The sequence below is a fragment of the Achromobacter sp. 18P8.1.1 genome, assembly GCF_057799415.1.
This window is the reverse complement of sequence record NZ_JBYOKH010000031.1, coordinates 1-57,671: the sequence shown is the minus strand read 5'-3', so window position 1 is coordinate 57,671 and position 57,671 is coordinate 1. Positions and strand designations below refer to the sequence as shown.

Below are 57,671 nucleotides of genomic sequence, written 5' to 3'. Positions count from 1 at the left end.
AGTCCGACTGGTGGTCGGGCGGGGCCAAGCCCTTGCTGGACCTGCAGGCGGGGCTGGACTTGTTCAAGCCGCCCGCCACCCGCAACGAGATCAAAGACGAATTCGGCAGCCGGGTGTCGGTCGTGGTGATCGACGGGGCAGGGCACGCCCTGGTGCCCGAGAAGCCGCAGGAAGTAGCCGACGCCATTGCGGCCTGGGAACGCACGCTGCGCTGATTGCCGCCTGCATCAAAAGCCAAGGGCCTGGATACCGCAAGATATCCAGGCCCTTTTTCCGTGCCGTACCGGGTTATTTGATCTGGCCCAGCAGCAGGAATTCCATCAGCGCCTTTTGCACGTGCAGGCGGTTTTCGGCTTCGTCCCAGACCACGCTTTGCGGGCCGTCGATAACTTCGCCGGTGACTTCCTCGCCGCGGTGGGCGGGCAGGCAGTGCATGAAGACGGCTTCGGCGTCGGCCGCGGCCATCATTTCGGCATCCACGCACCAGTCGGCGAACGCGGCGCGGCGTTCTTCGTTTTCGGCTTCGTAGCCCATGCTGGTCCAGACGTCGGTCGTGACCAGATGCGCGCCCTGGCATGCCTCCATCGGATCCTTGAACTGGCGCAGCACCTTGGGCGACGGCGTGCCGATGCGCGAGGCCTCAAGCTCGTAGCCGGCGGGCGTGGACACATGCAGCGTGAAGCCCAGCATTTCGGCGGCGTGCAGCCACGTGTAGGCCATGTTGTTGGCATCGCCCACCCAGGCGACCGTCTTGCCGGCGATGGGGCCGCGGTGCTCGATGTAGGTGAAGATGTCCGCCAGGATCTGGCAGGGGTGGAATTCGTTGGTCAGGCCGTTGATGACAGGCACGCGCGAGTGCGATGCGAAGCGCTCGATGCGGGTCTGCTCGAACGTGCGGATCATGACGATGTCGACCATGCGCGAAATGACGCGCGCGGTGTCTTCGATGGGCTCGGAGCGGCCCAGTTGGGAGTCGTTCGAGGTCAGGTTGATGACCGAACCGCCCATCTGGTACATGCCGGCTTCGAAGGACACGCGGGTGCGGGTGCTGGCCTTTTCGAACACCATCGCCAGCGTGCGGTCGTGCAGCGGCATATGGGGTTCGTATCGCTTGAACTTTTCTTTGATCAGGCGTGCGCGGTCCAGCACGTAAGCGATTTCCGCGGACGAGAAGTCCTTGAACTGGAGAAAATGCCGCAACGGGCCGTTTTGAGTCGTGGGAGGAGTCATGGTGATGTCGCAGGTCATTGGACCCGGCCAGGCTCGTGGCCCAGGCGGGACGTGGAATTGGAGGTTTCGGCCAGGAACTGTTGGATGAGCGGAACCAGCGTGCTGACGATCTGGTCCGCCTCTTGCTGGTTCAGGATCAGGGGCGGCAGCATGCGGATGACGCGGTCACGCGTGACGTTGATGAGCAGGCCGGCTTCCAGCGCGCGCAGGGCCAGCACACCGCAGGGGCGCGCCAGTTCGATGCCCAGCATCAGGCCGCGGCCGCGGATCTCGGTGACGCCGTCCGTGCCTGCCAAGGCACGACCGAGCGCTGCTTTGAGGTAGGCGCCCACGGTGTGGGCGTTGTCCAGCAGGTGCTCGGATTCCAGGGCGTCCAGCACGGCCAGCCCGGCCGCGCACACCAGCGGGCCGCCGCCGAAGGTGGTGCCGTGGCTGCCCGGGGTGAAGACGCCCGCGGCGGGGCCGGCGGCCAGCATGGCGCCGATGGGCACGCCGCCGGCCAGGCCCTTGGCCAGCGTCATGACGTCCGGCGTGATGTCCGCCCATTGATGGGCGAACCATTTGCCGGTGCGGCCGATGCCGGACTGCACTTCGTCAATCATCAGCAGCCAGCCGCGTTCGGTGCACAGCCGGCGTACTTCCTGCAGGTAGGCGATGTCCGACGGGCGGATGCCGCCTTCGCCTTGCAGCACTTCCAGCAGCACCGCCGCGGTGCGCGGCTCGGCGTCGCCGGCGGCGCGCACGGCGTCGATGTTGTTGTAAGCCACCTGGATGAATCCCGTGGGCAGCGGTTCGAAGCCCTTGCGGGCCTTGTCGCTGCCTGTGGCCGCCAGCGTGGCCAGCGTGCGGCCATGCCAGGACGAATCCATGGTGATGATGTGGGCGTGTTTGTTGCCGCGCTGGTAGGCGTAGTAGCGCGCCAGCTTGATCGCGGCCTCGTTGGCTTCCGAGCCGCTGTTGTTGAACGCGACTTCCTGCATGCCGGACAAGGCCGTCAGGCGGGCGGCAAGCGCCGCTTGCTGCGGCACTTCATAGATGTTCGACGTATGGATGACGCGCGCGGCCTGCTCGCTGATGGCGGCGACGAGTTTCGGGTGGGCATGGCCCAGGCACGACACGCCGATGCCTGCCAGCGCATCCAGATACTTGCGGCCTTCGGCATCCCACAACCAGACCCCCTGGCCGTGCGTGAACGCAACCGGCAGACGGGCATAGATATTGGCCAGAGACGAGGTCATTGCGGATCCTCCTGGGGGATTACCAAAATGCGCCCCTCGTGGGGCAGCAAGCCGAAGGTGCAGCGTGGGGCCCTTTGCCCCCCCCGGGGGGCAGCAAGCCGAAGGCGCAGCGTGGGGGCCCTTTTTTGTGACGTTTTCTGTAAGAAACGTCATTTGGAAGAGGGCAAAGGATCAATCATATACAATTCGCGGCGCAGGGCGCATGTTTGATCACGCCGAAGATCCGGCTTTCGTGAAAGGCGCGCTGTAGTGAAAGAACTCATGGCAACTCGCGTCAGACAATTCGTAATTCATGGCGTTACCGAAAGCGGTAGCCGATTCCGCCCCAGCGATTGGGCGGAGCGGCTCGCCGGCGTAATGGCACAGTTCCGGCCCGCCGGCTGTGCTGGTAACCACCTCACCTATTCGCCCTACGTGCTGCCCGTCGTCATCGACGGCGTGCGCGGAGTCGTGGTCGACCTGCGTTTGCGCGACCTGGAACCGCTGGCGTACAAGTTCGTGGTGGATTTCGCTCGCGACAACAACCTCAAGACGGAAGAACGCGAAATCTAGGCCCCAGAACCGAAAAGCGCCCCGACCGGGCGCTTTTCTCATTCTTGGGGGACACCTGCGCGCCCATCGGGCGGGTCCGCGCCTACGCGGTCCGTCCGTGCACGGCATCGCCGCGCCGCGTTCAGGTTCCGTAGCGGTCCAGGATCTTGCGGATGTCGCGCACACCCGAGCCGTCTGTGCTCAGCAGCGCCCGCGCGGTGACCGACTCCAGGTGATGCTCCAGCAGATGCAGCACGTGCTTTTCATCGCGCGCGCGCAGGCCTTCCACGATCTCCATGTGCTCGCTGACCGCGCATTCGCTTGAATGCGGGCGGCCGTAAAGCGCCAGGATCAACGAGCAGCGGGACACGATCTCGTTCACATAGCGGGCGTACACCGCATTGCCCGACAGCTCGGCCATCAGGATGTGAAATTCGCCTGACAGCCGGATGGATTCGTTCGTGCTGTTGCGCTTGCGGGCCTCTTCCTCTTGCGCCACGTGCTGCGCCAGGCGCGTCAGCCCCGCTTCGGTGATGTGCTGCAGCAGTCGGCGGGTGACGTCGCGTTCCAGGCAGCGGCGCGCCTCGAAGATGTCGTGCGCCTCTTCCAGGCTGGGGCGCGCCACCGCGGCCCCCCGGTTCGGCCGCAGATCCACCAGCCCTTCGCTGAACAAGCGCGTCAACACCCCCCGCACGATCGTCCGGCTGACGCCGAAGCGGTCGCCAATGACGTCTTCAGGCAGCTTGTCGCCCGGCAGCAAGGCCTGCTCGATGATGGCGCGGCGCAAATTTATGTATACGATTTCGCTGCGGTTTATGTCTTTCTTGGCGGGCTCGTTAGCCGGCGGCGCGAGAGGTTTCATCTTCTTCTTAGGCTCCTGTGCATGCGCGTTTTCATTGTGTTGGAAAGGTCCGGCATCCGCTGCCGGCGCGCACGGCGGGGTGTAGGCAAGCATACTACACCGGGCGGTAAGGGTTAGCGATAGCTTGAAGGTAGCAACCAAGCGCGTACATTGTCGGCATAAATCGTATACAAACATTTATACAAAAACGGTGCGTATGAGCCGAATGCTATGACTAGTTTGTATACAAACCGATAGAGGTTTATTCCATGTCAGCCATGCCCGACGCCGTCGCCATCGATCGGCCCGCTTTCACGCCGTACCGCCTGCTGGTGGTCAACGGCAACACCACTTCCGACCTGACCGTCAGCCTGGCCGCGCAGGCGCGCGCTTTCTTTGGCGGCGCCGCCGACGTGCATGCCGTCACCGCCACGTTCGGGCCCGCCTATATCGCCAGCCGCGTCGAGGCAGCTGTTGCGGCCCATGCGGTGCTGGAGACCGTTGAGCGCGAGGCGGCCCGGGCCGAGACGCCGTTCGACGCCTGCCTGCTGGCCTGTTTCGGAGAGCCGGGCATCGGCGCTGTGCGCGAATGCCTGCCCGTGCCCGTCGTGGGCATGGCCGAGGCCTCCATCATGGCCGCCATGCAGCGCGGCGACCGCTACGCCATCGTGACCGTGGGCCAGCGTTGGCCCGGCATGCTGCGCGAACAGATCCGCCAACTGGGGCTGGAGTCCCGCTGCGCCGCCATCATCGCCTTGCCCGGCAACGCGCTGGACTACGTGTCGCGTTCGCCCGAGTCGGCGGCCGAGGTCAGCCGTGCGCTGGACGCCGCCGTGGCGCAGGGCGCCGACGTGGTGATCGTGGCGGGCGCCGCCTTGGCCGGCTACCTGCCAGCCCTGCCGCGCCGGCCTGCCGTTCCCATCATCGATTCCTACCGCGCCGCCCTGGCGCAGGTGCTGGCCCTGGCTTCGCTGGACCGGGCCCAGCGCCTTTGCGCGGCGGCCTGATCCGGCCAGACCTGATCCGATTGCTTCACGCATTGCGCCGGGCCCGGTCCCGGCGACTTCAAACCGGTATTTCAGAACGATAGACAAGGGAGAGTTGCAGCCATGAAGACGTTGCTCAAATGGACCGCCGGGGCAGTGATCGCGCTGTCCGCCATCACCGGGGCCTCCGCCGCCAACACGCTGAAGTGGGGCGCCGCGCGCGATCTGGATTCGCTGGATCCGTATTCCTACGGCAGCACCTTCAACCTGGCGTTTCTGAACCACGTGTACGAAGCGCTGATTCGCTACGACGACAAGTTCAACATCACGCCCGCGCTGGCCGAGTCCTGGGAAGCCACGTCGCCCACTGTGCTGCGCTTCAAGCTGCGCCAGGGCGTGAAGTTCCACAACGGCGCGCCGTTCACTGCCGACGACGTGGTGGCCTCGATGACCCGCGTGTCGGACGACGCCTCACCGCTCAAGGGCAACCTGCCCGCCTTCAAAGCGGTGCGCAAGGTCGATGACTTCACCGTCGATATCGAGATGACGCATCCGTACCCGCTGATGCTCAACGACCTGACCAACATCTTCATCTTCAACCGCCAGTGGCTGGTGGATAACAACAGCACCAAGCCGACGGATGCCGCGAAGAAGGTCGAAGGCTACGCCACGCACAACGCCAACGGCACCGGTCCGTTCAAGGTGGAGTCGTACCGCCCGGATACGCGGACCGTGCTGGTCGTGAACAAAGACTGGTGGGACAAGCCCCGCCACAACCTGGACCGCATCGAGTTCACGCCCATCGCCTCGGCCCCGACGCGGGTAGCGGCCCTGCTGTCAGGCGACATCAATTTCACGGAAAACGCGCCGCTGCAGGACTTGGACCGCTTGCGCGCAGCGCAGAACGTGAAGGTGCTGGCGGCGACCGAATTGCGCACGCTGTACTTCGGCTTCAACCTGGGCGACAAGCTCGTCGGTTCCAACATCACCGACAAGAATCCGCTCAAGGATCTGCGCGTGCGCCAGGCGCTGTACATGGCGCTGTCGCCCGACCTGCTGCAAAAGCGCGTGATGCGCGGCTTGTCGCGCACCACGGGCGCGCTGGTGGCCCCGTCCATTCCGGGATACGAGGCCAAGCAGGAAGAGCGGCTGCCATTCGATGCGGCCCGCGCCAAGAAGCTACTGGCCGATGCCGGCTACCCCGACGGCTTCACACTGTCTTTGCTGTGCTCCAACGACATGTTCGTGAACGAGGAAGAACTGTGCCAGGCCGCCGCCTCGATGTGGGCGCGGATCGGCGTGAAGGCCACGCTGGCCAGCGGCCCGCGTTCGCTGCAGAACCCCAAGCGCTCGCGCGGCGAGTTCGACATCACCATCCACGGCTGGGCCAACGAGCCGCAGATCGACGCCTTGTCGATCCTGCTGCAGGTGATGCACAGCCGCACGGGCCCGGCGGGCGTCTTCAACTGGGGCCAGTGGGGCGACGCCGCGCTGGACGCGAAGATCGATGCCGCCGCCGCCGAGATGGACCGCCCGAAGCGTATCCAGATGATGGCCGAGGTGTTGCAGACGCTGCATGACGACGTGCGCTTCCTGCCGCTGCATCAGCAGCCCATGGCCTGGGCGGTGGGCGCGAACGTGGGCGAAGTGCTGCAGATGCCGGACAACAAGGCGCGGCTGTGGAACGTGCGCATGCAGTGATGCGTGCCTGAGCGGGCCGCCGCGCGCCAGCGTCGGGCGCGGCGGCCCTGAGTCTGAGATCGGGTCTGAAGGGAGCCGCACATGCTGGCATTCATTGTTAGACGGGTTTTCAACGCGGTTGGCGTGATGCTGGCGGTGGCGTTGCTGGCCTTCGTGATTTTCCGTTTTGTCGGCGACCCCGTCGACATGATGTTGAACGAGCAGGCCTCGCAGACGCAGCGCGACGAACTGCGCGAGCGGCTGGGCTTGAACGCGTCGGTGGGCATGCAGTTCGTGCACTTCGTGACCAATGCGGCGCAAGGCGAGTTCGGCATTTCCTATCGCAACCAGCAGGACGTGTTCGCGCTGGTGGCCGAACGGTTTCCCGCCACCTTCGAACTGGTGATGATGGCCACGCTGCTGTCGCTGGTCATCGGCGTGCCGCTGGGCGTGCTGACGGCCATCTACCGCAAGTCGCGGGTGGCGCAGGCCCTGCAGTTCGTGTCCATCCTGGGCATCTCGCTGCCCAGTTTCGTGGTGGGCATCATGCTGATCCTGATATTTTCGGTGCAACTGGGCTGGCTGCCCGGTTTCGGCCGCGGCGATACGGTGAAGATCGGGTGGTGGTCCACGGGCCTGTTGACGCCTTCGGGCCGCGCGGCGCTGGTGCTGCCGTCGATCACGCTGGCGCTGTTCCAGATCACGCTGATCATGCGGCTGGTGCGGGCCGAGATGCTGGAGACGCTGCGCACCGAGTTCATCAAGTTTGCCCGGGCCCGCGGCCTGCCGGACCGCGTGGTGCATTTCCGGCTGGCACTGCGCAACTGTCTGATGCCCGTCATTACCGTGACGGGCATGCAGATCGGCAACCTGATCGCGTTCGCGCTGATCACGGAAACCGTCTTCCAGTGGCCGGGCATGGGGCTGCTGTTCATCCAATCGGTCATGTTCGTGGACATCCCCGTCATGGCCGCCTATCTGGTAATCGTGTCCTTCATCTTCGTGGCACTGAACACGCTGGTGGACATGATGTATGGCGTGGTCGATCCGCGCCTGCGCAGCCAGCACGTCAAAGGAGGCGCCAATGCTCACTAAACCTTTTTCGGGCGGCGCGCAGAGCCGGCTGTCGCGTTTCCTGCAAAGCGACCTGTGGTGGAGCCTGCGGCACGACTACGTGGCGATGGGCGCGGGCATCGTGCTGCTGGTGGTGGTGCTGCTGGCCCTGTTCGCGCCGTGGATCGCGCCGCAGAATCCCTATGACCTGGCGCAGCTGGACTTGCTGAATGCCGAACTGCCGCCCTTCTGGGTGGAGGGCGCCGACCCGCAGTTTCTGCTGGGCACGGACACGCAGGGCCGCGACGTGTGGTCGGCCATCCTGTATGGCTCGCGCATGTCGCTGGTAATCGGCCTGGCGACGGTGGTGCTGTCGCTGGCGATCGGCCTGCTGGTGGGGTTGGCGGCCGGCTATTTCGGCGGCTGGATCGACAACGCGCTGATGCGGGTGGGCGATACGCTGTTGAGCATCCCCACGATTCTTGTCGCCATTCTGGTCACGGCGGTGTTCCGGCAGCTGCTGCCGCCGGGCCTGCGCGAAACGCTGTCGTCCGTGATCCTGATCTTGGCCATCTCGATGACCAACTGGGTGCAGTACGCCCGCACGGTCCGGGCGTCGGCGCTGGTCGAGCGCGGCAAGGAATACGTGCAGGCGGCGCGCCTGATCCGGGTCAGCCCGTTGCGCATCATGCTGACGCACATCCTACCCAACACGCTGACGCCCGTCATGGTCACCGCCACGCTGAACCTGGGGCTGGCCATCCTGATCGAGGCGACGCTGAGCTTTCTGGGCGTGGGCATGCCGCCCACCGAGCCGTCGCTGGGCACGCTCATCCGCCTGGGCAACCAGTTCCTGTTTTCGGGGCAGTGGTGGGTGGTGGTCTTCCCCGCGCTGTATCTGAGCCTGATCGTGCTGGTGGTGAACCTGCTGGGCGACTGGCTGCGCGACGCCCTGAATCCCCGTTTGCGCTGAAGGCGCACCGTTTCAATAGAGGTCAAGCATGGAAAACGCAACGCTGTATACCCAAGTGCGCCCGGCCGGCGGCGAGCTGACGTCGGTGCTGGTGCGCGATGGGCGCATCCAGGCGCTGGGCGGCGCGGCCCCCGCCGGCGTGCCGGTGGTGGATGGCGGGGGCGCCCTGTTGCTGCCTGGGCTGATCGACGCCCACGCGCATCTGGACAAGACGATGTATGGCATGCCCTGGTATCGCAACGAGGTGGGGCCGCGGCTGATCGACAAGATCGAGAACGAGCGCGCCGAGAAAAAGCGCCTGGGCATCGACCCGTATCGGCAGTCGGCGCGGCAGATCGTGATGTCGATCGCCGACGGCACCAGCCACATCCGCAGTCACGTGGACGTGGATACGGACATCGGGCTTGCGGCCATCGAAGGCGTGATGCGCGCTCGCGAGCAGTACCGCGACCAGATCGACGTGGAACTTGTGGCCTTCCCGCAAAGCGGGCTGCTGATCCGCCCGGGCACGCTGGAACTGATGGACGAGGCCCTGCGCATGGGGGCGGAAGTCGTGGGTGGGCTGGACCCGGCCGGCATGGACCGCGACCCCAAGGGGCATCTGGACGCCATCTTCGGCCTGGCCGACAAGCACGGCAAGCCGATCGACATCCACCTGCATGAGGCCGGCGAACTGGGCGCGTTTTCGATGCAGATGACAATCGACCGCGTGCTGGCGCTGGGCATGCAGGGCAAGGTCACCCTGTCGCATTCGTTCTGCCTGGGCATGACGGACACACAGGCCGTGCAGGCGCTGACCGATGGCCTGCTGGAGGCGGGCGTGCACATCATGACGACGGGATCCGCATCGCGTCCCGTGCCCAATGTGGCGCGCCTGCGCCAGGCCGGCGTCACGGTCTGTACCGGCAACGACGGCATGCGCGACACCTGGGGCCCCTACGGCAAGCCCGACATGCTGGAACGCACGATGCTGGTGGGCTTGCGCAACAACTTCCGGCGCGACGACGAACTGGCGCTGGCGCTGGACGTGGCCACCTACGGCAACGCGCGCGTCATGAATCTGGCCGACTACGGCCTGGCGCCCGGTTGCCATGCGGACTTCGTGCTGGTGGACGCCGAAACGGTGGCCGAAGCGATCGTGTCGCGGCCCGTGCGCAAACTGGTCGTCAAGCGGGGCCGCGTGGTCGCCCGCGACGGCCGCGCGCTGGTGGAGGCGCCCTGATGCGCGCCGCCGAAGGCCCGATCCTGCTGACTGCCCGCTGGGTGGTCGGCCATGAAAACGGGCGGCACTGCCTGTACGAGAACGGCGAAGTCGTCTTCGAAGGCAACCGCATCGTCTATGTCGGCCATCGCTATCCGGGGCAAGTCGCGCGCCGTCATGACTACGGCCGCGCAATGATCGGCCCGGGCTTCGTGGACCTGGACGCGCTGTCGGACCTGGACACGACCATCCTGGGTTTCGACAATTCTCCCGCCTGGCGCAAGGGCCGCATCTGGCCGGAAACCTACATGAAGCAGGGGCCGTACGAGATGTACACCCCCGCCGAACTGGCCTTCCAGAAGCGCTACGCCTTCGCGCAGCTGATCCGCAACGGCATCACCACCGCGTTGCCCATCGCGTCTCTGTTCTATCGCGTCTGGGGCGAGACTCGCGACGAATTCCTGTCGGCCGCCAACGCGGCTGGCGAACTGGGGCTGCGCGTGTACCTGGGGCCGGCGTACCGCAGCGGCCATACCTATGTGGATGGCGACGGCAAGATCCGTTGCCATTACGACGAGGCGCGTGGCATGGCCGGCCTGGCCGAGGCCGTGGCGTTCTGCGACGAGATCGAAGGCCGCCACGACGGCCGCGTGCGCGCCATGCTGTCACCCGACCGCATCGAGACCTGCACGCCAGGCCTGTTGCGCGCATCGGCCGCTGCCGCGCGCGAGCGCGACATCCCGATCCGGCTGCATTGCTGCCAGTCGCGCCTGGAATACGACCTGGTGCTGGAGCAGCACGGCATGAGTCCGCCCGAGTGGCTGCAAAGCCTGGATTTCCTGTCCGAACGCGCCTTGCTGCCGCACGGCACCTACGTGTCCGGTTCCCGGCACATCGACCGGCCGGGGCGAGACATCGAAATCATCCGCGACGCGGGCGCCAGCATCGTGCATTGCCCGCTGGTGTCGGGACGCCACGGCGCAACGCTGGAGTCGTTCGCACGCTACCGCAAGATGGGGGTGAACATCGGCATGGGCACCGACACCTGGCCGCCCGACATGGTGTTGAACATGCAGGTGGGAATGATGCTGTGCCGGGTGGTCGAAGGCTCCACCGAAGCCGTGCGCTCGGAGGACTATTACGACGCCGCCACGGTCGGCGGCGCCGATGCCCTGGGCCGGCCCGACCTGGGCCGGCTGGCGGTGGGCGCCAAGGCCGACATCGTCGTGTTCGACTTCTCGCACGACCGCAACGGCCCCATGATCGACCCGATCCAGACGCTGATGGTCAGCGGCAGCGGGCGCGACGTGTCGCAGGTGATCATCGACGGCCGCTTCGTCATGGTGGACGGCCATATCGCGGGCTTCGACGCGCGCCTGGCGCAAGAACAGGCGCAATCGCAGTTCGACGGCGTGATCGCGCGCTACCCCGACCGCACCTGGGGGCATCCCCCGGTCGACCAGATTTTCTCTTCCAGCTATCCGCGTCCCGCAAGGAGCCCGTCATGATGGCAATCCTACCGCGCCCGGCTGCGCCAACGGCCAACGCCGCACCCGCCACGACCCCGACCTTGTCCGTGCGCGGGCTGTCGGTGGAATTCCCGACCCGCCACGGCATCCTGGTGGCCACGCGCGATATCAGTTTCGACATCCAGCCCGGCGAAATCCTGGGCATGGTGGGCGAGTCCGGCGCGGGCAAGTCCTTGACCGGCATGGCGGTGATCGGCCTGCTGGAGCCGCCCGGACGCCTGGGCGGCGGCGAGATCCACCTGGCGGGCAAGCGCATCGACAACCTGCCGCCCAAGGCGCGCCAGCGGCTGCGCGGCAAGGAAATCGGCGCGATCTTCCAGGATCCGCTGACTAGCCTGCACCCCTTGTTCACGGTCGGCGACCAACTGGTCGAAACCATTCGCCACCACGACAAGTGCTCCGCCGCCGCGGCGCGCGCCCGGGCGCTGGAATTGCTGTTGGCCGTGGGGATCCCGGCGGCCGACAAGCGCATCGACCACTATCCGCACCAGTTCTCGGGCGGCATGCGCCAGCGCGTGGTGATCGCGCTGGCCCTGGCGGCCCGGCCTGCGCTGATCATCGCGGACGAACCGACGACCGCGCTGGACGTGTCCGTGCAGGCGCAGATCACGGCGCTGCTGCGCCGGCTGTGCCGGGAACAAGGCACGTCGGTGCTGCTGGTGACCCACGACATGGGGGTGATCGCCGAGACCGCCGATCGCGTAGCCGTGATGTACGCCGGCCGCATCGTCGAAATCGGCCCGGTGCTGGACGTGCTGCGTCGTCCCGGCCACCCCTATACCCAGGGCCTGATGAACGCCATCCCGGGCCTGCGCCAGCGTGCCGCCCGGCTGAACCAGATCGACGGCGCCATGCCGCGCCTGCACGCCATGCCCGATGGCTGTGCGTTCCATCCCCGCTGCGCCCAGGCCGGGCCACGCTGCGCGCAGACCCGCCCGCCGCTGGCCGCGTCCCCCGCAGGCGCCACCGTCAGCGCCTGCTGGCTGCATCAAGGAGGAGTCGCTCATGCCGCGTAACGATGACCTGCTGCTGCGGGCCGAAGACCTGGCCTGCTGGTTCGACGTATCGCCGCCCTGGCTGGAACGCACGCTGTCGCGCCAGCCCGAGCAAACGCTGAAGGCGGTGGACGGCGTGTCCCTGGCGGTGCCGCGAGGCACCACGCTGAGCATCGTGGGCGAATCCGGCTGCGGCAAGTCCACGCTGGCCAAGCTGCTGGTGGGCCTGGTGGCCCCCACACGCGGCAAGCTGGAGTACGGCCGCAACCGCACCGGCGGCGTGCTGCATCCCCAGATGATTTTCCAGGACCCCTATGCCAGCCTGAACCCGCGCTGGCGCGTGGGCAACATCGTGGCCGAACCGATCATCACGCTAGGCCTGCGTAGCACGCCCGCCGACACGCGCCGGCGGGTCGATGAACTGCTGGAACTGGTCGGCCTGTCCGCCAGCGACGCCGGCCGCTTCCCCCACGAGTTCTCGGGCGGCCAGCGCCAACGCATTTCGATCGCGCGCGCCTTGGCCACCGAAGCCGAGTTCCTGGTCTGCGACGAACCCACTTCCGCGCTGGACGTGTCGGTGCAGGCGCAGATCCTGAACCTGATGGGCGACCTGCAAAAGGAATTCGGGCTGACGTACGTGTTCATCAGCCACAACCTGTCAGTCGTGCGCCACGTGTCCGACAGCGTGGCGGTGATGTACTTGGGCAGGATCGTCGAGCAGGCGGCCGCCGACCAGTTGTTCGATTCGCCGCAGCATCCGTATACGCGGATGTTGCTGGATACGATTCCAGACCTGGAAGACCCCAGGCGCGACCGGGAACCCATGGGCGGCGAAGTGCCGAACCCGATCCAGCCGCCGGCGGGGTGCACGTTTCATCCCCGCTGTCCGGATGCCCGGGAAGAGTGCCGCGTGGAAGTGCCGGAGGTTAGCAGCGTGGGTGGGCGGCAGTTACGGTGTCATGCGGTGAGGTGGGAGAGGGGGGCGGTGGCGGCTTAGTGGGGTGTGGGGTTTGGTGGCGGTTGTGGTGTTCTTTTGACGTCTGGCGTGTGGGTGGCCTGGGGCGCGCGGGTCAACGATTGCGGTCCGGAGCCTTCGCTCCGGACTGCCCCGTCGTCATCCTCGTGGCGGCCTGCGGCCGCTGCCTTCGGATTCCCTCGGGCTTATCGACTCCCCGCGCGCCCCAGGCCACCCAAGCGCCAGACTCCAGCAGCTGTGCCCTGACGTCAGCCGGGGAGGGCGGCGTGCTTGGGGTTCCCACCAACAGCGGGTGGTGGTGGAAGATCTTGCGGGGCCGCTCCATGCCGGCCGCGCGGGCGGCCTCGTGGAGCTTACGCAGCGTCTTGCGTCGTGGCTTTTTGCGCTGCGCGTGTGGGTGGGGCTGTTGATCGCTTTCGTAGGATGGGTGGAGTGCGTTCGGGTAGGCCGACGAACGCCGGTGCGCGCCGCACGAAACCCATCATCGGCGCAGGTGCGTGCCAATGGGGTTCCCATGACAGGTATCGTCGATCATGACCGCATGATGGGTTTCGCGCGTTGGGCACTCTCATCCTGATGCCGGACTTGTCGCGCTACACCCATCCTACCGATGACGATGGGGCCGTAAGATGAGCGACAGTGGTGGCGCGACGCGACAGTCTCCCCATTAGACGGGTGGCGCGCGTGCACGTCGGGCCAAGCACGCGGCTGCCTGCCGCGCGCCACCCGTCGCTCCACCCCCAATGACTACGGGAACCCAGAGAAACCGACTCGTCACCCGCGCGCAAGCGACCACCGTGCGACGCACCACCAACGCGTATGCCGATTACGCCCGCCCGCGCGGGCGCAATCGGCGGGCCCCGCAGCACTCGTCAGTCATCCCACCCCTAGCAGCGGACCAATCCAAGACGCCGGCAGCCCGTCGGCGGTGGCGCCATGGCTGCGAGCAACCTCGATGCGCCCGAGGGAATCTGAAGGGAAGGCCGTAGGCCTGGACGAAGATGACAACGGGGCAGTCCGGCGCCTGCGCGCCGGACCGCAATCGTGGGCGCGAGTGGCCATGGCGCCCCCGCCGATGGGCGACCGACGAAGCGCTCATCGGCCGCGGCCTAAAACCAATCGCGACCTACGAAGCCCCTCCGACCGCGGCCTATGAATCCCCCCCCATCACTTCCCGTAAACCAAATCCCTCAACCCTAAAGACAGTCCCGGCCAATAAGTAATCACCATCAAGCAAACGATCACGACACCCACAAACGGAATCAACGGCTTGATCAATCGCTCAAGCGGCAACTTCGCCACCGCGCACGCCGCGAAAAGATTCACCCCGAACGGCGGCGTAATCATCCCCAACGCCAGGTTCACCACCATGATGATCCCGAAGTGCACCGGATCCACCCCGAACTGCAGCGCCACCGGCAGCAGCAACGGGGCCAGCACCACGATCGATGCCGACGTTTCGATGAACATCCCGATCACGAACAGCGCCGCGTTCACGCCCATCAGGAACGAGAACTGCGTATCGAACAGCTGCGACAGCCAGACGCCCAGCGCATCCGGGATGCCTGCGCGGTTCAAGAGGAAGCTGAAGACGCCCGCGTTGGCGATCACGAACATGATCACGGCCGTGGACACCACCGACTTGTGCAGCGTCTCGGACAATTGCTTGAAGCTCAGGCGGCGGTAGATGAACTTGCCCACCACCACCGCGTACATCACGGCCACCACCGACGCCTCGGTCGGCGTGAAGACGCCGCCGTAGATGCCGCCCAGGATGATCACGGGCATCAAGAGCGCCAGCCAGGCGCTCTTGAACGCCGGCCACAGCGGCAGGCGGCCTTCGCCGTCGCGCTTGCCCAGGTTGTTGCGCTTGGCGTAGAACCACACGTAGAACATCAGCGCCACGCCGATCAGGATGCCGGGCATGACGCCGGCGATGAACAGTTCGCCGGTGGACGTATCGGTGGACACCGCGAACAGGATCATCGGGATCGACGGCGGGATGATCACGCCGAGTTCCGCCGCGCTGGCCTGCAATGACGCGGCGAACGGGGCCGGGTAGCCGTGCCGGATCATCGCCGGGATCAGGATCGCGCCCACGGCGAACGTCGTGGCCACGCTGGAACCGGCGACCGCCGCGAAGATCATGCACGTCAGCACGCAGGTGCAGGCCAGGCCGCCCTGGATGCCGCCGACCACGCTCTTGGCGAATTCGACCATGCGTTCGGAAATGCCGCCGGCTTCCATCAGGTTGCCGGCCAGGATGAAGAAGGGAATGGCCACCAGCGGGTACTTGTCCAGCGCGGCGAAGAGCTGCTGGGCGACGACCACCCAGGGTAGGCCGGTTGCGCCGACGCCCGCCAGGCTGGCCAGCCCGATCGACACGGCGACCGGCACGGACAGCCCGAAGAAAATCAGCATCGAGACAATCATTAATTGGGACATGGCGATATCTGCTGCTCAGGTTCGGTAGGGGGCGGCTTAGCCTTGCGCGTCGTTGCGCACGGGCACGTCTTCTTCTTCGCCGGCGCACCAGCGGGCCAGCACGGCGATGGCGGCAAGCGTCGCGCCAACGGGGATCGCCAGGTAGATCCACGAAATCGAAATATCCAGGCTGGGCACGGTCTGGAACCGCACGCGGTAGGTCATGTTGCCGCCGATCCAGGCCAGAAAGCCCAGGAAACCGGCGCAGGTCAGGCCGATGATGGCCTCAAGCACGCGGCGTTTCGTGCCGCCCAGCAGGTTGCGCAGCAGTTCCACGCTGATCATGGCGCCGTGGCGGAAGGCCAGGGCCACGCCCAGCAGCACGGTCCAGATCAGGAGGGCGCGGGTCAGCACCTCGCTCCAGTCGGCGGGCGAATGCAGCACGAAGCGGGCAATGACCTGGTAGAACGCGGCGGCGGCGGCCGCCACCAGCAGAAGTTGGGCAAAGACCGAGACCAGCTTGAAAAGGCCGCGGTCGAAAGCGCATAGCAAACGCATGATGAATCCCGTTAGCGGTGGGCGCGAAGGAGGGGGACGGCAAGCGGCGGGATCATGATCCCGCCGCCCATGCCGCTCTCCTGGGGAAGAGTCCCGGTTACTTGGTGTCGCGGATCGAGTCGATCAGCTTCTTGTCGAACTTCTTGTAGTACTCGGGGTAGGCGGGTTCGACGGCGGCGGCGAACGCGGCGCGATCCACCTCGGACACTTGCATGCCTTCCTTCTTCAGCTGCTCGACGCCCGTCTTCTCGATGTTGTCCACGTAGCCGCGCATGGCCAAGGCGGAGTCCTTGCCTGCCTTGTCGAAGTTGGCCTTGTCGGCGGCCGACAGGCCGTCATAGACGTTGGACGACATCAGCACCAGGGCGGGGCCGTACACGTGGCCCGTCAAGGACAGGTACTTCTGCATTTGCGACAGCTTGGCCGACGTGATCACCGACAGCGGGTTTTCCTGGCCGTCGATGGTGCCTTGCTGCAGGGCGGTGGCCACTTCGGGCCAGGCCATGGGCGTGGGCAGGATGCCGATCTGGCGGAAAGCCGTGATGTGGATGGGGTTTTCCGTGGTGCGGATCTTCAGGCCCTTGGCGTCGGCCGGCGTCTTGACCGGGCGCACGTTGTTGGTCAGGTGCCGAAAGCCCTGCTCGCCCCAGGCAAGCGCGACGATGCCCCGGCTGGGGAACTTAGCCAGCATGTCCTGGCCGATCTTGCTGTCGAGCACCGTGCGGGCGTGCTGCAGGTCGCGCAGCAGGAAGGGGATATCGAAAACCCCAGTCTCGGGAACAAAATTGAGGGTAGCGCCTGTCGAAACGATGGCCAGGTCGATGGTGCCGATCTGCAGGCCTTCGATCACCTCGCGTTCACCGCCCAAGGCGCTGTTGGCGAATTGCTGTACCTTGTACTTGCCGCCAGAAGAGGCCTCGATGGACTTGGCCAGGGCGTCGGCGCCCGCGCCGTAGTGCGACGAGGTCGACAGGGCGTAGGCCATCTTCAGGGGGGTCTGCGCTGCCGAGGGCAGCGAGGTGGCGGCCGCGCAGGCGGCCAGGATCGTGGCCGCAAGCCAGGATTTACGCATTGTCTTCTCCGGTTTTAGGTATCTTTATGGGCGGCTTTGCCTCCCGCTCCGGGATGATATCGGGATTCAGTTCCCTTTCAGGCGGTTAGTTAACATAGATGAATGATGGATTTCCCTGATATGTCACAGGCCAAGCGCCCCGGTTTCTGGTCCACCCTGCGCCTGGGCGCCAGGATGATGATGCGCGACGCCCGGGCGGGCGAACTGCGCCTGTTGGTGCTGGCGCTGGTCGTCGCGGTGGCAGCAGTCACCAGCGTCGGCTTCCTGGCCGACCGCGTCGGACGGGCGCTGGAACGCGATGCCGGCCAGATGCTGGGCGCCGACCTGGTGCTGGACGCCGATGAACCCGTGCCTGCCGCATTCCTGGATCAGGCGCGCGAGCGCGGCCTGAACTTGTCCAGCACCTGGCAGTTCCCGTCCATGGTCGGCGCGGGCGACGGCGCACAACTGGCAGCCTTGAAGGCCGTGGAGCCGGGCTACCCGCTGCGCGGCGCCCTGCGTGTGGCTGAGGCTCCGTTTGCTGCTGACGCGCCCACCCGCGACATCCCTCCCGAAGGCGCGGTCTGGGTGGACGCCCAATTGCTGTCGCTGCTGAACCTGAAAGTGGGCGACACCCTGAACGTCGGCGACGCGCATCTGCGCATCGACCGCGTGATCACCTACGAGCCCGACCGCGGCATGCAGTTCGTCAATGTGGCGCCGCGCGTGCTGCTGCGCGCAAGCGACCTGCCGGCCACCGGCCTGATCGCGCCGGGCAGTCGCATCGGCTATGCCATGCTGGTTGCCGGCCAGCCCGACGCGGTGGCGGGCTATTCGGCCTGGCTCAACCAGAATCTGAAACGCGGCCAGAAGGTCGCCACGCTGGAGTCCGGCCGGCCGGAAGTGCGCCGCACGCTGGACCGCGCGCAGCGCTTCCTGTCGCTGGTGGCGCTGCTGGCCGTGCTGATTTCCGCGGTAGCGGTGGCGCTGGCCGCCGGCCGTTACATGACCCGGCACCGCGACGGGATCGCCGTCATGCGCTGCCTGGGTGCCGTGCAGTCGCAGGTCTCGCGCATGCTGACGCTCGAGTTCACGCTGGTCGGCCTGTTTTCGTCCGCGGCGGGTTGCCTCCTGGGCTATGCCGTGCACCAGGTGCTGGTGATGCTGCTGGGGTCGTTGATCGACACCCAGTTGCCCGCGCCGTCCGCCATTCCCGCTTTGCAGGGCCTCTTGACCGGGCTGTTGCTGCTGCTGGGGTTCGCCTTGCCCGCCCTGGCACAGTTGCGCCATGTGCCGCCGGCGCGGGTGCTGCGGCGCGACGCCGACACGATCAGCGCCCGCAGCGCCTTCGGCTACGCGCTGGGCGCCACGGGCTTTGCCCTGTTGATCTGGTGGTTCGCCGGCGACGCCAAGCTGGGCGGCGTGGTGGCGGGCGGCTTTTTGGGCGCATTCGCCGTCTTCGCGCTGGTGGCGTGGCTGTGCATCCTGGGCCTGGCGCGCGTGCGCGGCCTGGCTTCGGGGCTGCCCGCGTTGCGCTTTGCGCTGGCCGGGGTGGTGCGCCGGCGGGCGGCCACCATCACGCAGGTCTGCGCGCTGGCGGTCGGCCTGATGGCGCTGTTGCTGCTGACGATGACGCGCACCGACCTGATCCAGGGCTGGCAGCGCACCATGCCGCCGGATGCGCCCAACCGCTTCCTGATCAACGTGCAGCCGGACCAGCGCCAGGCCGTGACCGACGCGCTGACCCGCGAAGGCCTGGGCCGCATCACCTTGTCGCCGATGGTGCGCGGGCGGCTGATCGCCATCAACGGCAAGCCTGTCGGACCGGACGACTACGAAGAACCCCGCGCCAAGCGGCTGGTGGACCGCGAGTTCAACCTGTCCTATGGCGACGAGATGCCCTCGTCCAACAAGATCGAGCAGGGCCGCTGGCTGGCGCCCGGGTCGTCCGAGGTATCGCTGGAGTCGGGTCTGGCCAAGACGCTGGGCCTGAAACTGGGCGACAAGATGACCTTCGACGTGGCCGGCCAGCAGGTCGAGGCGGCCGTCTCCAGCACCCGGCGCGTGGATTGGGATACGATGCGCGTGAATTTTTTCGCCATCCTGACCCCGGCGGCGCTCGCCGACATGCCCCAAAGCTGGATCACTTCCTTCTACCTGCCGCCTGAAAAGGCGGCGGTGCTGCCCGCGCTGGTGCGCGAGTTCCCGAACCTGACCGTGTTCGACGTGGGCGCCATCCTGCAGCAATTGCAGTCTGTGCTGAATGAAGTGGGCAAGGCGGTCCAGCTGCTGTTCCTGTTCACCCTGGCGGCCGGCGTGCTGGTGCTGTCGGCGGCGCTGACGGCCACCCGCGACGAGCGCATGCGCGAAGCCGCGGTGCTGCGGGCGCTGGGCGCCACGCGCAGCCAGCTGGCGCGCTCGCAGCGCATCGAACTGTGGGCCGTGGGCGGCCTGGCCGGCCTGCTGGCAGCCGCCGGGGCCACCGCCATCGCTTGGGTTTTATCAACCCAGGTGTTCGACTTCACCATTACCCTCAGCCTCTGGCCGTGGCTGGCGGGTATCGGCGCGGGTATGCTGGGCGCCTGGGCGGGCGGCGCCCTGGCCCTGCGCGGCGTATTGCGTACGCCGCCGCTCGTCACCCTTCGAGAAACTTGATGACGTCCCGCGTCCAAACCATTACTGAACCCGTGGAAAATACCCGCAGCGTTTTTGACCTTCTTGGCGGTGAGCCCGGCGTGCGTGCGCTGGTGGACCGTTTTTACGACCTGATGGACATGGAGCCCGACCTGAAGGAGCTCCGCGCCGCCCACGGTCCCAGCCTGGACCAGGCGCGCGACAAGCTGTTCTGGTTCCTGTGCGGCTACTTCGGCGGCCCTGACCACTATATTGAACGCTTCGGCCACCCCCGCCTGCGCGCCCGCCACCTGCCGTTCTCGATCGGCCAGATCGAGCGCGATCAATGGGTGACCTGCATCGGGCGCGCCATGGAAGACCAGGGTATCGCCCCGCCGCTGGTGGAGCGGTTGCTGGAATCCTTCTACGGCGTGGCGGATTGGATGCGCAACCGTGAAGGCTGACGATACCCGCGGAGGCGCCCAGCGCCAGGCCTGGCCCGCGCCGCTTGCCGGCGCCATGCTCAGCGACGCGTCGCGCCTGGCCGGATCGGGCCCCGAGATCTTCAACCCGGCGCATTACGGTGACCGGGCCCGCCCCGTGGACGCCGGCGGCCGCCAGGCGGCCTGGTTCGTGCAGGGGCAGGGCTGGCAGGGCGTGCTGCGGCGCTACCGCCGCGGTGGCATGATCGCCCGCGTCAGCCGTGACGCCTATCTCTGGAACGGCGAAGACCGCACCCGCAGTTTCCGCGAATACCGGCTGCTGGCCGCCATGCGCGCGCAGGGCCTGGCCGTGCCCGCGCCGCTGGCCGCCGCCTACTGGCGCCAGGGCCCCATCTACCGGGCCGCCATCGTGGTGGAACGGATCCCCGGCGTGCGGCCCTTAGCCCATGCGCTGGCCGAGCCGCTCTGGGGCGCGGTGGCAGAGGCCATCGTCCGCATGCACCGCGCGGGCGTCTGGCACGCTGACCTGAACGCCTTCAACATCCTGATCGGGGGCGACGGCCAGGTCTGGCTGATCGATTTCGACCGCGGCACCCTGGGTTCCCTGTCGGAGCGGCAACGCCAAGGCAACCTGGACCGCCTGCGCCGGTCGCTCGTCAAAGTGGCGGGCGAAGAGGGCGACCGCTTCTGGATGAAGCTGCGCGACAGTTACTGGATCGCCTGGGGCATCGGCGTCCAGCCCTGATCCGGGCAAGGCGCCTATTTGCCGCCATCGGCCCCTAATTGCGTCGACACGGCCCCAAAGTTGGCCGGGCGACCGCTAAAAGGCTTTATGATTTCGCCTTTTGGTAGTCCTGTCATACACGGCATATAGCAAAGGGGGCTCGTAATGGAACTAAGGGCGGGAATGCGCTGGGCGCTAGGCGCGGTGTTGGTCGCGGCATCGGCATCGTCGGCGGTCGCGCAGAACAAGGTCGTCAACGTCTACAACTGGGCCGAATACACGGCTCCGGACACCATTCCGGGTTTCGAAAAGGAAACCGGCATCAAGGTCCGCTATGACGTCTACGACAGCAACGACACGTTGCAGGCCAAACTGCTGGCCGGCAAGTCGGGTTATGACGTCGTTGTCCCGTCCACCCATTACGCCTCGCGCCAGATCGAGGCTGGCCTGTTCCAGAAGCTGGACAAGTCCAAGATCCCGAACTGGAAGTACCTGGACCCGGAAGTGATGGCGCTGGTGGCGACCGTCGACCCCGGCAACGAGTACGCGATTCCCTGGGGCTATGGCACGAACGGCTTGGGCTACAACGTCACCAAGGTCAAGCAGATCATGGGCGACAACGTCGACCTGGCCAATTGGGACATGATCTTCAAGCCCGAAAACGCCGCCAAGCTGAAAGAGTGCGGCATTTCGATGCTGGACGAAGCCGCGCAGGTGTTCCCCGCGGTGCTGAAGTACCTGGGCAAGGATCCCAACAGCACCAACCCGGACGACTACAAGGCCGCGCTGGATGTCCTGAAGCAGATCCGCCCGTACATCCGCCAGTTCAGCTCGTCGGGCTATATCGACGAACTGGCCGTGGGCGATCTGTGCATGGTTTACGGCTTTTCGGGCGACGTGATGATCGCCCGCAAGCGCGCGCAAGAGGCCAAGAAGACGTATGAAGTGAACTACTTCATCCCGAAGGGCGGCGCGCCGGCGTGGTTCGACCTGATGGTCATCCCGAAGGATGCCCCGCATCCCGAAGAGGCCCTGGCGTTCATCAATTACATCGAGACGCCGAAGGTGCATGCGGCCATCACCAACACCATGTTCTATCCCAACGCCAACAAAGAGGCGCGGCAGTACGTGGTGAAGGACGTGGCCGACAACCCCATGATCTACCCCCCGGCGGAAGTCTCCAAGACCCTGTACGTGATCAAGGCGCTGCCCTTGAACGTGCAACGCCTGCAAAACCGGATGTGGTCCGAGCTGAAGTCTGGAAGATAAGTCATCATGAGCGATAGCCGTTACTCGGCGCCGCATACGGTAGATCCGGACGAATTCGTCCGGGTCTCCGATGTGGTCAAGATTTTTGGCGATGTGGTCGCCGTGCGTTCCGTCAACCTGTCCGTCAAGCGCAACGAGATCTTCGCGCTGCTGGGGAGCTCCGGCAGCGGCAAGTCCACCTTGCTGCGCATGCTGGCCGGTTTCGAGGAAGCGACCTCCGGGCAGATACTCCTGGACGGCGAAGACATCACCAGCGTGCCGCCGTACCGGCGCCCCGTGAACATGATGTTCCAGTCCTATGCGCTGTTCCCGCACATGACGGTCGAAGCCAACGTGGCGTTCGGCCTGAAGCAGGAAGGCGTGGACCGCGCCGAAATCCACGACCGCGTGTTCGAAGCCCTGGACCTGGTCCAGATGGCGGGCTATTCGCGCCGCAAGCCCAACCAGTTGTCGGGCGGCCAGCAACAGCGCGTGGCGCTGGCGCGCAGCCTGGTCAAGCGGCCCAAGCTGCTGCTGCTGGACGAGCCCATGTCGGCGCTAGACAAGCAGATCCGCCAGAAGACGCAGATCGAGCTCGTGAAGATCCTGGAGCAGGTCGGCGTGACCTGCATCATGGTCACCCACGACCAGGAAGAGGCCATGACCATGGCGCACCGCCTGGCCGTCATGACCGAAGGGCAGATCGTCCAGTGCGGCACGCCGCAGGACGTCTACGCGTTCCCGAATTCCCGCTTCGTGGCCAGCTTCATCGGGTCGACCAACATGTTCACCGGCACCATCGTCGTCGATGAACCCGATCACGTGGCGATCGAATGTGCGGAGCTCACGCGTCCGCTGTTCGTGAACCACGGCGTCTCTGAGCCGCTGGGCATGGAAGTGCACGTGTCCATCCGGCCCGAACGCCTGGTGGTGTCGCGCGAGCAGCCCGAAGGCGAATACAACTGGGCCCACGGCATGGTCAGCCACATGGCCTGGATGGGCAGCTACGCGCTTTATCAGATCCGCCTGGATTCCGGCAAGACGGTCGAGGCCAGCGTGCCCAGCCTGCTGCTGGCGCAGATGGACGCCCCGGGCATTGACGAAGAGATCTTCGTCAGTTGGGACGCCGACAGCGCGACGGTGCTGGCGTCATGATGCGGTTTTCGCCCCGCGACTGGTTGCCTTCGGGCCGGGCGCTGGCGGTGGTGCCGCCGTTCGCCTGGCTGGTGCTGTTCCTGCTGCTGCCCTTCCTGCTGGTGCTGAAGATCAGCTTTGCCGAGGTGACCTTCGGCATCCCGCCCTATACGGCGCTGGCGGAGTTCAAGGACGAGGCGGTGCAGTTCAGCCTGCACCTGCGCGGCTATATCCTGCTGTTCACCGACAGCCTGTATTTCAAGACCTACCTGAGCTCGGTGAAGATCGCCGGCATCACTACGCTGATCTGCGTGCTGATCGGCTACCCCATCGCGTACTACATCGCCCGGTCCTCGCCCCGCGTGCGCAACCTGTTGCTGCTGGGCGTGATCCTGCCGTTCTGGACGTCGCTGCTGTTGCGCGTGTACGCCTGGGTCGGCATCCTGCGCAACGATGGCCTGCTGAACAACCTGCTGCAAAGCCTGGGGCTGATTTCCAGTCCGCTGGAAATCTACCGCACCGATGTCGCGGTCTACATCGGCATGGTCTATGCGTACCTGCCGTTCTTCATCCTGCCGCTGTACGCGACGCTGGTGAAGATGGACCTGCGCCTGCTGGAAGCCGCCTACGACCTGGGCGCCAAGCCCTGGCAGGCGTTCTGGCAGATCACCGTGCCGCTGTCGCGCCAGGGCGTGATCGCCGGGGCGATGCTGGTGTTCATTCCGGCCGTGGGCGAATACGTGATCCCCGAAATGCTGGGGGGCGCCAATACGTTGATGATGGGCCGCGTCATGTGGAACGAATTCTTCAATAATGCCGACTGGCCGATGGCTTCGGCGGTGACCTGCGTGATGGTCCTGCTGCTGCTCGTGCCGCTGGTCTACTTCCAGTACAACCAAGTCAAGCAGCAGGAACAGGCAGGCGGAGGCCGCAAATGAAGGGCCCCAACAAGACATTGCGCGCCGTGGTGCTGGGGCTGGGGTACTTCTTCCTGTATGTGCCCATCGTCAGCCTGATGGTGTTTTCGTTCAACGAATCGCCCACCGTCACGTCGTGGGCGGGCTTTTCCTTCCGCTGGTACCACGCGTTGTTCAATGACGACGCGCTGCTGCGGTCGGCCTGGCTGTCGTTTCGTATCGCGGCGATGACGGCGACGGCGGCCGTCATCATCGGCACCTGGGCCGGTTATGTGCTGGGCCGCATGGGGCGCTTTCGCGGGTTCTCGCTGTACGTGGGCATGCTGAGCGCGCCGCTGGTCATTCCCGAAGTCGTGCTGGGTATTTCGCTGCTGCTGATGTTCGTCGAACTGCGCGGCAGCCTGGGCTGGCCGGCGGAAAACGGCATCTTCACGATCTGGGTGGGGCACGTGACGCTGTGCATGGCGTTCGTGGCAGTCGTCATCCAGACCCGCATCCGCGACCTGGACCGGTCGCTGGAAGAGGCGGCGCTGGACCTGGGCGCCACGCCTATCACCGTGTTCTTCAAGATCACGCTGCCGCTGATCGCGCCGGCGCTGGCCTCGGCCTGGCTGCTGTCCTTCACGCTGTCGCTCGATGACGTCGTCTTGGCGTCGTTCCTGTCCGGCCCCAGTTCCAGCACGCTGCCGATGGAAGTGTTCTCGCGCGTGCGCTTGGGCCTGAAACCCGAGATCAACGCGCTGGCCACTTTGTTCATCCTCGCGGTGGGCACCTGCGTGATCCTGGCCAACCGCCTGCAATGGCGCAAGGAGTCCGAATCCAAATGAAGCAACAAACCACCCTGTATGGCCTGACCAAGTGCAGCACGTGCATCAAGGCGCGCGACTGGTTGTCGGAGCACGGCGTCGAGCACGCCTTCGTCGACTACCGTGACGATCCCGTGCCGGCTGCCACGCTGAAGGCGTGGTCGGAAAAAGTCGGCGGCTGGGAAAAGCTGGTCAACCGCGCGTCGATGACGTGGCGCAATCTGCCCGAAGACCGCAAGACCGCGCACACCGATGCCCAGTGGAGCAAGCTGATCGCGGAATATCCCGCGCTGGTGCGCCGCCCCGTCACGGTGACGCCGGACGGCGAGGTCACCGTGGGTTTCAGCGAAAAGCGCTACGGCGAACGGTTCGCCTGACGCGACGTTCGCAGCGATGGCATCCCCCATCCAGGCATCGGGCAGCGCCGCTTCGGCGTTGCCCGATGCCTTTTTTGACCGCGACGCGTCCGAGCTCGCACGCGATCTGCTGGGCAAGGTCATCCGCCATCGTGTGGACGGCTTGTGGCTGGCGGTGCGCATCATCGAGACCGAAGCCTATTACCTGGAAGAAAAGGGCAGCCACGCCTCGCTGGGCTACACCCACAAGCGCCGCGCCCTGTTCATGGATGGCGGCGTCATCTACATGTATTACGCGCGCGGCGGCGATTCGCTGAACTTCAGCGCCGCCGGCCCCGGCAACGCCGTGCTGATCAAATCGGGCCATCCCTGGACGGACGCGCGCTCCGGCCCCGAGGCCCTGGCGCGGATGCAGCAGCTCAATCCCGACGCGCAAGGCCAGCCACGCCCGCCGTCGCGCCTGTGCGCCGGGCAGACGCTGCTGTGCCGATCGCTGGGGTTGAAAGTGCCGGAGTGGGATGCGCGCCGTTTCGATCCGGATGCGCTCTATGTCGAGGACGTGGGCGCTTCGCCCCAGGCCTTGATCTGCACCACGCGGCTGGGGATCCCGCCCGGGCGCGACGAGCATCTGCATTACCGCTATGTGGATCCTGCCTACGCCGCGGTCTGCACGCGCAACCCGTTGCGGCGGGGGCAACGCGCCGGACACGACTACGTATGGGTGGACCGCCAGGGCATCGTGCTGCCCGAAGACCCGCGGCCAAACGCGCGCTAGGCGTCGGCGGCGCCCTGGATGCGCTCAAGCAGGGCGTCTCGCATTTCCTTGTATTTTCGCGCGATGCGCTTGCGGTTCAGCGACTTGCTCCACGCGTAGAGCGGGATCAGCGGCAGCACGCCGAATCCGTCGATCAGGTACAGGCCCTGCTTGCCGTCGGCGTTCTGGCCACAGGCGATATTGCTGGCCGACACGTCATGCAGCACGACATGGGCGTCAGCCAGATCCGCGAAGAATTCATCCAGCTGTCCGAAAAAAACGTCGTCGACCAGGCCTTGCCGGGCCAGGTCGGCCACCGTGGGGGCGATATTGCCCGCCGGGTCGGTGATCTTCTCGACCAGCAGGCCCAGGCCCAGCGTGGTCTGCGCCACGCCCAGGATGCGCGCCATGGGCACCTGCCACACCCCGGAGGGGCGGGTGGTCGTGGTGACGTATTCCGACAGCTCGTTCAGATAGACGCGGTAGGCGCTTTCCCGCTGGTACTGCTTGTACCAGCGCTTGAATGGCCGGGCTTCGAGGTAGACGGCGCGGGCGCGCATGTCCATCACTTTGACGAGCAAAGACGGCGCGTGGGGGTGCTGGAAAATGTGGCGGTCGCCGCCCGTCGCAAGCGGACGCTCGGCGTTCAGATCCAGTGGTCCGAAAACCGACTGGAACGACACCGCGGGTCGACAGGAGGGAAGATCAGCGGGATTCAAATGAGATCAGGCGATGGTTCAGAGTGGGAGAAGTTTAATCCCGTTGCGCGCCGGCAGTGCCCAAGCGGGCGTCAAACTAATGTCGTTTGGTTACAACGCGACGCTGATGCGTCCTACAATTCTGCCTTTGGAGAGCCCTCTTTTGAACGACATTCTGCTTTGGATTGCCGCCGGTGGCGCGGTATTGGCTTGCTTGGCCGCCGTGCTGGCGTGGCTGCGGCCTCCCGCCCGCGACGCCCGGCTGGACGCGCTGCTGGAAGGCCTGGAACGCACCGAGCGCGCGCTGCGCGCCGACATCACCGAAGGCCAGCGCGGCTTGCGCAGCGAATTCGCGGAATCCACCCGCGCGTTGCGGCTGGAGCTGTCGCAATCGCATGGCGACCTGCGCGCCGGATTGTCGCGTGACGCCCAGGCCTCGCGCGCGGAATCCGCCGAGTCCCTGGCACGTTTCGCCGCCGGATTCGGCGAGCAGCTGCAGGGGCTGATCCAGATCAACGAACGCCGCCTCATGGAGGTGCGCGCCACGGTGGACCAGCGCCTGCAATCGTTGCAGACGGACAACAGCGCGAAGCTGGATGAGATGCGTCGCACCGTGGATGAAAAGCTCCATGCCACGCTGGAGCAGCGCCTGGGTGAGTCCTTCAAACTGGTGTCGGACCGGCTGGAGGCCGTGCACAAAGGCCTGGGCGAGATGCAGGCCCTGGCGGCCGGCGTGGGCGACCTGAAGCGGGTGCTGACCAACGTGAAGTCGCGCGGCACCTGGGGCGAAGTGCAACTGGCCCGGCTGATCGAAGACAACATGACGCCCGATCAGTACGCCAGCAATATCAAGCCGGTGCCCGGCAGCGATGCCGTCGTCGAGTTCGCAATCCGCCTGCCGGGCCGGGGCGACGGCGGCGAGCCGGTCTGGCTGCCGATCGACGCGAAATTCCCCAAGGAAGAATACGAGCGCCTGATGGATGCGCAAGAAGCCGCAGACGTCGAAGGCGTGAAAGCGGCCGGTGCCGCCCTGGGCCGGGCGGTCGAAGTGCAGGCAAGGCTGATCGCCAGCAAGTACGTCGCGCCGCCCCACACGACCGACTTCGCCATCATGTTCCTGCCGACGGAAAGCCTGTATGCCGAGGTGCTGCGGCGGCCGGGCCTGCTGGACAAGCTGCATGACCTGCGCATCAACGTGGCCGGGCCCAGCAACCTGGCCGCCTTGCTCAACAGCTTGCAGATGGGTTTTCGCACGTTGGCCATCGAGCAGCGCTCGTCCGAAGTCTGGCAGGTGCTGCGTGCGGTCAAGACCGAATTCGGCAAGTTCGGCGAAGCGCTGGCCAGCGTCAAGAAGACGCTCGACACGGCCAGCAACAAGATCGGCCAGACCGAAGTGCGCACCCGCGCGATGCTTCGGAACCTGAAAAGCGTCGAAGCCCTGCCCGAGGCGGAATCCATCCGGTTATTGGGGGCAGGGACGGATGCCGAAGCGGAAGGGGATGCCGATAACGACGTGAACGAAGACGCGGACGCCCCGCGCACGCCCGCCAGCGGCGCAATCTGATCCGTCTGCCCGGCCAGGGCAGTTGTGGTTGAAGCGGGGAAGGTCGCCCTGCGAGCTTGTTGCCTGCGCGGACTGTCGATATCCTGACATGTGCGGCATCCTGCCGTCGAACCCTGGAGCATCGCAAGCATGAGCACCGCTGAACGCCATGATTCCTCTTCCCTCGACGCGACGGCGCTGGGCGCCGATATCGCCCAAGGGGTTACGACCGCGCTTGCTGCGATGCAGCAGGCAGTGGACCGGGTGGCGGCGCGCAATCCCTCGATCAACGCGGCCTGCGGCATGCAGCCCGAAACCGGGCTGCGCCTGGCCCAGGCGCTGGACGACGAACTGGCGGCGCTGACGCCCGAACAGCGCGTGGCGCAATTGCAAAGCCGGCCCTTTTTGGGCGTGCCCACCTTGCTGAAGGACCTGGGCACGGCGGCGTTGGGCTTGCCCAGCGCGATGGGCTCGGTGCTGTACGGCCATGTCGACTGGAATGTCGACGCCGAAATCGTCAAACGCTACCGCCGCGCAGGGTTGATCCCGTTCGGCCGCACCACCAGCGCTGAACTGGGCTTAAGCCCCACTACCGAATCGCCAGCCTACGGCCGCCCCACGCAGAACCCCTGGAAGGCCGGCCACAGCGCTGGAGGATCCAGCGGCGGCGCGGGCGCGGCGCTGGCCAGCGGCATGGTGCGGATCGCGCACGGCAGCGATGGCGGCGGCTCCATCCGCATCCCGGCTTCGTGCTGCGGCGTGCTGGGCCTGAAACCGTCCCGAGGGATGATGCCGTTGGGGCCGCTCAAGGGCGAAGGCTGGGGCGGCCTGGCGACCGAACACATGATGACCCTGTCGGTGCGCGATTGCGCCGCGTCGCTGGACATCAGCGCGGGGGCCGACGTCGGCGCGCCTTATGCGGCGCCGGCGATACCGGCAGAGTCCTATCGCGCCGTGGTGGCGCGGGTCTCGGCCGATCCGCACGCGGCCACGCGCCGCCGCATCGCATTCATCAACACCACGTACGAAGGCGCCGCGATCCATCCCGAAGTGGCCGCCGCCGTGGACGAGGCCGCGCGGCTCTTTGCCGGGCTGGGCCATGAATTGGTGCCGGCAGCGCCGCCGGTGGGATCCGAAGAAGTGCTGTCACCGATGCTGCCGCTGATCGCCAGCGCTGCGGCCAACGCCATCGACACGTTTGTGGCGGCGCGCGGGCGCCGGCTGGCGGCCGACGAATTGCAGCCCACCACCCTGGGCGCGCGCGAGTACGCCCGCGCCATCTCCGGCGCGCAATACGTGGCCTGCGTGGATACCTGCCACGAAATCACGCGCCGTATCGGACGCTTCCTGCATCGGGATGGCACGCAGGGCTACGACCTGTTCCTCAGCCCCGTGCTGGCGCAACCGCCGGCGCCCATTGGCCGGTATGCCATGGACAACGCCGACTACCTGGCCTACCGTCTGGGCAAGAAGGGCGTGATCGGCTATTCGCCGTTCGCGCCTCTTGCCAACCTGACCGGCATGCCCGCGATCTCCATTCCATTTGCCGTGTCGTCCGACGGATTGCCGATCGGCATTCAGGTCATGGGCCCGCTGGGCAGCGAAGCCCTGCTGCTGGAGCTGGCGGCGCAGGTCGAAGCCTTGCGGCCCTGGGCGCTGGTGGCACCCATGGCCAGATAGCGGAGTTTCCACGGAGCAGCCATGTCATCGTTCGCGACGCATACCGTACAGAACCAGGTTCCGCCCCTGGAAGACTATTCCCTGTACGACACCGACCCTGCTTTGCGCGAGGCGGTGCGGCGCGAGGGGGCTGACAACTGGGCGGGCGACCTGGCCGCGCATGGCGCCTGGCTGGGGCGCGCGCAGACGCTGGCCGCCGGCGCCGAGGCCAACCGCTGTCCTCCCCGGTTGGTGGGTTACGACCGCGGCGGCCACCGGATCGATCACGTGGAATTCCATCCCGCCTGGAACCTGCTGGTGAGCGGCATCCTGGCCCGCGGCCTGCACAGCCGCGCCTGGGCCCAGCCAGTGCCGGGCGCGCAGGTGGCGCGGGCCGCGGCCTACCTGATGCAGGGCCAGGTGGAGGCCGGCACGCTGTGCCCCACCACCATGACGTTTGCCGCCGTACCGCTACTGCAGCGCGAGCCGGCGGGCGCCATCGACTTTGCCGGCCAATGGCTGCCCGCGCTGTATTCGCGTGAGTTCGACGCGGCCGACGCGCCGCTGTCCGCCAAGCGCAGCGCATTGATCGGGATGGGGCTGACCGAAAAGCAGGGCGGTTCGGATTTGCGCGCGGTCAGCACCCGCGCCGTGCCCCTGGGCGCGCCGGGCCGCGGCAACGCCTACGAACTGGTGGGCCACAAATGGTTTTTCTCGGTGCCGCAGGCGGACGCGCACCTGGTGCTGGCGCAAACCGACGAAGGACTGAGCTGCTTCTTCGTGCCGCGCTGGATTCCGGATGGTCCGCGCAACGCCATCCGCGTGCGCCGTCTGAAAGACAAGTTGGGCAACCGCAGCAACGCCAGCGGGGAAGTGGAATTCGAAGGCGCATGGGGCGTCATGGTGGGCGAACCCGGGCGGGGCTTGGCCGTGCTGCTGGAAATGGCCGCGACGACCCGGCTGGACTGCGTGCTGGGCAGCGCCGCGCTGCTCAGGCAGGCGCTGGTGCAGTCCCTGCATCACGCGCAGCATCGCCAGGTCTTCGGCAAACCGTTGATCGAGCAGCCGTTGATGCGCAACGTGCTGGCCGATCTGGCGCTGGAAAGCGAAGCGGCCATGGTGCTGGCGCTGCGGCTGGCGCGGGCAGTAGACGCGCGCGCCGATGCCCCGGCGCGTGCCCTCGTGCGCGTGGGCACGCCCGCGGCCAAATTGTGGATCTGCAAGCGCGCCATCCATGCAGTGGCGGAATGCATGGAGACCTGGGGTGGCAACGGCTACGTAGAAGAGGGGCCGATGCCCCGGATCTATCGGGAAACGCCGGTCAATTCCATCTGGGAAGGGTCAGGCAACGTCATGGCGCTGGACGTGCTGCGCGCCTTGCAGCGCGAACCCGAGGCCCTGCCCGCGCTGGAGCAGGAATTCGCGCTGGCAGCCGGGCGGCATCGCGCCTTCGACGAGGCCGTGGCGCGCTGGCGAGCCTTGCTGGCCGATCAGGCGCAAGCGGAATTCCAGGCACGCCGTGTCGCGGGCGGGCTGGCGCGGCTGTGGCAGGCCGCCTTGCTGATCCAGCATGCGCCCGAACCTGTCGCGCAGGCGTTTGTTGCCAGCCGCCTGCACGCGGACGGCGGTATTTTCGGGGAACTGGCGGCCGGCGCCGACACTCAAGCGATCCTCTCGCGGGCCTGGCCTGCGGTCGCATGCTAAATTTCCTGGCTTGACCAACCTTCCCGTAGTCTTCTCCGCCATGCTCTCCCAACAAGAACTCAAGCAACAAGCCGCCGATGCCGCCCTGGAATTCGTTGAACAGGTCGCCGGCCCGGACGCCATCATCGGCGTGGGCACCGGCTCCACGGCCGATCTGTTCATCGATGGCCTGGCGCGTTTCAAGGGTCGCATCGCCGGCACGGTCGCCAGCTCGGAGCGCAGCGCGGCCCGCCTGGCCGGCCACGGCCTGAAGGTGCTGGACCTGAACGACGTGAAGACCATGCCGATCTACGTGGACGGCGCCGATGAAATCGATGCCAATCTGCACATGATCAAGGGCGGGGGCGGTGCGCAGACGCGCGAAAAGATCGTGGCTTCGGTCGCCGAGCGCTTCATCTGCATCGTCGACGAATCCAAGCTGGTCCAGACCCTGGGCAAGTTCCCGTTGCCGCTGGAAGTCATTCCAATGGCGCGCGAGTCGGTGGCCCGCGCGCTGGCGGCCCTGGGCGGCCAGCCGCGCTTGCGCGAAGGCTTCGTCACCGATAATGGCAATATCATCCTGGACGTGGCGGGCCTGGCCATCACCGACGCCCGCGATTTCGAAGCCCGTGTGAACAATCTGCCGGGCGTTGTCACCTGCGGCCTGTTTGCGCTGGCCGGCGCCGACGTGGCGCTGTTGGCTACCCAGAACGGCATCCGTCGCCTGGACCGCGCCGCGTAAGCGTCCCTGTCCCCGCGCGGTCTGCGTGTTGCCCCGTTTGCCCGCCTTGCGGGCGGCGGGGGCTCGATTCATAATCTTGTCACACTTGGGTCATAACCTTGCCGGTTGTGCAGGCCCATCTCGTAATTCTCTTATTTCGGGGCAATGCAATGAGATCAACCACGCAGGGAGCCCGGATGACGGAGCATACAAACAAGCAGTTCGACGCCGATCTGGAAAGCGTCCGTTCGCAGTTCTTGCAAATGGGCGGCTTGGTGGAAGCCATGATCCAGGAAGCGATCGACGCGCTGGCCACCGGCGACCTGTCGCTGGTGGAGAAGGTCCGTGAGCGGGAAAAGGAAGTCAACCGCCACGAAGTCGAAATCGACGAAAGCATCAGCCGCATCCTGGCCCGGCATCAGCCTACCGCCATCGACCTGCGCATGCTGATGGCCGTGTCCAAGATGCTGACCGACATGGAGCGTTCCGGCGACGAGGCCGAAAAGGTCGCGACTGTTGCCCGCCGCATCCACGAAGCCGAATTGCGCCACATCCCGGTGATCGAACTGCGCCACATGGCTGCCAATGTGCGCACCATGCTGCACCAGGCGCTGGACGCGTTCGCCCGCCTTGACCCGATCCAGGCCGCCGCCGTCGTGCGCAGCGACAAGGAAGTGGACAAGGAATGGAAGGGGGCCTTGCGCCACCTGATCACCTACATGATCGAAGACCCGCGCACCATCTCGCGCGCCATCGACATGATCTTCATTGCGCGCGCGCTGGAACGCATCGGCGACCACGCCAAGAACATGTCCGAACGCGTGATCTACATGGTCAAGGGCGCCGACGTGCGTCACACCGGCGTGAAGAACACCGAGCGCCTGGCGCGCGGTGAAGACGGTTCCGAAGACGACGAGCAGCAGCCGGGTCAGTAAGCCCCAGGCCGCCATCAGCGACCGCGTAAAAAACCCCAGTGCAGCATGCCCTGGGGTTTTTTCTTGCCTGATCGGGCCGCCGCCTGCGCGGACTACAGCGGCAGCACGGCGCCCTGGCACAGGCGCGGGTCCGGCACGCCGGGCTTGCCGGCGTCGACACGGCCGGCCAGGCGACGCCCGAACGCCGGCAGCGCGGGGGCGCTGATTTCCAGGTCGTACCAGCCTTCACAGCCGGCGTATTTAAGTTCCAGCGCCCCGCCTGCCTGCACGTGCGTCATGGCGCGCCAGCCGTCGCCCATGTGCGATTCCACCTTCACGGGTTGCGGCGTGTCGCTGTGATTGATCAGGCGCAGGCGCAAGCCCGAAGTCACGGGGACGAACTGCGCCTCCAGCATGCCGGCATCCCGCGCATCGCCGCGGAATTCCCGATGAAAGCCGTCCGGCCCCAAGAGCCACAGGTCATAAGCGCCATGCTCGCCCAGGCGCCAGCCGTCATCCAGCCGCGCGCCGTGGCCTATGGTGTAGCGACGGGGCGCATGCGCCAGGTCCAGGCGGTTGTACACATGGAGCACGGCGCCCGCGCTGCCGGAATTGCGCAAGGTCAGGCGGTAGTGCTCGCCGTCGGCCGTCATGCGGCCCACGGCTTCCAGCGCGTATGGCAGCGGGCAGGCGTGGCGGTTGCTGTCGGGATGAAGCGAACCCCGGTCGCCGGCAAAGTCGAACGCGGAGGTCAGGTCGCCAGCGACGGCGCGGCGCCACGGGCTGATATTGGGTTCGGCCACGCCGAAGCGGGCCTCCAGGAAGCGGATCACCGAAGTGTGGTCGAACACCTGCGAGTTGACCCAGCCGCCGCGGCTCCAGGGTGACACCACCAGCATCGGCACCCGCGGGCCCAGGCCGAAGCCGCGGCCGTGCAGGTTGGCGGGATCATCGTTGGACGCGGCGCTGGGGCCGTGGCGAGTGTCGTGGTATTCGCCATCCAGCTCCACCGTGGAAAGTCCGCCCGAGCGGCCGTCGGCATGGCGGGCGGGCGGCGCGGGCGGCGGCATGTGATCGAAGAAGCAGTCGTTCTCGTCGTAGGTGACGAGGAACACGCAGCGGCTCCAGGTCTCCGGGTTGCGGGTCAGGATGTCCAGCACGCGCTCGGTGTATGCGCCGCCTTGGCGAGGCGACGACACTTCCGGATGTTCGGAGTCGGCAGTGGGCGCGATGATCCAGGACACCTGGGGCAGCGTGCCCGCGTCGACGTCGCGGGCCAGGTCGTCCAGCGTATAGGTGGACAGGCCGCGGTCGCGCAAGGGGGCATCGGCTGCGCCGCTGGCGTGCTGGCGGCGGTACTGCCTGAAGCCGGCCAGCGGGTTGTCGTGGAAGTTGTCCGCCATGTCCTGGTAGACGCGCCAGTCCACGCCGGCGGCTTGCAGGCGTTCAGGGTACGTGGTCCAGGCGTAGCCTTCATCGGGCGGGCCCAGGCGGTCGAAAGTGTTGACCAGCGCGGGGCCGCCGGCCTGGCCCTGCGGATCGTTGGTGCCCGTCCACAGGAACAGTCGGTTGGGATTGGTGCCGGCGTGCAATGAGCAATGGTAGGCGTCGCACACGGTGAAGGCGTTGGCCAGCGCCGTCTGGAAGGGGACGTCGTCGCCGGTGTAGGCGCCCAGTCCCAGGCGGCTCTTGGCGGACAGCCATTGGTCCATGCGGCCGTCATTCCATGCGCGCTGCGCATCGTCCCAGGTGTGCGGCGTGATGTAGCCCACCGGCGTGTGGCTGGCATATTGCGTGCGCAACGCATAGGGGCGGCAGCTTGCCTCGCCATCCGACTGCGTCAGCACGTTGCCGGCCGCCGTGGGCGCCGGGTGCGGGTCCGCGAAACCGCGCACACCAGGCAGCGTGCCGAAATAGTGGTCGAACGACCGGTTCTCCTGCATCAGGACGACGACGTGCTGCACGTCGTGAAGCGTACCGGTCTTGCGGTCTGGGGCAATTGCCAGCGCGCGCGCGATGGACGGCGGTGGATCCGCGGGATGGGGCAAGCGCGATTCTTCTCTCATGACAGCATTAATACGGCCAACAATGTTCGAATCTTAAGCGCAGCAGGCACTGCCGTCTTGATGATGTGCGGGCAGTCCCTGAAAACGCGAAGCCCCTCGCTGGCGAGGGGCTTCGGAGGGGCGCGCCGGATGCCGTCTGGCATGGTCGGCGAAGCGGATCAGGCCGAGGGCGGGACGTAGCCGTGGGCTTCTACCGTACCGTCTTCGAACAGGAAGCGTTCCATCTGTTCTTTCAGGTACTTGCGCGCGCGGGCGTCGGCCAGGTTCAGGCGGTTTTCGTTGACCAGGCGGGTCTGGATAGCTTTCCATTCTTCCCAAGCTTCCTTGGAAATGCTCTGCCAGATCTTCGTGCCGAGCTCGCCGGGGTAGGGAGGAAAGTCCAGCCCCTCGGCTTCACGCTTCAATTTCACACAGTTGACGATACGGGACATGGTTCGCTGCCGAAAAGATGGATAACGGCGTATTTTAGCGGGCTTGGCGTCCGGAGGGCGCCAAGCCCCTTCGAGCCCTGCGGTCAGGGCCCGTGCCGGCGGTTACAGCTTCTTGATGAAGACCATGCTGTTGCGCGAACGGTTGTAGTTGTTCTGCTTTTCGCGGGGCAGGTCCGTGACGCCGCCCTGCACGAATCCGCGCTTGATGAACCAGTGCGACGTCCGGGTGGTCAGCACGAACAAGCGCTTGGCGCCGGTGGCCCGGGCGCGGGACTCCATATGGCGCAGCAGGATTTCGCCTTCGCCGGAGCCCTGCCATTCGGGGTGCACGATCAGGCAGGCCATTTCGGCCATATGCTCGTCGGCGAAGGTATGCAGGGCGGCGCAGCCGTAGATCACGCCGTCGTGCTCCAGCACCGTGAAATTCTCCACGTCGCGTTCGATCACGCTGCGCGGGCGCGGCACCAGCGTGCCGTCGGCTTCCAGCGGTTCGATCAGGCTCAGGATGGCGCCCACGTCGTCGATCGTGGCGGCGCGCAGATCGTCCAGCGTGTCTTCCACCACCATGGTGCCCACGCCGTCGTGGGTGAAGATCTCGAGCAGCACGCTGCCGTCCAGCGCGAACGGCAGCAGGTGGGCGCGGGCTACGCCGCGTTTGACCGCCAGCGACGCGTATTGCAGGAAGGCGTGGGTTTCTTCGTCCAGTTCGCCGCCGGCCAGCAGCGCGTCGGCGTCCACACGGGCCAGTTCGGTGTCCAGCGTACCGTCGTCGTTCAGCACGCCTTGCGAGGTGGACAGGAAGATCAGCTTTTCGGCGCGCAGCGCCACGGCGACGCTGGTGGCCAGGTCTTCCATGGCCAGGTTGAACGCGTCGCCCGTGGGCGAGAAGCCCAGCGGCGACAGCAGCACCACCGACGAGCCTTTCTCAATGGCGAACTTCAATGCCTCGGTGTCGATCTTGCGCACCTGGCCGGTGTGCTTGTAGTCCACCCCGTCCAGCACGCCGGTGGGACGCGCCGTCACGAAATTGCCCGAAATGACGCGGATGTGCGCGTGCGACATCGGCGTGTTGGGCAGCCCCTGGCTGAAGGCGGCTTCGATGTCCAGGCGGATCTCGCCCGCGGCTTCCTTGGCGCATTCCAGCGCGGCGGCGTCGGTGGGGGACAGGCCGCGGTCGAACTGCTGCGTGAAACCCTTCAGGCGCAGCTGTTCATTGACCTGCGGGCGCGAGCCATGCACCAGCACCAGCCGGATCCCGAGCGACGACAGCAAGGACAGGTCCTGCACCAGCGTATTCAGCGCGCCGGCCTGCACCAGTTCGCCACCGAACGCCACCACGAATGTCTTGCCTCGGAATGCATGCACATAGGGCGCCACGTCTCGAAACCATCGGACGAACTGGGCGGGTGCGAATTCTGGGGCTTCGAGGGCGGAGACGGTGTCTGGTTCCAGGTCGGGCATGATGGGCGGAGGGATTCCTGAGAGTCGGTAAAAACGCGGCGCTTTGCCGCGCCATAGCGCCGTCCGGTGACGGCGTGGCGAAATTATATGGCCGTCGGGGGCGGGTGCAGGCGGAAAATCAGCGCTTATTTCGTACCCGATTTCTACCGCGTCGGGCTGGCCGGCGGGCAGGGAAGCCATAGAAATTTATAATGCCCGGCTAACCGGACTATCGTACATGCCTGAATCCTCCCGCCCGCGGGCGCCCAAGACGGCTTCCCCGGGGGCTCCGGCCGCCGCGGCCGACGCCGCCCGTGCGGCCAAACGGGCGCCGCGCCCCGAGCGTCCCGAGCGCCCCATCCCTGCCGTGACCTACCCCGAAGACCTGCCCGTCAGCGCGCGGCGGCAGGAGATCGCACGTGCGATCGCCGGCCACCAGGTCGTGATCGTCAGCGGGGAAACCGGCTCGGGCAAGACCACCCAGTTGCCCAAGATCTGCCTGGAACTGGGCCGCGGTCGCCAGAAGATGATTGGCCATACCCAGCCGCGCCGCCTGGCCGCGACCTCGGTGGCCAAGCGCATCGCCGAAGAACTCAATACGCCGATGGGCGAAGTGGTGGGCTACCAGGTGCGGTTCAACGACCGCACCGGCCCCAACGCGTCCATCAAGCTGATGACCGACGGCATCCTGCTGGCCGAGTCGCAGCGCGATCCGCTTTTGCGCCGCTACGACACGATCATCATCGACGAGGCGCATGAACGCAGCCTGAACATCGATTTCCTGCTGGGCTACCTGAAGCAGCTGCTGCCGCGGCGCCCGGACCTGAAGCTGATCATCACGTCGGCCACCATCGACGCCGAGCGCTTTGCCCGCCATTTCGCCGCATCCGAGGACAAGCCCGCGCCGGTGATCGAGGTATCGGGCCGCCTGTACCCGGTCGAAGTCCGCTACCGCCCCGTGCGCGAGGAACTGGCCGAGGACGAGGCGGCACCCGCCGCCAAGCCGGGCCGCGACCGCGAGCGCATGTCGGGCGACGAAGAACGCGACCTGATCGACGCCATCGTGGACGCCGTGGACGAATGCGCCCGGCACGGCCCGGGCGACGTGCTGGTGTTCCTGCCCGGCGAACGCGAAATCCGCGAATCCGCCGAAGCCCTGCGCAAGCGCCACCCCGCCGGCACCGAGGTGCTGCCGCTGTACGCACGCCTGTCGCAGGCCGAGCAGGAACAGATCTTCCATCCGCGCACCAACGCGCGGCGCATCGTGCTGGCCACCAACGTGGCCGAAACGTCGCTGACGGTGCCGGGCATCCGCTTCGTGGTCGATAGCGGGCTGGCGCGCATCAAGCGCTATTCCTGGCGCAACAAGGTCGAGCAGCTGCGGATCGAACCGATCAGCCGCGCCTCGGCCAACCAGCGCGCCGGCCGTTGCGGCCGGGTGGGGCCGGGCCTGTGCATCCGCTTGTACGACGAGCTGGACTTCAACAACCGCGCCGCGTTCACCGATCCGGAAGTGCTGCGCTCGTCGCTGGCGTCCGTCATCCTGCGGATGAAGTCGCTGAAGCTGGACGATATTGAGCAGTTCCCCTTCGTCGAGGCGCCGCCCGGGCGCGCGGTGGCCGACGGCTACCACCTGCTGCAGGAGCTGGGCGCGATCGAACTGGCGTCCGCGTCGGACGATGAGGGCGAGGCTTCGCGGACCGGCGCGTCGTTCGTGCTGACCGAGACGGGGCACGAACTGGCCAAGCTGCCGGTGGATCCGCGTATCGGCCGCATGATCCTGGCCGCGCGCGAACACCAATGCCTGTCCGAAATGCTGATCATCGCATCGGCCCTGTCGGTGCAGGACGCGCGCGATCGCCCCATGCAGGAACGCGAGGCCGCGGAAGCGGCACACGCCAAGTTCGCCGACGACAAGTCGGAATTCATTTCCTTCCTGAAACTGTGGCGATGGTATGGCGAACAGGTGCAGCACAAGGCGTCCCAGCGCAAGCTGGTGAACCTGTTGCGGCAGAACTTCCTGTCGCCGATCCGGCTGCGCGAATGGCACGACGTGCACACCCAGTTGTCTGCGCTGGTGGGCGAGCAGGGCTGGCGCGTCAATCAGGCGGAAGCCACCTACGAACAGCTGCATCTGGCGCTGTTGTCCGGCCTGTTGGGCAATATCGGCTTCAAGAGCGACGAGGGCGGCCATTACCAGGGCGCCCGCGAAATCCGCTTCCATATCCACCCGGGTTCGCGCCTGGTGAAGAAGGCGGGACGCTGGATCATGGCGGCCGAACTGGTCGAAACCACACGGCTGTACGCGCGCTGCGTCGCCCGGATCGATCCGGTGTGGCTGGAAAAAGTGGGCGCCCACCTGATCCGCAAGAACTGGTCGGACCCGCGCTGGGAAAAGAAGGCCGGGCAGGTCGTGGCCAATGAGCGCGCCACGCTGTACGGGCTGACCATCTACACGGGCCGCCGCATCCACTACGGCCGCGTGAACCCGACCCATGCGCGCGAACTGTTCATCCGCCAGGCGCTGGTGCCCGGCGAGATCGACACGCGACTGCCCTTCGTGGCGCACAACCGCAAGCTGATTGCCGGCATCGAAAAGCTGGAGCATCAGACGCGCCGCCCGGACATCCTGGTGGACGACGAACTGATCTTCGCCTTCTACGACCGCCAGTTGCCCGCAGACATTTCCCAGACGGCGTCACTGGAAAAGTGGGTGTCCAGCCTGGACAAGGCGGCCGCCGCCAAGCTGATGCTGACCCGCGACGAGCTGATGCGGCACGAAGCCGCCGGCGTCACGACCGATGTCTTCCCCAAGAAGGTGGAATGGCAAGGCGTGTCGATGGCGCTGGACTACCACTTCGAACCCGGTTCGCCGCGTGACGGCGTGACGCTGTCGGTGCCGTTGTTCGCGCTGAACCAGATCGACCCTGACCGCTGCGAGTGGCTGGTGCCCGGCATGCTGAAGGAAAAGGTCCATCTGCTGCTGAAATCGCTGCCGCAAAAGCTGCGCCGCCATTGCGTGCCGCTGCCCGACTATGCCGCCGGCTTCTACGAGCGCTGGTTCGAACGGCAGGCCGATCCGCAGCAAGGCCTGGTGGATGCCATCATCGCCGACATGTGGGACCAGGTGCAGGTGCGTCCGGCCGTGGGCGATTTCAAGCTTGAAACCTTGCCCGCCCACCTGTTCATGAATTTCCGCGTGGTCGACGAACATGGCCGCATGCTGGCCGCCGGGCGCAACCTGGCGCAGTTGCGGGCGGAATTCGGCAAGCAGGCGCAGGCCACCTTCCAGCAACTGGCGGCCAGCGATACGCAAGTCGCTCAGGCACTGGCGCACGAGAACCTGACGACGTGGTCGTTCGGCCCCTTGCCGGAGATCATGGAGATCAAGCGGCGCGGCCAGTCCGTCATCGGCTATCCGGCCCTGGTGGACCGGGGCACGCATTGCGACCTGGACGTGTTCGACGATCCGGACGAGGCGCGCAAGCACCACCGCGCGGGCCTGTTGAAGCTCTTCCGGCTGGGGCTGCGCGAGCAGGTCAAGTTCCTGGAAAAGAACCTGGCGGACCTGACCAAGATCAGCATGCTGTACATGACGCTGGGCACGCAGGAAGAACTGCGCGACCAGATCATCGATTGCGCGCTGGGGCAGGCGTGCCTGGCCGAGCCGTGGCCGGTGAACGAGCAGCAATTCGACGCGCGCCGCACGGAAGGCAAGGGCCGTCTGGGCCTGCTGGCGCAGGAAGTGGCCAGGCTGGCCGGCGCGGTGCTGACGGAATACGCGGCGCTGCAACGCAAGCTGCCGCAGGCCAAGCCGCATGCGGCCGCCTACGCGGACCTGCAGCAGCAGATCGGCGCGCTGATGCCGAAGATGTTCATCCGCGATACGCCTTATTCGCAACTTTCACACTATCCACGCTACCTGAAGGCAGCAGTGGCCCGCATCGACAAGTTGCGGGCGGATCCGGGACGCGACGCAAAACTGCTCACGGAAATGGCGCCGCTGGTGACGCAGTATCAGCGGGCGAGGGCGGCGTTGAAAGGCGCGCCGGATCCGCGGCTGGACGAGTTCCGGTGGTTGCTGGAGGAACTGCGGGTGGCGTTATTTGCGCAGGAACTTCGGACGCCGATGCCGGTGTCGGTCAAGCGATTGATGAAGAGTTGGGAGTCTTTGAAGCGGTGATCGCGAAGCGTCGGCTCTTCTTGCTTCGTGGTCCATGCGTTGTGCTTCGTAGGCCGCTGGTCGGCGGGGCGGCCTGACTGCGCGCGCCCACGATTGCGGTCCGGAGCCTTCGCTCCGGACTCTCCCGTCGTCATCTTCGTCCTCGCCTTTGGCGACTCCTTCAGATTCCCTCGGGCGCATCAAGGTTGCGCGCAGTCAGGCCGCCCCGCCGACCACCTGCCGCCGTCTTGGCTTGGTGCGCCACCAGGTCCAGGATCCTTGACGAGTCTTACGGTGCCCGCCGATTGCGGCCGCGCGGGCGGCCGCAATCGGCATACGCGTCTTCAGGTTCTGTGGGCCCTGTCGTTTCTCTGGCAGATCCTTCGATATCGTCAATCGTAGGATGGGTGAAGCGCGGCAATTCGGGCAGAAGAACTGGCCTTGCCCACCGCGCGCAACCCATCGATCCACCCCCCGACGCAAGACACCGCGTAAGCCCCCAAAGGCCGCCCGCGCGGCCGGCCGGGGGCGGGCCCCGCAAGATATTCCTCACCCTCTCCATCCGGGGCAAGAACCCTAAGCACCCGGTCCTCCTCCACTGACGTGAGATTGCACCTGACCGAGCCTGGTGTGGCGGGGGCCTGGGGGGCGCGGGGCGTTGATAAGCCCAAGGGAATCCGAAGGCAGTTGCCGCAGGCAACAACGAGGATGACGCAGGGGCAGTCCGGAGCGAAGGCTCCGGACCGCAATCGTTGCCCCGCGCCCCCCAGGCTCCCGCCACACCGGGCGTCTCAAGAACCCACCAAGCAACACCCCAAACCCCCAACCCCCAAAAAAAACCGACAAAAACCCTAATTCAGACCGCCGTCATCTCGTTATGCTCCAATTCGCTGGCCTCTCCCCTTGCGCCCTGGAACATCCCCGATATGTTCGAGTTATTCAGCCCCCGGACCCGCCCGAAAACGGGCTCCCGCTCCACCCCTAACCGCTGGGATTGGGCGCTATTGCCCCTGGTGCTGGGGATCCTGGCCTTGATGGCTTACGGCGCCTCTCAAATGAGCCGCCCGTTCGCATTGGGCGAGGAACTGCCGATCTCCTTGGATCCGGCCTATCTGCCGTATTACCTCTTGCGCACCATCCTTCGGATGTTCACGGCGCTGGGCTTTTCCCTGCTGTTCAGCTTCGTCTTCGCCGCCATCGCCGCCAAGTACCGGACGGCCGAAAAAGCGATGATCCCCATGCTGGACATCTTGCAGTCCGTCCCGATCCTGGGTTTCCAGGCCATCGCCATCGCTCCGTTCATCGCGCTGTTCCCCGGCAACCTGCTGGGCGTGGAATGCGCGGCGATCTTCGCGATCTTCACCTCGCAGGCCTGGAACATGGCCTTCAGCCTGTATCAATCCATGCGCACGGTGCCGGCCGAACTGAACGAAGCCGCCCGGATCTTCCGGCTGTCGGGCTGGCAGCGGTTCTGGCGGCTGGAACTGCCCTATGCCACGCCCGGGCTGCTGTGGAACATGATGATGTCCATGTCGGGCGGCTGGTTCTTCCTGGTGGCCGCCGAGGCCATCTCGGTGGCGGGGCAAGACATCAAGCTGCCCGGCATCGGCTCCTACATCGCCGTCGCGATCCAGGCCGAGGACGGCCGCGCCATCGCCTGGGCCATCGGCGCCATGATGGCGGGCATCCTGCTGTACGACCAGCTCTTCTTCCGGCCGCTGCTGGCCTGGGCCGACAAGTTCCGGTTCGAGGAATCGCAGGGCGACGCCGCGCAGCAATCGTGGTTGCTGGACTGGACGCGGCGCAGCCGCTGGATGCAGGCGGTGTCGAATGCGTTCTGGGCGTGCATGCGCCGTGCGCTGGGGTGGTTCAGCGTGCCGTATGACGGCACCTCCATCCGGGCGCGGGCGAAGGTGCCCGATCCGCGCTGGACCCGCGTCTGGGACGCCTTGCTGGCGGCCGCGGCCCTGTTGGCGACGTACAAGCTGGTGGTGTTCGTCCATCAGGACGTGGGTTGGGGCGAGGTGCTGCATGTGCTGGGCCTGGGTGGCATCACGATGGTCCGGGTCATGCTGCTGATTGCGCTGGCATCGGTCGTCTGGGTGCCGGTCGCGGTATGGATTGGGTTGCGTCCCCGATATTCGCAGCGCGTGCAGGCCGTCGCGCAGTTCCTGGCCGCGTTCCCGGTGAACCTGCTGTTTCCCGCCGTGGTCTACGCCATGGTGGCCTGGCAGCTCAACCCGAATATCTGGCTCAGCCCGCTGATCATCTTCGGCACTCAGTGGTACATCCTGTTCAACGTCGTGGCTGGCGCGTCCACCATCCCCAATGAACTGCGGCTGGCAGCCGACAACCTGGGGCTCAAAGGCTGGTTGCGCTGGCGCCGGGTGTATCTGCCCGCTGTCTTCCCCAGCTTTATCACCGGCGCCATCACCGCCAGCGGCGGGTCGTGGAACGCCAGCATCGTGGCCGAGTACGTGTCCTGGGGCAAGACCTCGCTGGTCGCCGACGGCCTGGGCAGCTACATCAAGCAGATGACCGAGCAGGGCGATTTCCACCGCATCGCGCTGGGCATTGGCGTGATGTGCGTGTTCGTGATGCTGTTGAACCGATTTTTCTGGCGCAAGCTGTATCTGCTGGCCGAAGACCGCGGCCGCTAGGAGTAGACATGAACCCCAACGTCCTGATCGAACTGCACGACGTCGGCAAATCGTTCCGCGCCGCTGACGGCACCGCGCGGCATGTGCTGGAGCACGTGGATTTCACGCTGAAAGAAGGCGAAATCGTCGCCTTGCTGGGCAAGTCCGGATCGGGCAAGTCCACCTTGTTGCGCATCATGGCCGGCCTGGTCAACGCCGACCAGGGCACGGTCACCTACCGCGGCCAGCCGGTGTACGGCCCGGCGTCGGGCATCGCGATGGTGTTCCAGTCGTTCGCCCTGTTTCCGTGGCTGACCGCCCAGCAGAACGTCGAATTGGGCCTGGAGGCCCAGGGCGTGCCGGCGGCCGAGCGCGCCAAGCGGGCCGACGCCGTGCTGGACCTGATCGGCCTGGGCGGTTTCGGCGGCGCCTTGCCGCGTGAATTGTCGGGCGGCATGCGCCAGCGGGTAGGCATTGCGCGCGCACTGGTCATGAACCCCGACGTGCTGCTGATGGACGAGGCGTTCTCGGCTCTGGACGTGCTGACGGGCGAGACCTTGCGCGACGACATGCTGGAACTCTGGGACGAAAGCCGCATCTCCACCAAGGGAATCCTGATCGTGTCGCACAACATCGAGGAAGCGGTGATGATGGCTGATCGCATCATCGTGTTCGACAGTGATCCGGGGCGCGTCCGCAGCCAGGTGCTGATCGGTCTGCCGCGGCCACGCGACGCGGATTCACCGCAGGTGCGGGCGCTGATCGACGAGGTCTACGCGTTGATGACCATGCGGCCTGCGCACGGCGTGCCCACACCGCGCCAGCAAGGGCTGGGTTACCGGTTTCCGCAGACCGAGGTCGAGCGCATGGAAGGCGTGCTGGACGTCCTGGCCGAAGCGCCCTTCAACGGTCGTGCCGATTTGCCCAAGCTGGCCGAAGAGGCCGAGATCTCGGATGACGACCTGCTGCCCGCTTGCGAAGCGCTGGGGCTGTTCGGCCTGGCCCAGATCGACCGCGGCGACATCTTCCTGACGCCGCTCGGCCAGCGCTACGTGCAGGCCGAGCAAGGGCAGAAGCAAGCCATCTTCGGCCGTCAGCTGCTGGCGCATGTGCCGCTGGCCGCGCACATCCGCCACAGCCTCGAGCAAGAACCCACGGGCGCCTTGTCTGAAAAGGACTTCCTGGATTCGCTGGAGGAATTCCTGAAGCCCGACGAGGCCGAACGGGTCCTCAAGATCGCGGTGGAATGGGGCCGGTACGGCGAGATCTACGGCTACGACTACCACACGGGGCTGTTGACGCTGCCCGTGCGCGAAGCGGCCTGAACGGGGCAGGGACGCCCGGGGCGCAAGCCGCCCGGGCGCTGCCCACGGGATTACAGGGCGATGAAGCCGATCACGACCAGGGCGATCAGGCCGAACTTGGTGGCCTTGTAGACGGTCCGGTTCCAGGCCTTGAAGGCCTTGCGCTTCTGGTCGATGACCCAGTGCGCGTGCGTCAGCTTATTGATGGCGCCGGTCTGGTCGCCGCCGTCGTTGGGTGAACTCGCGGCCGACATGACCACGCGGCCGAACCAGCGGTTGAACGCCTCGGCCCAGCGCCATTTCAGGGGACGCTCCACGTCGCAGAACAGGATGATCCGGTTCTGGTCGGTGTGGTTGTAGGCTTCGTGCACATAGGTTTCGTCGAACACCACGCTTTCGCCGTCGCGCCAGCTATAGGACTCGCCGTCGACGATGATGTGGCAGCGGTCGTCGTTGGGTGTCACCAGGCCCAGGTGATAGCGCAGCGACCCTGCAAACGGGTCCCGGTGCGGATTCAACTGGCCGCCCGGCGGCAATTCGGCGAACATCGCGGCCTTGACCTTGGGCAGGGTCTTCAGGATGGCGACCGTCTTGGGGCACAGTTCCTCGGCCGACGGGTGGCGGGCGTCATACCACTTCAGGTAGAAGCGCTTCCAGCCGTATTTGAAGAAGGAATTGAAGCCGATGTCGTTATGGGTGTCGGCGGCCTTGATGCGGCGCAGTTCGGCCATTTGCACGGCTTCTTCGCGGATGGTCTCCCAGTGGTCGTCCAGCACCTTGAGTTCGGCGATTTCGCTCGTCGTCAGGTAGGGCGTGGACGGCACGCGGGAGGCCAGCACCATGAAGGCGTTGATCGGAGCCAGCAGCACCGAGTGGTCCAGCATCTGCCGGCCCAGCGGCAGTTTGACTCGGCCTCGGAAGTGGGCAAACAGGATGGCGGCCAGCCAGATCCCGGGGATTAGCCATTTCATACGTAATCGATGTCCTGCGACAGTTGGGTCATGTCTACCTAGTATTGTTACACAAGGTCCGTAGCGCGCCGTTTGCGGAATCTCAGGCGCATCGGCTTGGACCGGGATCACTAGGTACAATTCCCGCTATGTCCGAAGCCGTAACAACCCCGACCCCCTTTGTGCATCTCCGCGTCCACTCCGAGTTCTCGGTGGTGGACGGCATCGTGCGCATCTCCGACCTCATCAAGCGCGTCGCCAAGCTGGGCCAGCCAGCTGTGGCGCTGACCGATCTGTCGAACCTTTTCGGCCTGATCAAATTCTATAAGGGCGCGCGAGGCGCGGGGGTAAAACCCATCGCCGGCTGCGATGTCTGGCTGACCAACGACGACGATCCGGCCAAGCCGTTCCGGCTGTTGTTGCTGGTGCGCAACCATCAGGGCTACCTGAACCTGTGCGAATTGCTGTCCAAGGCTTTCCTGACGAACCAGGGCAAGGGCCGGGCGGAAATCCGCCGCGAATGGCTCCAGGGCCAGGAAGGGCTGATCGCGCTATCAGGGGGACGCATGGGCGACGTAGGCCAGGCGCTGGACGCCGGTAACGCCGTATCGGCGTTGGCGCTGGCGCGGCAATGGGCGCACCTGTTCCCGGGCAGTTATTACATCGAATTGCAGCGCGCGGGCATGGACGGCGACGAAGCCTACACGCAGGCGGCCATGCGGCTGGCGGGCGAAGCCGGCCTGCCGGTCGTGGCCACGCACCCCGTGCAATTCCTGGACGAATACGAATTCCAGGCCCACGAGGCCCGCGTCTGCATCGCCGAAGGTGAAATCCTGGCGAACCCGCGCCGTGTGCGCCGGTTCACCAAAGAACAATACCTGCTCAGCTCCGAGGAAATGGCGCGGCGTTTCGCCGACGTGCCCTCGGCGCTGGCCAATACGGTCGAAATCGCCAAGCGCTGCAACCTGAGCCTGGTGCTGGGCAAGCCGCGTTTGCCCAACTTCCCCACGCCCGACGGCGTGACGCTGGACGACTACCTGGTCCAGTTGTCGGAAGAGGGCCTGGAAAAGCGCATGGCGTTCCTGTTCCCCAACGAGGCCGAACGCGAGTCCAAGCGCGAGCAGTACTACGAACGCCTGCGCTGGGAATGCAAGACCATCATCCAGATGGGCTTCCCGGGCTACTTCCTGATCGTGCAGGACTTCATCAACTGGGGCAAGAACAACGGCGTGCCGGTGGGGCCGGGGCGGGGGTCGGGCGCAGGTTCGCTCGTGGCCTACGCGCTGGGCATCACCGACCTGGACCCGATCCGCTATGACTTGCTGTTCGAGCGCTTCCTGAATCCCGAGCGGGTCTCCATGCCCGACTTCGATATCGACTTCTGCCAGGACAACCGCGAACGGGTCATCGACTACGTCAAGGAAAAGTACGGCCGCGCCGCCGTGAGCCAGATCGCCACCTTCGGTACGCTGGGCGCGAAAGCCGTGGTCCGCGACGCGGGCCGCGTGCTGGACATGCCCTACATGTTCTGCGACGGCCTGTCCAAGCTGATCCCGTTCAACCCGATGGATCCCTGGACGCTCGAACGCACCCTCAAGGACGAACCCGCCTTCAAGGACCGCTACGAGCAGGAAGAAGAAGTGCGCGCGCTGGTCGACCTGGCCAAGCCGCTGGAAGGCCTGACCCGCAACATCGGCATGCACGCCGGCGGTGTGCTCATCGCGCCGGGCAAGCTCACCGATTTCTGCCCGCTGTATTGCCAGCCGGGGCAGGAAAACAGTGCGGTCTCGCAATTCGACAAGGACGACGTCGAAGCCGCCGGCCTGGTGAAGTTCGACTTCCTGGGTTTGCGCAACTTGACCATCCTGGACTGGGCCGTGCGCTATGTGCGCCAGTTCAACGAGGACAAGCGCGACTTCGACGTCATGGCGCTGGAGCTTGACGATCCGGCCGCCTACAAGATCCTGTGCGACGCCAACACCACCGCCGTGTTCCAGCTGGAATCGCGCGGCATGAAGGAACTGCTGAAAAAGCTGCGGCCGAACACCTTCGAAGACATCATCGCCATGCTGGCCCTGTATCGTCCGGGGCCGCTGGAATCGGGCATGGTGGATGACTTCGTCAACCGCAAGCACGGCCGCGCCGCAGTGGACTACTTCCACAACGACCTGGAAAGCACCCTGAAGAGCACCTACGGGGTCATCGTCTACCAGGAACAGGTGATGCTGATCTCGCAGATCATCGGGGGCTACTCGCTGGGCGGCGCCGACCTGCTGCGCCGCGCCATGGGCAAGAAAAAGCCCGAGGAAATGGCCAAGCACCGCGAACTGTTCGAGCAAGGCGCCAAGGAAAAGGGCCACGATCCCGACCTGGCGGTCAAACTCTTCGACCTGATGGAAAAGTTCGCGGGCTACGGCTTCAACAAGTCGCACTCTGCCGCCTACGCGCTGATCTCGTACCAGACCGCCTGGCTCAAGGCCTATCACCCGACGGAATTCCTGGCCGCCACCATGTCGTCCGATATGGACGACACGGACAAGGTCCAGATCTTCTGCCGCGACGCCCAGGACAACGGCGTCGAGGTGCTGCCGCCTGACGTCAATTTCTCGGGCTTCCGATTTGAGCCGGTGGCCGACAAGCACACCGAAAAGGGCAAACCGCCCCGCACCATGCGCTACGGCCTGGGGGCGGTCAAAGGCACCGGCCAGGGTGCCGTCGAAGACATCCTGCGCGCGCGCAAGGAAGGCGGCCCGTTCCTGAACCTGTTCGACTTCTGCCGCCGCGTGGGCAAGCAGGCCGTCAACCGCCGCACCATCGAAGCCCTGATCAAGGCGGGCGCGTTCGACACCATCGAACCGAACCGCGCGGCGATGCTGGCTTCCGTGCCCACGGCCATGGAAGCCGCCGAGCAGGCGGCCCGCAGCGCCAACCAGGCCTCGCTGTTCGGCGACGATAGCGGCGACGTGGTCGCCGGCGAACTGGCCAAGGTCGCGCCCTGGGACCTGCACAAGAAGCTGACGGAAGAAAAATCCGCGCTGGGCTACTACTACAGCGGTCACCTGTTCGACGCGTGGCGCGACGAAGTGCGCCGCATCGTGCCGATGCAGCTGGCGCGAGTCGAACCGCAGCGCGACCTGCAATGGATGTGCGGCGTGCTGGCCAGCGTGCGCGTCATGATGACTCGCCGCGGCAAGATGGTGTTCGCCGTGCTGGACGACGGCACCGCGCAAGTGGAAATCTCGGTATTCAACGAGCTCTACGAAAAGCACCGCAACCGCCTGCGCGAAGACCAACTGGTCATTGTCCAGGGCAAGGTCAGCAACGACGATTATTCCGGCGGCATGCGCATCGTGGCCGAACAGCTGTACGACCTGCAGCTGGCCCGCGAAGCGCGCGCCAAGTCCCTGCGGGTCAAGCTCAACGGGACGGCCGACGCGGCGCGTCTGCGCCAGATGCTGAACCCGTTCCGGGCCGAACCCGAAAACGGCATCCCCGGCGTGCCGGTCGATATCGTCTACACCAAGAACAATTTCCTGTGCACGGTCAGGCTGGGCGAAGAGTGGCGGGTCCGCATGGCGGACACGTTGCTCGAGAACCTGAATGCCTGGACCAAGCCCGACGGAGTAGAGGTCACCTATTGATGCGAAAACTGCGTATCGTGCATTCGGAAGCCGCCACCAGCTTTGGCGGTCAGGAAGGGCGGATCTTCAAGGAAATGACGGCCATGCGTGCGCGTGGCCACCATATCGAAGCCATCTGCCAGCCTAGGGCCCTGCTGGTCGAACGTCTTACGGATGCCGGCTTTACCGTTCATAAGGTCGATATGGACGGGCCGGTGAATTACCTGAAGGGCGTGGCCGCCGTGCGCGGCATCCTGAAGGAAGGGCGCTTCGACGTGCTCAACACCCACAGCCGGCGCGATACGGTCATCGCAGCGCTGGCCGCCAGATTGGCGGGTACCCCGTTGATCGTGCGGACCCGCCACCTGTCCAACAAGGTGGGATCGATGTGGTCCTACACCTGTCTGCCGCACAGGGTCACGACGGTCAGTGATCATGTGCGCAAATACCTGATCGAGCGCGGCGTGCCGGCCAATAAGGTGGCCACCGTCTATTCGCCCATCGTGCTGCCGCCGCCGGTCGAACGTTCGACCTTGCGCGATGAGCTCGGCCTGGCGGATGACGATATCGTCGTCGGCTGCGTGGCGGTCATGCGCGCCACCAAGGGCCACAAAGACCTGATCGACGCGATCGTGCCGCTGATGGCCAGCCGGCCCAAGCTGCACCTGGTGTTCGTCGGCGGCGGCTCGCCGGTCTTCGAGCAGACCCAGGATTACGTGGCCACGCTGGGCCTGCAAGACCGCATCCATCTGATGGGCATGCGGCGCGACGTGCCCAACCTGCTGGCGGGATTCGACGTGTTCGCCCTGGCCACGCAGCAGGAAGCGTCCGGCACCGTCTATGTCGAAGCACAGGCCAGCGGCCTGCCTGTGATCGGCACCGATGTGGGCGGCGTGTCCGAGATGTTCCGTAACGGCGATACTGGCATCCTGGTGCCGCCCAAGAATCCCCAAGCGCTGACCGACGCCTTGCAGCGCCTGATCGATGACCCGGCCCTGCGCCGGCGCATGGGCGACGCCGGCCGCAAGATGGTCTGGGAAGAGGCCGTGTTTTCGCCGGCCCGTCTGGCCGAAACCACCGAAGCCGTCTACTTGAAGTGGCTGGCGGAGCGCGCGGGATGAATGCGCCCAACGTCCCCGTGCTGATGTACCACCATGTCACGCCTGCGGGCGGCATGATCGCAGCCACGCCGGACGTGTTCGAGGCCCAGGTTTCGCGCCTGGCGCGGGCCGGCTACCAATCGCTTTCCGCCGCCCAGTTCGCCGCTTACCTGGCGGGCGGCGCGGCGCCCGAGCGTTCCGTGCTGATCACTTTCGACGACGGCTACCTGAACAACTGGGTGCATGCGCATCCCGTGCTGGCGCGCCACGGTATGCGCGCCGTGCTGTTCACCATTACCGGCTGGATCGGCGACGGCCCCGTGCGTCCGCACGCGGGGCAGGGCGGCCCGTTGCCCGCCACGCCTGACCACGACGCCTGCAAACAACTGGTGGCGGCCGGCCGCGCCGATGACGCCATGCTGCGCTGGAGCGAGATCGAAGCCATGCAGGCCGCGGGCACGTTCGAATTCCATTCCCATACGCACACCCACACCCGCTGGGACAAGGTCTCCGGTGCCGACGTGGACGCCAAGCGCGACCATATCGCCCAGGAACTTCACGATTCCCGCGATACCCTCGTGCGTCGCCTCGGATCCGTCAGCGACCATCTCTGCTGGCCGCAAGGCTATTTCGACGCGGATTACGTCGCCGCCGCCCGGCAGGCGGGCTTTGCGCACTTGTACACTACCGACCCTTTCGGACAGAACACCCCCGGCGCGGACCCCGAGCACATCTACCGTTTCGCGGTGCGCAACCAGGGCGGAACCTGGCTGAACCGGCGCATCTGGCTGTCGCGCGACCCGTTCTGGGGGCCGCGCTACCACGCCTGGAAAGCCTGGAAAAAGCGTCTTAGGAATCGCGGATGAAGCTATCAGTCATCATCATCACCAAGAACGAAGCGGCGAACATCGCCGCCTGCCTAAAATCCGTGTCCTTCGCCGACGAATTCATCGTGGTGGATTCGGGCAGCGCCGACGGCACCGTCGAATTGGCGCAGGCGCTGGGCGCACGCGTTGAAATCACGCCCGACTGGCCGGGCTTCGGCCCTCAGAAAAACCGTGCGCTGGATTTGGCGACGGGCGACTGGGTGCTGTCCATCGACGCCGACGAGCGCGTCACGCCCGAGTTGGCCCGTGAAATCCAGGACGTGCTGGCGAACCCGCGCGCCGACGCCTACGAGATCGCCCGGCTGTCGAATTTCTGCGGCAAGGACATCCGCCACAGCGGCTGGTGGCCCGATTACGTGCTGCGCCTCTTCAAGCGCGGCACGGCACGCTTCACCGATGCCGCCGTGCACGAACGCGTGGTGCCAGCCAATGGGCAGCCCCTCAAGCTGCAGGGCTACTTCAACCATTATCCGTACGACAACCTGGATGCGCTGATCAACAAGGTCAACCGCTATTCATCGGACGCGGCGGCGATGATGTATGCCAAGGGGCGCCGCACCTCGGTCTTCGGCGCCTTGGGCCACGGCTTCTGGACCTTCGTGCGCATCTATCTCATCCGCCGCGGCTTCCTGGACGGCAGGCACGGTCTGGTGCTGGCGGTGACGGCGGCGGCAGGCAGTTTCTTCCGCTATTCCAAGCTGATGTTCCTGGCCGAGAAGCAGAAGTGAAGATTCTCTACACGAACTTCCACGCCGGCAACGGCGGGGGGCACGTCACCTACATCATCAACCTGGCGAAGGCGCTGGCCCGTGATCACGAGATCACCGTGGCGGCGCCCGCCACCAGCCGGCTGCACCGCTACGCCCGCGCCATTCCCGGCGTGACCGTAGTCGACATGCAATACACGACGCGCCCGTCGTCGTGGTTCAAGGACCGCTCGCAGCTGCGCCGCCTGATCAAGGCCGGGCGCTTCGACATCATCCATGTCAACGGATCGGCCGACCATAAGCAGGTGATGCTGGCGACGCTGGGCATGGCCCGCCGACCGCGCATCGTGTTCACCAAGCACAACGACCATCCGCTCTCGAGCTTCGGCCACAAGCTGCGGGTCGCGCTGGCGACCGACCACGGCATTGCCGTCAGCGACTACATCCATGGCCTGATGCAGCGTTCGCCCTACAGCAAGCGCCCCATCACCACTATCCGGCACGGCATCGACACGAACTTCTTCGCCCCGCCTCCGCCGGAAAGCCTGGACAAGCTGCGCGCGCTGATCTTCGGCCCGACCTGGCAGGGCAAGCTGCTGCTGGGCAGCGCCGGCGGTACCGATTACGACAAGGGCTGGCTTGACCTGGTGGCCGCCGTTGCTGCCTTGCCGCCCGCCGACAAGGCGCGCGTGCTGCTGATGGTGGCGGGCGATCCGCCGTCCGAGGCCAAACTGGCCCGCGTGCGAGAGCTGGGCATGATCGATCAGGTCCGCTTTCCCGGGCTGCTTGATGACGTACGCGCTGCGCTGGCGTCCTGCCATGCCGGCTTCGTCTTGTCTTACCGCGAAGCACTTTCCTTCGCGTGCCGCGAGATCATGGGCCTGGGCCTGCCCGCGCTGGTGACCGACGTAGGCGGGCTGCCTGAGAACGTAACCGACGGCGTGGACGGCTGGATCGTGCCGGTGCGCGACGTGCCTGCCATGACGGCCAAGCTGCGGTTCATGCTGGACCATCCGGACACGGTACGCGCCATGGGCGCCCGTGCCCGTGAAACCAGCCTGCGCGACTTCAATCTGGACCGTTTCGCTGCCGCCACAGTAGATGTCTACCAGCGTACGCTGGATGGACGCCGGGCTCTATAATCCGGCCTATGTCTATCCCTATTCTCATGTACCACCAGATCGGCGAGCCCAACCCCAAGGGCACGCCGTTTCGCGGGTTGACCGTACATCCCGACAGCTTCGCCCGCCAGATGCGCTGGATGCGCCGCCTTGGCTACCGCGGCCTGTCGATGCGCGACGTCATGCCCTATGTGCGCGGCGAGCGCCAGGGCAAGGTGTTCGGCGTCACGTTCGACGACGGCTACCGCAATGTGCATCGCAACGCGATGCCGGTGCTGAGCGAACTCGGCTTCACCGCCACCAATTATTTTGTCGCGCGCCAGTTCGACGGCAGCAACGTCTGGGACCATGCAAAGGGCATTCCCTTTTCGGCCCTGATGACCGTGCAGGAAATGCGCGAATGGGCGCAGGCGGGCAACGAGGTCGGGTCGCATACGCTGGACCATGTGCATTTGCCCGAAATGTCGCCCGAAGAAGCCCGTCGCCAGATCGTCGAATCCAAGGACGAACTGGAACAGGCGCTGGGCGCGCCCGTCACGGCCTTCTGTTATCCCTATGGCGATCACGGGCCAGAGCACCGCGCCATGGTGCGCGAAGCCGGCTATGACAATGCCACGCTGACCCAGCGCGGCCTGGCGGCGGCGTCCGACGATCCGTTCGGACTGCCCCGGGTGACGGTGGCGCGTTCCACCAACATCATCCGCTTCCTGCAGAAGTGCCTGACCCGGTATGAAGACACCCGCCGGCGCCGCTGAGCGGCGGCTCCGTATTGCGCTGTTGGTCGACCGCTTCGGCAATCGCTTCGGAGGCGCGGAGGCCTATGGCGTGGAGCTGATGCGCGTCCTGGGCCAGCGCCACGATGTCTCCATCGTGGCGCGCGATTTCGACAGCGACCTGCCGTTCCGTTTCCTGCCCGTGCGCTTTCCCGGCTGGCTGCCCAGCTGGATGCGGGTGCTGTATTTCGCGTGGCGGGCCGATCGGCTGACGCGCGGGAAATTCGACATCGTGCATTCCCACATGAACGGCTGGGCCGGAGAGATCCAGGTCATGCACGTGACGCCAGTGCGCTACAACCGCGTCACCCGCGTCCGGCCGCTGGCGCGCGTGACGGCCTGGCTGAGCCCGCGGCTGGCCACCTACCTGCTGCTGGAAAAGCTGCGCGTCCGCGGTGCGCCCGCCCGGCGCGTGGTGGCCGTGTCCGGCCTGATCATGGATCAGCTTCACCGCAGTTACGGCCAGCAGTTGACGGTGGACATCATCGCGCCTGGCGTCAAATTGCCGTCGGCCGAAGAGGCCAACGGCCGTGATGCCACCCGCGCCCGCCTGGGCTGGGACGCGGGCACGGTCGGTTGCTTGCTGGTTGCCCGCAACCCCCTGCGGAAAGGCTTGCCTGCCTTGCTGGATGCGCTGGCGCAGTTGCCGGCCCATTACAAGCTGCTGGTCGTGGGGGCGGATGAACCCACCCGCGACCGGGTCCGCGCCGCCAGCGGCATCGCCCATCGCGTCACGCTGGTCGATCCGACGCCCGAGGTGGCCCAGTATTTCAGTGCGGCGGACATCTACGCGCATCCCACGCTGAACGACAGCTACGGCATGGCGCCCCTGGAGGCCATGTCGCACGGCCTGCCGGTGGTCGTCAGTTCGCCGGCGTACTGCGGCTTTGCGCAGTACCTTTCCGCCGGCAAGGACGCGCTGATCCTGCAAGACCCGCGTGACGGCGCCCAGTTGGCGCAAGCGCTGGAACGGTTGGGTTCGGAACCCGAGCTGCGCGCGGCATTGACCGAACGCGGCCTGGAAATCGCCCGCGATCAAAGCTGGGAAACGGTTGCCTCAAGATATGAGGAGCTGTACGAAAAGGTGCTGGAAGCGCGCAGCTGAATGTTGGTGGGCCCCCACGCCGCGCTCACTGAGTGAGCTTGCTGCCCCCCAAGGGGGCTTTTTTTCCTTGGGGCGGCCCTGCGGAAAAAGGGCCCCCACGCTCCGCTGCCCCCCGAGGGGGCTTTTTTTCCTTGGGGCGGCCCTGCGGAAAAAAGGGCCCCCGCGCTCAGCAGACCTTAATGCCCTGGCGCGGTCGCCCGTTCCAGGTCCGCCAGCCATCGGACCGCGTGTTCGCGGTCGGGGCCGCACATGTCTTGCTGAGGTTGCAATCCGCCGCAGAAATCCGGCCGGGAGGGCTGGCCGAAGATCGCGCAGCGCATGTCCGGCAGCAGCTGGATACAGGGCACGCCCGCCGGCTTTCCCTCGGGCATCCCCGGAATCGGCCGGGTGATCGACGGGGCGATGCAACAGGCGCCGCAGCCTGCCCGGCAGTCCAGGGCAGGCGCTGCCGTCAGGCTCATACCCATCCGCGCAGCCAATACACGAACAGGCCAGCGTATTCCTTGATGATGGAGCGGCTGGCGTCGAAGGTGCGCTGGTCGGGTATCCACAGCGATAGCGAACCATCCGTGGGCGCCACGATCTGCGGCGGTGCGGGGGCGGCAATGGCTTCCACGCCTTGCTTGGAGAAGGCCGCCATCGCGCGCGGCATGTGCAGCGCCGAGGTCACCAGCAATACCTTGCCGATACCGCGCGACTTCAACGTATCCTCGGTCAGGGCAGCGTTTTCGTAGGTGGTGCGGCTGGAGTTTTCCAGGATCAGGGCGGTTTCGGGCACGCCTTGCTGGCGGATGGCATGCGCCATGCCGCGCGCCTCGCTGACGTCGCCTTCCAGCGCGCCGCCCGACAGCAGCACCTTGGGCGCGCGGCCGGCCAGATACAGCTGGGCAGCGGTGTCGATGCGCACCACCGCGGTCTCCTTGTCATAGGGCAGGAACCAGTTGGCACGGCCATTGGCCGTATTGCCGCCCAGCACCACGATGGCGTCCGCCGTGGGCGAATCCGCCGGGGGCAGGTGCGGGTAGCGGCTTTCCAGCGCGCCGCCCAGCCACAGCGAGGTCGCGGGCAGCGACCAAGCCAGGGCCCACAGCAGACCTGCGGTGATGATGGCGCCGCCGGTCTTGCGCAGCCGGAACAGGCCCAGCACCAGACCGATGACGACAAGGGTCACGCACAGGTTGTAAGGAATGATCAGATTCGTGAGGTAGCTGGAAAAGGTCATGTCAAAACTATCCTGATTACTTCGTCCCGCCCAGCAGGGTGATGGCCTGCTGTTCAACTTCTTCGACGGACGGCCAAGCCAGCTCCGATCCGACGCATACCGCCCGGGGCGACCACGGACCGGTGCGTCCGGGGCGGGTCACGCCAAACAGCGCGAGTTCCCGGGCGGACGCCGCCGCCGCGACGTGCGAGACGCCGGAATCGTTACAAATCACCAGCGCTGCCCGGGCCGTCAACGCGGCAAAGGCACCCAGCGACAAGGGGGGCAGCAACTGCGCCGTCGGGGCATTGCGCCGCGCTTCGTCGGTTTCGGCCGGAGGGGGGCACATTACCACGGTATGGCCGCATCCCTGCAAGGCGCGGGTCAGTGTATCGAATCCGGGCCAGACCTTGATCTTGCCCTTGTGCAGGCCGGTAGCCGTCGGGGCGATCAGCACAAAGCGCTGGGCGGTGAGCCCGGCGGCCAGCAGCGCCTTGTCGGCGGCTTCCTGATGGGCGGGCGTCAGCGGCAGGTCCAGGGTGGGGCCCGGCTGGGCGGGGCCGGACGGCAGCCCCCAGCGGGTCAGGGCCTCGCGGGTAAGGTGATGCCAGGACTGCACGGCGTGCAGCGACTCGTCGGGCTTGGCGATGGGCCAGCGCAAGAGGAGGCTGCGGCCGTCGTCCCGG

The 57,671-nt window shown here is 66.1% G+C and carries 48 protein-coding genes (1 of these 48 running past the window's edge); 34 read left to right on the top strand and 14 right to left on the bottom strand.

Translation table 11 applies throughout. From position 1 onward, the window contains the following. Positions 1-215: the final stretch of an alpha/beta fold hydrolase gene (locus AC27VE_RS19570; RefSeq protein ID WP_488704737.1), read on the top strand. 637 nt of this gene lie to the left of the window's left edge; only the last 215 of its 852 coding nucleotides appear in the window; its start codon lies beyond the left edge, outside the window; its stop codon occupies positions 213-215. A gap of 73 nt (positions 216-288) precedes the next feature. On the opposite strand, the gene argF is transcribed toward AC27VE_RS19570, so the two are convergent. Both argF and AC27VE_RS19560 read right to left on the bottom strand, forming a co-directional pair. Beyond that, positions 289-1,230: an ornithine carbamoyltransferase gene (argF, locus tag AC27VE_RS19565; RefSeq protein ID WP_006224917.1), complete on the bottom strand. Its 942-nt coding sequence runs from the start codon at positions 1,228-1,230 to the stop codon at positions 289-291. Between the two features lie 14 nt (positions 1,231-1,244). Next, positions 1,245-2,468 (bottom strand): aspartate aminotransferase family protein, encoded by a 1,224-nt coding sequence (locus tag AC27VE_RS19560; protein ID WP_488704736.1) that lies wholly within the window; start codon positions 2,466-2,468, stop codon positions 1,245-1,247. Between the two features lie 261 nt (positions 2,469-2,729). On the opposite strand from AC27VE_RS19560, the gene AC27VE_RS19555 reads away from it, so the two are divergent. Beyond that, positions 2,730-3,020 carry a DUF3579 domain-containing protein gene (locus AC27VE_RS19555; protein WP_006224915.1) on the top strand — a complete coding sequence of 97 codons (291 nt, stop codon included), beginning with the start codon at positions 2,730-2,732 and terminating at the stop codon, positions 3,018-3,020. A 121-nt stretch (positions 3,021-3,141) separates the two neighbouring features. On the opposite strand, the gene AC27VE_RS19550 is transcribed toward AC27VE_RS19555, so the two are convergent. After that, positions 3,142-3,861 carry a GntR family transcriptional regulator gene (locus AC27VE_RS19550; RefSeq protein WP_488704735.1) on the bottom strand — a complete coding sequence of 240 codons (720 nt, stop codon included), beginning with the start codon at positions 3,859-3,861 and terminating at the stop codon, positions 3,142-3,144. A gap of 248 nt (positions 3,862-4,109) precedes the next feature. Between AC27VE_RS19550 and AC27VE_RS19545 the strand changes: the two genes are divergently transcribed. The 8 genes from AC27VE_RS19545 to AC27VE_RS19510 all read left to right on the top strand — a co-directional run bounded on the left by AC27VE_RS19545 (position 4,110) and on the right by AC27VE_RS19510 (position 13,254). Continuing rightward, positions 4,110-4,847, top strand: coding sequence for an aspartate/glutamate racemase family protein (locus AC27VE_RS19545; RefSeq protein WP_006224913.1), 738 nt, complete (start codon positions 4,110-4,112; stop codon positions 4,845-4,847). A 102-nt stretch (positions 4,848-4,949) separates the two neighbouring features. After that, a complete protein-coding gene (locus AC27VE_RS19540) occupies positions 4,950-6,527 on the top strand; it encodes an ABC transporter substrate-binding protein (RefSeq protein ID WP_488704734.1) in 1,578 nt (525 codons plus the stop codon). An 81-nt stretch (positions 6,528-6,608) separates the two neighbouring features. Continuing rightward, positions 6,609-7,601, top strand: coding sequence for an ABC transporter permease (locus AC27VE_RS19535; protein ID WP_006224911.1), 993 nt, complete (start codon positions 6,609-6,611; stop codon positions 7,599-7,601). Beyond that, complete coding sequence (locus tag AC27VE_RS19530; protein ID WP_088590640.1) at positions 7,591-8,532, top strand: ABC transporter permease; 942 nt, start codon at positions 7,591-7,593, stop codon at positions 8,530-8,532. The genes AC27VE_RS19535 and AC27VE_RS19530 overlap by 11 nt, the downstream gene beginning before the upstream one ends. A 28-nt stretch (positions 8,533-8,560) precedes the next feature. Continuing rightward, positions 8,561-9,754 (top strand): amidohydrolase family protein, encoded by a 1,194-nt coding sequence (locus tag AC27VE_RS19525; RefSeq protein WP_454676412.1) that lies wholly within the window; start codon positions 8,561-8,563, stop codon positions 9,752-9,754. Next, positions 9,754-11,241: an amidohydrolase family protein gene (locus AC27VE_RS19520; protein WP_488704733.1), complete on the top strand. Its 1,488-nt coding sequence runs from the start codon at positions 9,754-9,756 to the stop codon at positions 11,239-11,241. The genes AC27VE_RS19525 and AC27VE_RS19520 overlap by 1 nt, the downstream gene beginning before the upstream one ends. After that, positions 11,238-12,278, top strand: a complete 1,041-nt coding sequence (locus AC27VE_RS19515) for an ABC transporter ATP-binding protein (RefSeq protein ID WP_488704732.1) — start codon at positions 11,238-11,240, stop codon at positions 12,276-12,278. The genes AC27VE_RS19520 and AC27VE_RS19515 overlap by 4 nt, the downstream gene beginning before the upstream one ends. Beyond that, entirely contained in the window at positions 12,268-13,254 is a 987-nt protein-coding gene (locus tag AC27VE_RS19510) for an ABC transporter ATP-binding protein (RefSeq protein WP_006224906.1), read from the top strand. The genes AC27VE_RS19515 and AC27VE_RS19510 overlap by 11 nt, the downstream gene beginning before the upstream one ends. A gap of 1,146 nt (positions 13,255-14,400) precedes the next feature. On the opposite strand, the gene AC27VE_RS19505 is transcribed toward AC27VE_RS19510, so the two are convergent. The 3 genes from AC27VE_RS19505 to AC27VE_RS19495 form a co-directional block, all read right to left on the bottom strand. Continuing rightward, a complete protein-coding gene (locus AC27VE_RS19505) occupies positions 14,401-15,678 on the bottom strand; it encodes a TRAP transporter large permease (protein WP_315140600.1) in 1,278 nt (425 codons plus the stop codon). Between the two features lie 36 nt (positions 15,679-15,714). After that, on the bottom strand, positions 15,715-16,215 hold the full coding sequence (locus AC27VE_RS19500; protein WP_315140598.1) for a TRAP transporter small permease: 501 nt from the start codon (positions 16,213-16,215) through the stop codon (positions 15,715-15,717). Between the two features lie 97 nt (positions 16,216-16,312). After that, the gene (locus AC27VE_RS19495) at positions 16,313-17,287 is read right to left on the bottom strand and encodes a TRAP transporter substrate-binding protein (RefSeq protein WP_315140596.1); all 975 of its coding nucleotides are present in this window, start codon (positions 17,285-17,287) and stop codon (positions 16,313-16,315) included. A gap of 102 nt (positions 17,288-17,389) precedes the next feature. Between AC27VE_RS19495 and AC27VE_RS19490 the strand changes: the two genes are divergently transcribed. The 9 genes from AC27VE_RS19490 to AC27VE_RS19450 all read left to right on the top strand — a co-directional run bounded on the left by AC27VE_RS19490 (position 17,390) and on the right by AC27VE_RS19450 (position 26,282). After that, positions 17,390-19,921 (top strand): ABC transporter permease, encoded by a 2,532-nt coding sequence (locus tag AC27VE_RS19490; protein WP_454676417.1) that lies wholly within the window; start codon positions 17,390-17,392, stop codon positions 19,919-19,921. After that, positions 19,921-20,343, top strand: a complete 423-nt coding sequence (locus AC27VE_RS19485) for a group II truncated hemoglobin (protein ID WP_167390155.1) — start codon at positions 19,921-19,923, stop codon at positions 20,341-20,343. The genes AC27VE_RS19490 and AC27VE_RS19485 overlap by 1 nt, the downstream gene beginning before the upstream one ends. Beyond that, on the top strand, positions 20,333-21,067 hold the full coding sequence (locus tag AC27VE_RS19480; RefSeq protein ID WP_488704731.1) for a 3-deoxy-D-manno-octulosonic acid kinase: 735 nt from the start codon (positions 20,333-20,335) through the stop codon (positions 21,065-21,067). Before AC27VE_RS19485 ends, AC27VE_RS19480 begins: the two co-directional genes overlap by 11 nt. A gap of 144 nt (positions 21,068-21,211) precedes the next feature. Next, complete coding sequence (locus tag AC27VE_RS19475; RefSeq protein ID WP_088590650.1) at positions 21,212-22,315, top strand: polyamine ABC transporter substrate-binding protein; 1,104 nt, start codon at positions 21,212-21,214, stop codon at positions 22,313-22,315. Positions 22,316-22,321: 6 nt separating this feature from the next. Further along, positions 22,322-23,449 carry an ABC transporter ATP-binding protein gene (locus AC27VE_RS19470; protein ID WP_006224898.1) on the top strand — a complete coding sequence of 376 codons (1,128 nt, stop codon included), beginning with the start codon at positions 22,322-22,324 and terminating at the stop codon, positions 23,447-23,449. Beyond that, positions 23,446-24,366 (top strand): ABC transporter permease subunit, encoded by a 921-nt coding sequence (locus tag AC27VE_RS19465; protein ID WP_035213161.1) that lies wholly within the window; start codon positions 23,446-23,448, stop codon positions 24,364-24,366. The genes AC27VE_RS19470 and AC27VE_RS19465 overlap by 4 nt, the downstream gene beginning before the upstream one ends. Further along, complete coding sequence (locus tag AC27VE_RS19460) at positions 24,363-25,172, top strand: ABC transporter permease subunit (RefSeq protein WP_006224896.1); 810 nt, start codon at positions 24,363-24,365, stop codon at positions 25,170-25,172. The genes AC27VE_RS19465 and AC27VE_RS19460 overlap by 4 nt, the downstream gene beginning before the upstream one ends. Further along, positions 25,169-25,528 carry a Spx/MgsR family RNA polymerase-binding regulatory protein gene (locus AC27VE_RS19455; protein ID WP_088590651.1) on the top strand — a complete coding sequence of 120 codons (360 nt, stop codon included), beginning with the start codon at positions 25,169-25,171 and terminating at the stop codon, positions 25,526-25,528. The genes AC27VE_RS19460 and AC27VE_RS19455 overlap by 4 nt, the downstream gene beginning before the upstream one ends. A 16-nt stretch (positions 25,529-25,544) precedes the next feature. Continuing rightward, positions 25,545-26,282 (top strand): DNA-3-methyladenine glycosylase, encoded by a 738-nt coding sequence (locus AC27VE_RS19450; RefSeq protein WP_488704730.1) that lies wholly within the window; start codon positions 25,545-25,547, stop codon positions 26,280-26,282. On the opposite strand, the gene AC27VE_RS19445 is transcribed toward AC27VE_RS19450, so the two are convergent. Then, positions 26,279-26,980: a PhoP regulatory network YrbL family protein gene (locus AC27VE_RS19445; RefSeq protein ID WP_488704729.1), complete on the bottom strand. Its 702-nt coding sequence runs from the start codon at positions 26,978-26,980 to the stop codon at positions 26,279-26,281. The genes AC27VE_RS19450 and AC27VE_RS19445 overlap by 4 nt on opposite strands. 106 nt (positions 26,981-27,086) lie before the next feature. Between AC27VE_RS19445 and AC27VE_RS19440 the strand changes: the two genes are divergently transcribed. The 5 genes from AC27VE_RS19440 (at position 27,087) to phoU (ending at position 33,500) form a co-directional block, all read left to right on the top strand. Next, positions 27,087-28,523 (top strand): DNA recombination protein RmuC, encoded by a 1,437-nt coding sequence (locus AC27VE_RS19440; RefSeq protein WP_488704728.1) that lies wholly within the window; start codon positions 27,087-27,089, stop codon positions 28,521-28,523. Positions 28,524-28,652: 129 nt separating this feature from the next. Continuing rightward, the gene (locus tag AC27VE_RS19435) at positions 28,653-30,182 is read left to right on the top strand and encodes an amidase (protein ID WP_427957018.1); all 1,530 of its coding nucleotides are present in this window, start codon (positions 28,653-28,655) and stop codon (positions 30,180-30,182) included. Positions 30,183-30,203: 21 nt separating this feature from the next. Beyond that, the gene (locus tag AC27VE_RS19430) at positions 30,204-31,865 is read left to right on the top strand and encodes an isovaleryl-CoA dehydrogenase (protein ID WP_488704727.1); all 1,662 of its coding nucleotides are present in this window, start codon (positions 30,204-30,206) and stop codon (positions 31,863-31,865) included. Between the two features lie 40 nt (positions 31,866-31,905). Then, entirely contained in the window at positions 31,906-32,586 is a 681-nt protein-coding gene (gene rpiA / locus AC27VE_RS19425; RefSeq protein WP_088590657.1) for a ribose-5-phosphate isomerase RpiA, read from the top strand. Between the two features lie 176 nt (positions 32,587-32,762). Then, the gene (gene phoU / locus AC27VE_RS19420) at positions 32,763-33,500 is read left to right on the top strand and encodes a phosphate signaling complex protein PhoU (protein WP_315140566.1); all 738 of its coding nucleotides are present in this window, start codon (positions 32,763-32,765) and stop codon (positions 33,498-33,500) included. A 92-nt stretch (positions 33,501-33,592) separates the two neighbouring features. On the opposite strand, the gene AC27VE_RS19415 is transcribed toward phoU, so the two are convergent. The 3 genes from AC27VE_RS19415 to argA all read right to left on the bottom strand — a co-directional run bounded on the left by AC27VE_RS19415 (position 33,593) and on the right by argA (position 37,437). Beyond that, on the bottom strand, positions 33,593-35,545 hold the full coding sequence (locus AC27VE_RS19415) for a phosphocholine-specific phospholipase C (RefSeq protein WP_488704726.1): 1,953 nt from the start codon (positions 35,543-35,545) through the stop codon (positions 33,593-33,595). A gap of 158 nt (positions 35,546-35,703) precedes the next feature. Then, positions 35,704-35,976, bottom strand: a complete 273-nt coding sequence (locus AC27VE_RS19410; RefSeq protein ID WP_006218476.1) for an oxidative damage protection protein — start codon at positions 35,974-35,976, stop codon at positions 35,704-35,706. 102 nt (positions 35,977-36,078) lie between these two features. Next, complete coding sequence (gene argA / locus AC27VE_RS19405; protein WP_006224886.1) at positions 36,079-37,437, bottom strand: amino-acid N-acetyltransferase; 1,359 nt, start codon at positions 37,435-37,437, stop codon at positions 36,079-36,081. Between the two features lie 217 nt (positions 37,438-37,654). Here argA and hrpA point away from each other — a divergent pair, with 217 nt between their 5' ends. The 3 genes from hrpA to AC27VE_RS19390 all read left to right on the top strand — a co-directional run bounded on the left by hrpA (position 37,655) and on the right by AC27VE_RS19390 (position 45,542). Then, positions 37,655-41,599, top strand: a complete 3,945-nt coding sequence (gene hrpA / locus AC27VE_RS19400) for an ATP-dependent RNA helicase HrpA (RefSeq protein ID WP_488704725.1) — start codon at positions 37,655-37,657, stop codon at positions 41,597-41,599. 905 nt (positions 41,600-42,504) lie between these two features. Next, positions 42,505-44,238 carry an ABC transporter permease gene (locus AC27VE_RS19395; protein WP_315140556.1) on the top strand — a complete coding sequence of 578 codons (1,734 nt, stop codon included), beginning with the start codon at positions 42,505-42,507 and terminating at the stop codon, positions 44,236-44,238. Positions 44,239-44,246: 8 nt separating this feature from the next. Continuing rightward, positions 44,247-45,542 (top strand): ABC transporter ATP-binding protein, encoded by a 1,296-nt coding sequence (locus AC27VE_RS19390; protein ID WP_488704724.1) that lies wholly within the window; start codon positions 44,247-44,249, stop codon positions 45,540-45,542. A gap of 50 nt (positions 45,543-45,592) precedes the next feature. On the opposite strand, the gene lpxO is transcribed toward AC27VE_RS19390, so the two are convergent. Next, entirely contained in the window at positions 45,593-46,492 is a 900-nt protein-coding gene (gene lpxO / locus AC27VE_RS19385) for a lipid A hydroxylase LpxO (RefSeq protein WP_488704723.1), read from the bottom strand. A 128-nt stretch (positions 46,493-46,620) separates the two neighbouring features. On the opposite strand from lpxO, the gene dnaE reads away from it, so the two are divergent. From dnaE to AC27VE_RS19350, 7 genes are read left to right on the top strand one after another with little or no spacing between them, the layout of a single operon-like run. Beyond that, entirely contained in the window at positions 46,621-50,112 is a 3,492-nt protein-coding gene (dnaE, locus tag AC27VE_RS19380) for a DNA polymerase III subunit alpha (RefSeq protein WP_006224881.1), read from the top strand. Beyond that, positions 50,112-51,212, top strand: a complete 1,101-nt coding sequence (locus tag AC27VE_RS19375; protein ID WP_488704722.1) for a glycosyltransferase family 4 protein — start codon at positions 50,112-50,114, stop codon at positions 51,210-51,212. The genes dnaE and AC27VE_RS19375 overlap by 1 nt, the downstream gene beginning before the upstream one ends. Further along, entirely contained in the window at positions 51,209-52,057 is an 849-nt protein-coding gene (locus tag AC27VE_RS19370) for a polysaccharide deacetylase family protein (protein ID WP_488704721.1), read from the top strand. The genes AC27VE_RS19375 and AC27VE_RS19370 overlap by 4 nt, the downstream gene beginning before the upstream one ends. Next, the gene (locus AC27VE_RS19365) at positions 52,054-52,806 is read left to right on the top strand and encodes a glycosyltransferase family 2 protein (RefSeq protein ID WP_488704720.1); all 753 of its coding nucleotides are present in this window, start codon (positions 52,054-52,056) and stop codon (positions 52,804-52,806) included. The genes AC27VE_RS19370 and AC27VE_RS19365 overlap by 4 nt, the downstream gene beginning before the upstream one ends. After that, positions 52,803-53,927, top strand: coding sequence for a glycosyltransferase (locus AC27VE_RS19360; protein WP_488704719.1), 1,125 nt, complete (start codon positions 52,803-52,805; stop codon positions 53,925-53,927). Before AC27VE_RS19365 ends, AC27VE_RS19360 begins: the two co-directional genes overlap by 4 nt. A gap of 8 nt (positions 53,928-53,935) precedes the next feature. Next, the gene (locus AC27VE_RS19355; protein ID WP_488704718.1) at positions 53,936-54,661 is read left to right on the top strand and encodes a polysaccharide deacetylase family protein; all 726 of its coding nucleotides are present in this window, start codon (positions 53,936-53,938) and stop codon (positions 54,659-54,661) included. Beyond that, positions 54,636-55,784 (top strand): glycosyltransferase family 4 protein, encoded by a 1,149-nt coding sequence (locus AC27VE_RS19350; RefSeq protein ID WP_427955149.1) that lies wholly within the window; start codon positions 54,636-54,638, stop codon positions 55,782-55,784. Before AC27VE_RS19355 ends, AC27VE_RS19350 begins: the two co-directional genes overlap by 26 nt. 176 nt (positions 55,785-55,960) lie before the next feature. Here AC27VE_RS19350 and AC27VE_RS19345 read toward each other — a convergent pair whose 3' ends face one another. The 3 genes from AC27VE_RS19345 to AC27VE_RS19335 form a co-directional block, all read right to left on the bottom strand. After that, the gene (locus tag AC27VE_RS19345) at positions 55,961-56,245 is read right to left on the bottom strand and encodes a YkgJ family cysteine cluster protein (protein ID WP_454676424.1); all 285 of its coding nucleotides are present in this window, start codon (positions 56,243-56,245) and stop codon (positions 55,961-55,963) included. After that, positions 56,242-57,006: a YdcF family protein gene (locus AC27VE_RS19340; RefSeq protein ID WP_488704717.1), complete on the bottom strand. Its 765-nt coding sequence runs from the start codon at positions 57,004-57,006 to the stop codon at positions 56,242-56,244. The genes AC27VE_RS19345 and AC27VE_RS19340 overlap by 4 nt, the downstream gene beginning before the upstream one ends. A gap of 16 nt (positions 57,007-57,022) precedes the next feature. Further along, positions 57,023-57,671, bottom strand: a 649-nt coding sequence (locus AC27VE_RS19335) for a glycosyltransferase family 9 protein (protein ID WP_488704716.1), incomplete at its 5' end; no start/stop codon positions are given.

Coding starts and splice junctions, on each gene's coding strand:
- argA (WP_006224886.1), bottom strand. CDS start 37,437: ATGCCCGACCTGGAACCAGACACCGTCTCCGCCCTCGAAGCCCCAGAA.
- AC27VE_RS19465 (WP_035213161.1), top strand. CDS start 23,446: ATGATGCGGTTTTCGCCCCGCGACTGGTTGCCTTCGGGCCGGGCGCTG.
- AC27VE_RS19495 (WP_315140596.1), bottom strand. CDS start 17,287: ATGCGTAAATCCTGGCTTGCGGCCACGATCCTGGCCGCCTGCGCGGCC.
- AC27VE_RS19530 (WP_088590640.1), top strand. CDS start 7,591: ATGCTCACTAAACCTTTTTCGGGCGGCGCGCAGAGCCGGCTGTCGCGT.
- AC27VE_RS19395 (WP_315140556.1), top strand. CDS start 42,505: ATGTTCGAGTTATTCAGCCCCCGGACCCGCCCGAAAACGGGCTCCCGC.
- AC27VE_RS19370 (WP_488704721.1), top strand. CDS start 51,209: ATGAATGCGCCCAACGTCCCCGTGCTGATGTACCACCATGTCACGCCT.
- AC27VE_RS19525 (WP_454676412.1), top strand. CDS start 8,561: ATGGAAAACGCAACGCTGTATACCCAAGTGCGCCCGGCCGGCGGCGAG.
- AC27VE_RS19470 (WP_006224898.1), top strand. CDS start 22,322: ATGAGCGATAGCCGTTACTCGGCGCCGCATACGGTAGATCCGGACGAA.
- AC27VE_RS19520 (WP_488704733.1), top strand. CDS start 9,754: ATGCGCGCCGCCGAAGGCCCGATCCTGCTGACTGCCCGCTGGGTGGTC.
- AC27VE_RS19460 (WP_006224896.1), top strand. CDS start 24,363: ATGAAGGGCCCCAACAAGACATTGCGCGCCGTGGTGCTGGGGCTGGGG.
- AC27VE_RS19475 (WP_088590650.1), top strand. CDS start 21,212: ATGGAACTAAGGGCGGGAATGCGCTGGGCGCTAGGCGCGGTGTTGGTC.
- lpxO (WP_488704723.1), bottom strand. CDS start 46,492: ATGAAATGGCTAATCCCCGGGATCTGGCTGGCCGCCATCCTGTTTGCC.
- AC27VE_RS19455 (WP_088590651.1), top strand. CDS start 25,169: ATGAAGCAACAAACCACCCTGTATGGCCTGACCAAGTGCAGCACGTGC.
- AC27VE_RS19555 (WP_006224915.1), top strand. CDS start 2,730: ATGGCAACTCGCGTCAGACAATTCGTAATTCATGGCGTTACCGAAAGC.
- rpiA (WP_088590657.1), top strand. CDS start 31,906: ATGCTCTCCCAACAAGAACTCAAGCAACAAGCCGCCGATGCCGCCCTG.
- AC27VE_RS19345 (WP_454676424.1), bottom strand. CDS start 56,245: ATGAGCCTGACGGCAGCGCCTGCCCTGGACTGCCGGGCAGGCTGCGGC.
- AC27VE_RS19515 (WP_488704732.1), top strand. CDS start 11,238: ATGATGGCAATCCTACCGCGCCCGGCTGCGCCAACGGCCAACGCCGCA.
- AC27VE_RS19350 (WP_427955149.1), top strand. CDS start 54,636: ATGAAGACACCCGCCGGCGCCGCTGAGCGGCGGCTCCGTATTGCGCTG.
- phoU (WP_315140566.1), top strand. CDS start 32,763: ATGACGGAGCATACAAACAAGCAGTTCGACGCCGATCTGGAAAGCGTC.
- AC27VE_RS19440 (WP_488704728.1), top strand. CDS start 27,087: ATGCGTCCTACAATTCTGCCTTTGGAGAGCCCTCTTTTGAACGACATT.
- AC27VE_RS19490 (WP_454676417.1), top strand. CDS start 17,390: ATGATGGATTTCCCTGATATGTCACAGGCCAAGCGCCCCGGTTTCTGG.
- AC27VE_RS19505 (WP_315140600.1), bottom strand. CDS start 15,678: ATGTCCCAATTAATGATTGTCTCGATGCTGATTTTCTTCGGGCTGTCC.
- AC27VE_RS19535 (WP_006224911.1), top strand. CDS start 6,609: ATGCTGGCATTCATTGTTAGACGGGTTTTCAACGCGGTTGGCGTGATG.
- dnaE (WP_006224881.1), top strand. CDS start 46,621: ATGTCCGAAGCCGTAACAACCCCGACCCCCTTTGTGCATCTCCGCGTC.
- AC27VE_RS19450 (WP_488704730.1), top strand. CDS start 25,545: ATGGCATCCCCCATCCAGGCATCGGGCAGCGCCGCTTCGGCGTTGCCC.
- AC27VE_RS19540 (WP_488704734.1), top strand. CDS start 4,950: ATGAAGACGTTGCTCAAATGGACCGCCGGGGCAGTGATCGCGCTGTCC.
- AC27VE_RS19485 (WP_167390155.1), top strand. CDS start 19,921: ATGACGTCCCGCGTCCAAACCATTACTGAACCCGTGGAAAATACCCGC.
- AC27VE_RS19355 (WP_488704718.1), top strand. CDS start 53,936: ATGTCTATCCCTATTCTCATGTACCACCAGATCGGCGAGCCCAACCCC.
- AC27VE_RS19375 (WP_488704722.1), top strand. CDS start 50,112: ATGCGAAAACTGCGTATCGTGCATTCGGAAGCCGCCACCAGCTTTGGC.
- AC27VE_RS19435 (WP_427957018.1), top strand. CDS start 28,653: ATGAGCACCGCTGAACGCCATGATTCCTCTTCCCTCGACGCGACGGCG.
- AC27VE_RS19390 (WP_488704724.1), top strand. CDS start 44,247: ATGAACCCCAACGTCCTGATCGAACTGCACGACGTCGGCAAATCGTTC.
- AC27VE_RS19365 (WP_488704720.1), top strand. CDS start 52,054: ATGAAGCTATCAGTCATCATCATCACCAAGAACGAAGCGGCGAACATC.
- AC27VE_RS19500 (WP_315140598.1), bottom strand. CDS start 16,215: ATGCGTTTGCTATGCGCTTTCGACCGCGGCCTTTTCAAGCTGGTCTCG.
- AC27VE_RS19410 (WP_006218476.1), bottom strand. CDS start 35,976: ATGTCCCGTATCGTCAACTGTGTGAAATTGAAGCGTGAAGCCGAGGGG.
- AC27VE_RS19550 (WP_488704735.1), bottom strand. CDS start 3,861: ATGAAACCTCTCGCGCCGCCGGCTAACGAGCCCGCCAAGAAAGACATA.
- AC27VE_RS19560 (WP_488704736.1), bottom strand. CDS start 2,468: ATGACCTCGTCTCTGGCCAATATCTATGCCCGTCTGCCGGTTGCGTTC.
- AC27VE_RS19545 (WP_006224913.1), top strand. CDS start 4,110: ATGTCAGCCATGCCCGACGCCGTCGCCATCGATCGGCCCGCTTTCACG.
- AC27VE_RS19430 (WP_488704727.1), top strand. CDS start 30,204: ATGTCATCGTTCGCGACGCATACCGTACAGAACCAGGTTCCGCCCCTG.
- AC27VE_RS19510 (WP_006224906.1), top strand. CDS start 12,268: ATGCCGCGTAACGATGACCTGCTGCTGCGGGCCGAAGACCTGGCCTGC.
- AC27VE_RS19340 (WP_488704717.1), bottom strand. CDS start 57,006: ATGACCTTTTCCAGCTACCTCACGAATCTGATCATTCCTTACAACCTG.
- AC27VE_RS19415 (WP_488704726.1), bottom strand. CDS start 35,545: ATGAGAGAAGAATCGCGCTTGCCCCATCCCGCGGATCCACCGCCGTCC.
- hrpA (WP_488704725.1), top strand. CDS start 37,655: ATGCCTGAATCCTCCCGCCCGCGGGCGCCCAAGACGGCTTCCCCGGGG.
- argF (WP_006224917.1), bottom strand. CDS start 1,230: ATGACTCCTCCCACGACTCAAAACGGCCCGTTGCGGCATTTTCTCCAG.